General features: G+C 70.1%; 53 protein-coding genes (2 of these 53 running past the window's edge). 30 read left to right on the forward strand and 23 right to left on the reverse strand.

Translation table 11 applies throughout. The features are described 5' to 3' along the window. Together dprA and ACJMKZ_RS09655 are read right to left on the reverse strand one after the other, a co-directional pair. On the reverse strand, window positions 1-495 hold the 5' end (the start) of the coding sequence (gene dprA, locus ACJMKZ_RS09650; protein ID WP_405232973.1) for a DNA-processing protein DprA. 645 nt of this gene lie to the left of the window's left edge; 495 of the gene's 1,140 nt are visible here — the first part of the coding sequence; its start codon is at window positions 493-495; the stop codon falls past the left edge of the window. Between the two features lie 79 nt (window positions 496-574). Next, window positions 575-1,780, reverse strand: coding sequence for a LysM peptidoglycan-binding domain-containing protein (locus ACJMKZ_RS09655; protein ID WP_405232974.1), 1,206 nt, complete (start codon window positions 1,778-1,780; stop codon window positions 575-577). Window positions 1,781-2,034: 254 nt separating this feature from the next. On the opposite strand from ACJMKZ_RS09655, the gene def reads away from it, so the two are divergent. The 6 genes from def to ACJMKZ_RS09685 are packed head-to-tail and all read left to right on the forward strand — an operon-like array spanning window position 2,035 to window position 9,114. Beyond that, the gene (gene def / locus ACJMKZ_RS09660) at window positions 2,035-2,571 is read left to right on the forward strand and encodes a peptide deformylase (RefSeq protein ID WP_405232975.1); all 537 of its coding nucleotides are present in this window, start codon (window positions 2,035-2,037) and stop codon (window positions 2,569-2,571) included. 17 nt (window positions 2,572-2,588) lie between these two features. Then, complete coding sequence (fmt, locus tag ACJMKZ_RS09665; RefSeq protein WP_405232976.1) at window positions 2,589-3,593, forward strand: methionyl-tRNA formyltransferase; 1,005 nt, start codon at window positions 2,589-2,591, stop codon at window positions 3,591-3,593. Next, on the forward strand, window positions 3,586-4,932 hold the full coding sequence (rsmB, locus tag ACJMKZ_RS09670; RefSeq protein WP_405232977.1) for a 16S rRNA (cytosine(967)-C(5))-methyltransferase RsmB: 1,347 nt from the start codon (window positions 3,586-3,588) through the stop codon (window positions 4,930-4,932). Before fmt ends, rsmB begins: the two co-directional genes overlap by 8 nt. A gap of 29 nt (window positions 4,933-4,961) precedes the next feature. Beyond that, window positions 4,962-5,522 (forward strand): DUF4390 domain-containing protein, encoded by a 561-nt coding sequence (locus ACJMKZ_RS09675; protein ID WP_405232978.1) that lies wholly within the window; start codon window positions 4,962-4,964, stop codon window positions 5,520-5,522. Continuing rightward, window positions 5,504-7,744, forward strand: coding sequence for a sensor histidine kinase (locus tag ACJMKZ_RS09680; RefSeq protein ID WP_405232979.1), 2,241 nt, complete (start codon window positions 5,504-5,506; stop codon window positions 7,742-7,744). The genes ACJMKZ_RS09675 and ACJMKZ_RS09680 overlap by 19 nt, the downstream gene beginning before the upstream one ends. Beyond that, window positions 7,741-9,114 carry a sigma-54-dependent transcriptional regulator gene (locus ACJMKZ_RS09685; RefSeq protein ID WP_405232980.1) on the forward strand — a complete coding sequence of 458 codons (1,374 nt, stop codon included), beginning with the start codon at window positions 7,741-7,743 and terminating at the stop codon, window positions 9,112-9,114. Before ACJMKZ_RS09680 ends, ACJMKZ_RS09685 begins: the two co-directional genes overlap by 4 nt. 3 nt (window positions 9,115-9,117) lie before the next feature. Here ACJMKZ_RS09685 and ACJMKZ_RS09690 read toward each other — a convergent pair whose 3' ends face one another. The 5 genes from ACJMKZ_RS09690 to ACJMKZ_RS09710 all read right to left on the reverse strand — a co-directional run bounded on the left by ACJMKZ_RS09690 (window position 9,118) and on the right by ACJMKZ_RS09710 (window position 15,572). After that, on the reverse strand, window positions 9,118-9,669 hold the full coding sequence (locus tag ACJMKZ_RS09690; RefSeq protein ID WP_405232981.1) for an NADPH-dependent FMN reductase: 552 nt from the start codon (window positions 9,667-9,669) through the stop codon (window positions 9,118-9,120). After that, window positions 9,657-10,898, reverse strand: a complete 1,242-nt coding sequence (locus ACJMKZ_RS09695; protein ID WP_405232982.1) for a CapA family protein — start codon at window positions 10,896-10,898, stop codon at window positions 9,657-9,659. Before ACJMKZ_RS09695 ends, ACJMKZ_RS09690 begins: the two co-directional genes overlap by 13 nt. After that, window positions 10,895-11,494, reverse strand: a complete 600-nt coding sequence (locus ACJMKZ_RS09700) for an SPOR domain-containing protein (RefSeq protein ID WP_405232983.1) — start codon at window positions 11,492-11,494, stop codon at window positions 10,895-10,897. Before ACJMKZ_RS09700 ends, ACJMKZ_RS09695 begins: the two co-directional genes overlap by 4 nt. A gap of 2 nt (window positions 11,495-11,496) precedes the next feature. Then, a complete protein-coding gene (gene argS, locus ACJMKZ_RS09705; protein WP_405232984.1) occupies window positions 11,497-13,245 on the reverse strand; it encodes an arginine--tRNA ligase in 1,749 nt (582 codons plus the stop codon). Window positions 13,246-13,325: 80 nt separating this feature from the next. Further along, window positions 13,326-15,572: a primosomal protein N' gene (locus tag ACJMKZ_RS09710; protein WP_405232985.1), complete on the reverse strand. Its 2,247-nt coding sequence runs from the start codon at window positions 15,570-15,572 to the stop codon at window positions 13,326-13,328. A 323-nt stretch (window positions 15,573-15,895) separates the two neighbouring features. Here ACJMKZ_RS09710 and ACJMKZ_RS09715 point away from each other — a divergent pair, with 323 nt between their 5' ends. The 7 genes from ACJMKZ_RS09715 to ACJMKZ_RS09745 all read left to right on the forward strand — a co-directional run bounded on the left by ACJMKZ_RS09715 (window position 15,896) and on the right by ACJMKZ_RS09745 (window position 20,321). Further along, on the forward strand, window positions 15,896-16,555 hold the full coding sequence (locus ACJMKZ_RS09715) for an RNA polymerase sigma factor (RefSeq protein WP_405232986.1): 660 nt from the start codon (window positions 15,896-15,898) through the stop codon (window positions 16,553-16,555). Next, window positions 16,552-16,998: a hypothetical protein gene (locus tag ACJMKZ_RS09720; protein WP_405232987.1), complete on the forward strand. Its 447-nt coding sequence runs from the start codon at window positions 16,552-16,554 to the stop codon at window positions 16,996-16,998. Before ACJMKZ_RS09715 ends, ACJMKZ_RS09720 begins: the two co-directional genes overlap by 4 nt. Next, a complete protein-coding gene (locus ACJMKZ_RS09725) occupies window positions 16,991-17,266 on the forward strand; it encodes a hypothetical protein (RefSeq protein WP_405232988.1) in 276 nt (91 codons plus the stop codon). The genes ACJMKZ_RS09720 and ACJMKZ_RS09725 overlap by 8 nt, the downstream gene beginning before the upstream one ends. Further along, window positions 17,250-17,789: a DUF3106 domain-containing protein gene (locus ACJMKZ_RS09730; protein ID WP_405232989.1), complete on the forward strand. Its 540-nt coding sequence runs from the start codon at window positions 17,250-17,252 to the stop codon at window positions 17,787-17,789. The genes ACJMKZ_RS09725 and ACJMKZ_RS09730 overlap by 17 nt, the downstream gene beginning before the upstream one ends. Before the next feature lie 101 nt (window positions 17,790-17,890). Then, window positions 17,891-18,538, forward strand: coding sequence for an HNH endonuclease (locus tag ACJMKZ_RS09735; RefSeq protein WP_405232990.1), 648 nt, complete (start codon window positions 17,891-17,893; stop codon window positions 18,536-18,538). Window positions 18,539-18,554: 16 nt separating this feature from the next. Beyond that, entirely contained in the window at window positions 18,555-19,448 is an 894-nt protein-coding gene (locus ACJMKZ_RS09740; protein WP_405232991.1) for a 5'-3' exonuclease, read from the forward strand. Between the two features lie 3 nt (window positions 19,449-19,451). Further along, window positions 19,452-20,321 carry a fructosamine kinase family protein gene (locus tag ACJMKZ_RS09745; protein ID WP_405232992.1) on the forward strand — a complete coding sequence of 290 codons (870 nt, stop codon included), beginning with the start codon at window positions 19,452-19,454 and terminating at the stop codon, window positions 20,319-20,321. Between the two features lie 17 nt (window positions 20,322-20,338). Here ACJMKZ_RS09745 and ACJMKZ_RS09750 read toward each other — a convergent pair whose 3' ends face one another. Beyond that, entirely contained in the window at window positions 20,339-21,073 is a 735-nt protein-coding gene (locus ACJMKZ_RS09750) for a VOC family protein (protein WP_405232993.1), read from the reverse strand. A gap of 2 nt (window positions 21,074-21,075) precedes the next feature. Then, complete coding sequence (gene hemH, locus ACJMKZ_RS09755; RefSeq protein WP_405232994.1) at window positions 21,076-22,176, reverse strand: ferrochelatase; 1,101 nt, start codon at window positions 22,174-22,176, stop codon at window positions 21,076-21,078. Window positions 22,177-22,313: 137 nt separating this feature from the next. Here hemH and ACJMKZ_RS09760 point away from each other — a divergent pair, with 137 nt between their 5' ends. From ACJMKZ_RS09760 to ACJMKZ_RS09770, 3 genes are read left to right on the forward strand one after another with little or no spacing between them, the layout of a single operon-like run. Continuing rightward, window positions 22,314-22,787 carry a hypothetical protein gene (locus ACJMKZ_RS09760; protein ID WP_405232995.1) on the forward strand — a complete coding sequence of 158 codons (474 nt, stop codon included), beginning with the start codon at window positions 22,314-22,316 and terminating at the stop codon, window positions 22,785-22,787. Further along, complete coding sequence (locus ACJMKZ_RS09765) at window positions 22,750-23,307, forward strand: DUF427 domain-containing protein (protein ID WP_405232996.1); 558 nt, start codon at window positions 22,750-22,752, stop codon at window positions 23,305-23,307. The genes ACJMKZ_RS09760 and ACJMKZ_RS09765 overlap by 38 nt, the downstream gene beginning before the upstream one ends. 19 nt (window positions 23,308-23,326) lie before the next feature. Continuing rightward, window positions 23,327-24,481: an epoxide hydrolase family protein gene (locus ACJMKZ_RS09770; protein ID WP_405232997.1), complete on the forward strand. Its 1,155-nt coding sequence runs from the start codon at window positions 23,327-23,329 to the stop codon at window positions 24,479-24,481. Here the strand turns inward: ACJMKZ_RS09770 and ACJMKZ_RS09775 are convergent. Both ACJMKZ_RS09775 and ACJMKZ_RS09780 read right to left on the reverse strand, forming a co-directional pair. After that, window positions 24,478-26,208, reverse strand: coding sequence for an alanine/glycine:cation symporter family protein (locus tag ACJMKZ_RS09775; RefSeq protein ID WP_405232998.1), 1,731 nt, complete (start codon window positions 26,206-26,208; stop codon window positions 24,478-24,480). The genes ACJMKZ_RS09770 and ACJMKZ_RS09775 overlap by 4 nt on opposite strands. Before the next feature lie 183 nt (window positions 26,209-26,391). Beyond that, window positions 26,392-27,678: an acetyl-CoA C-acetyltransferase gene (locus tag ACJMKZ_RS09780; protein WP_405232999.1), complete on the reverse strand. Its 1,287-nt coding sequence runs from the start codon at window positions 27,676-27,678 to the stop codon at window positions 26,392-26,394. 152 nt (window positions 27,679-27,830) lie between these two features. Here ACJMKZ_RS09780 and ACJMKZ_RS09785 point away from each other — a divergent pair, with 152 nt between their 5' ends. After that, entirely contained in the window at window positions 27,831-29,207 is a 1,377-nt protein-coding gene (locus ACJMKZ_RS09785; RefSeq protein ID WP_405233000.1) for an MATE family efflux transporter, read from the forward strand. Window positions 29,208-29,313: 106 nt separating this feature from the next. Here ACJMKZ_RS09785 and ACJMKZ_RS09790 read toward each other — a convergent pair whose 3' ends face one another. Further along, on the reverse strand, window positions 29,314-29,952 hold the full coding sequence (locus ACJMKZ_RS09790; protein WP_405233001.1) for a DUF924 family protein: 639 nt from the start codon (window positions 29,950-29,952) through the stop codon (window positions 29,314-29,316). On the opposite strand from ACJMKZ_RS09790, the gene ACJMKZ_RS09795 reads away from it, so the two are divergent. The 5 genes from ACJMKZ_RS09795 (at window position 29,918) to ACJMKZ_RS09815 (ending at window position 37,738) form a co-directional block, all read left to right on the forward strand. Further along, window positions 29,918-30,454 carry a hypothetical protein gene (locus tag ACJMKZ_RS09795; RefSeq protein ID WP_405233002.1) on the forward strand — a complete coding sequence of 179 codons (537 nt, stop codon included), beginning with the start codon at window positions 29,918-29,920 and terminating at the stop codon, window positions 30,452-30,454. The genes ACJMKZ_RS09790 and ACJMKZ_RS09795 overlap by 35 nt on opposite strands. 86 nt (window positions 30,455-30,540) lie before the next feature. Further along, window positions 30,541-30,909: a hypothetical protein gene (locus ACJMKZ_RS09800; protein ID WP_405233003.1), complete on the forward strand. Its 369-nt coding sequence runs from the start codon at window positions 30,541-30,543 to the stop codon at window positions 30,907-30,909. 73 nt (window positions 30,910-30,982) lie between these two features. Further along, window positions 30,983-31,465, forward strand: a complete 483-nt coding sequence (locus ACJMKZ_RS09805) for an LEA type 2 family protein (RefSeq protein ID WP_405233004.1) — start codon at window positions 30,983-30,985, stop codon at window positions 31,463-31,465. Between the two features lie 384 nt (window positions 31,466-31,849). Then, a complete protein-coding gene (gene gltB, locus ACJMKZ_RS09810) occupies window positions 31,850-36,319 on the forward strand; it encodes a glutamate synthase large subunit (protein WP_405233005.1) in 4,470 nt (1,489 codons plus the stop codon). A gap of 9 nt (window positions 36,320-36,328) precedes the next feature. Beyond that, window positions 36,329-37,738 carry an FAD-dependent oxidoreductase gene (locus ACJMKZ_RS09815; RefSeq protein ID WP_405233006.1) on the forward strand — a complete coding sequence of 470 codons (1,410 nt, stop codon included), beginning with the start codon at window positions 36,329-36,331 and terminating at the stop codon, window positions 37,736-37,738. Here the strand turns inward: ACJMKZ_RS09815 and ACJMKZ_RS09820 are convergent. Together ACJMKZ_RS09820 and pdsR are read right to left on the reverse strand one after the other, a co-directional pair. Next, window positions 37,720-39,696, reverse strand: a complete 1,977-nt coding sequence (locus ACJMKZ_RS09820) for an ATP-binding protein (RefSeq protein ID WP_405233007.1) — start codon at window positions 39,694-39,696, stop codon at window positions 37,720-37,722. The genes ACJMKZ_RS09815 and ACJMKZ_RS09820 overlap by 19 nt on opposite strands. A 36-nt stretch (window positions 39,697-39,732) precedes the next feature. Next, on the reverse strand, window positions 39,733-40,422 hold the full coding sequence (gene pdsR / locus ACJMKZ_RS09825) for a proteobacterial dedicated sortase system response regulator (protein ID WP_405233008.1): 690 nt from the start codon (window positions 40,420-40,422) through the stop codon (window positions 39,733-39,735). A 185-nt stretch (window positions 40,423-40,607) separates the two neighbouring features. Here pdsR and ACJMKZ_RS09830 point away from each other — a divergent pair, with 185 nt between their 5' ends. Then, complete coding sequence (locus tag ACJMKZ_RS09830; protein ID WP_405233009.1) at window positions 40,608-42,728, forward strand: marine proteobacterial sortase target protein; 2,121 nt, start codon at window positions 40,608-40,610, stop codon at window positions 42,726-42,728. Further along, window positions 42,718-43,320 carry a class GN sortase gene (locus ACJMKZ_RS09835; protein ID WP_405233010.1) on the forward strand — a complete coding sequence of 201 codons (603 nt, stop codon included), beginning with the start codon at window positions 42,718-42,720 and terminating at the stop codon, window positions 43,318-43,320. Before ACJMKZ_RS09830 ends, ACJMKZ_RS09835 begins: the two co-directional genes overlap by 11 nt. Here the strand turns inward: ACJMKZ_RS09835 and ACJMKZ_RS09840 are convergent. After that, window positions 43,262-43,804 carry an NUDIX domain-containing protein gene (locus ACJMKZ_RS09840; protein ID WP_405233011.1) on the reverse strand — a complete coding sequence of 181 codons (543 nt, stop codon included), beginning with the start codon at window positions 43,802-43,804 and terminating at the stop codon, window positions 43,262-43,264. The two genes, ACJMKZ_RS09835 and ACJMKZ_RS09840, sit on opposite strands and share 59 nt — an antisense overlap. Then, window positions 43,801-44,247 (reverse strand): SRPBCC family protein, encoded by a 447-nt coding sequence (locus ACJMKZ_RS09845; protein ID WP_405233012.1) that lies wholly within the window; start codon window positions 44,245-44,247, stop codon window positions 43,801-43,803. The genes ACJMKZ_RS09840 and ACJMKZ_RS09845 overlap by 4 nt, the downstream gene beginning before the upstream one ends. 101 nt (window positions 44,248-44,348) lie before the next feature. Here ACJMKZ_RS09845 and ACJMKZ_RS09850 point away from each other — a divergent pair, with 101 nt between their 5' ends. Next, a complete protein-coding gene (locus ACJMKZ_RS09850; protein ID WP_405233013.1) occupies window positions 44,349-45,713 on the forward strand; it encodes an MATE family efflux transporter in 1,365 nt (454 codons plus the stop codon). Between the two features lie 69 nt (window positions 45,714-45,782). On the opposite strand, the gene ACJMKZ_RS09855 is transcribed toward ACJMKZ_RS09850, so the two are convergent. The 3 genes from ACJMKZ_RS09855 to ACJMKZ_RS09865 all read right to left on the reverse strand — a co-directional run bounded on the left by ACJMKZ_RS09855 (window position 45,783) and on the right by ACJMKZ_RS09865 (window position 48,928). Then, on the reverse strand, window positions 45,783-47,171 hold the full coding sequence (locus tag ACJMKZ_RS09855; protein WP_405233014.1) for an MATE family efflux transporter: 1,389 nt from the start codon (window positions 47,169-47,171) through the stop codon (window positions 45,783-45,785). Beyond that, window positions 47,161-48,261 (reverse strand): acyl-CoA dehydrogenase family protein, encoded by a 1,101-nt coding sequence (locus ACJMKZ_RS09860; RefSeq protein ID WP_405233168.1) that lies wholly within the window; start codon window positions 48,259-48,261, stop codon window positions 47,161-47,163. Before ACJMKZ_RS09860 ends, ACJMKZ_RS09855 begins: the two co-directional genes overlap by 11 nt. Before the next feature lie 199 nt (window positions 48,262-48,460). Then, complete coding sequence (locus tag ACJMKZ_RS09865) at window positions 48,461-48,928, reverse strand: Mpo1 family 2-hydroxy fatty acid dioxygenase (RefSeq protein ID WP_405233015.1); 468 nt, start codon at window positions 48,926-48,928, stop codon at window positions 48,461-48,463. Between the two features lie 197 nt (window positions 48,929-49,125). On the opposite strand from ACJMKZ_RS09865, the gene ACJMKZ_RS09870 reads away from it, so the two are divergent. Both ACJMKZ_RS09870 and ACJMKZ_RS09875 read left to right on the forward strand, forming a co-directional pair. Further along, window positions 49,126-49,800: an OmpA family protein gene (locus ACJMKZ_RS09870; protein ID WP_405233016.1), complete on the forward strand. Its 675-nt coding sequence runs from the start codon at window positions 49,126-49,128 to the stop codon at window positions 49,798-49,800. Between the two features lie 4 nt (window positions 49,801-49,804). Beyond that, the gene (locus tag ACJMKZ_RS09875; protein WP_405233017.1) at window positions 49,805-50,164 is read left to right on the forward strand and encodes a DUF3465 domain-containing protein; all 360 of its coding nucleotides are present in this window, start codon (window positions 49,805-49,807) and stop codon (window positions 50,162-50,164) included. 95 nt (window positions 50,165-50,259) lie between these two features. Here the strand turns inward: ACJMKZ_RS09875 and rpoH are convergent, their stop codons facing one another. Continuing rightward, window positions 50,260-51,117, reverse strand: a complete 858-nt coding sequence (gene rpoH, locus ACJMKZ_RS09880) for an RNA polymerase sigma factor RpoH (protein WP_405233018.1) — start codon at window positions 51,115-51,117, stop codon at window positions 50,260-50,262. A 258-nt stretch (window positions 51,118-51,375) separates the two neighbouring features. On the opposite strand from rpoH, the gene ACJMKZ_RS09885 reads away from it, so the two are divergent. Next, complete coding sequence (locus ACJMKZ_RS09885) at window positions 51,376-51,993, forward strand: TetR/AcrR family transcriptional regulator (protein WP_405233019.1); 618 nt, start codon at window positions 51,376-51,378, stop codon at window positions 51,991-51,993. Here ACJMKZ_RS09885 and ftsX read toward each other — a convergent pair. The 3 genes from ftsX to ftsY are packed head-to-tail and all read right to left on the reverse strand — an operon-like array spanning window position 51,966 to window position 54,572. Beyond that, window positions 51,966-52,910, reverse strand: coding sequence for a permease-like cell division protein FtsX (gene ftsX / locus ACJMKZ_RS09890; RefSeq protein WP_405233020.1), 945 nt, complete (start codon window positions 52,908-52,910; stop codon window positions 51,966-51,968). The genes ACJMKZ_RS09885 and ftsX overlap by 28 nt on opposite strands. Beyond that, window positions 52,894-53,613: a cell division ATP-binding protein FtsE gene (gene ftsE, locus ACJMKZ_RS09895; protein ID WP_405233021.1), complete on the reverse strand. Its 720-nt coding sequence runs from the start codon at window positions 53,611-53,613 to the stop codon at window positions 52,894-52,896. The genes ftsX and ftsE overlap by 17 nt, the downstream gene beginning before the upstream one ends. Continuing rightward, window positions 53,610-54,572 (reverse strand): signal recognition particle-docking protein FtsY, encoded by a 963-nt coding sequence (gene ftsY, locus ACJMKZ_RS09900; RefSeq protein WP_405233022.1) that lies wholly within the window; start codon window positions 54,570-54,572, stop codon window positions 53,610-53,612. The genes ftsE and ftsY overlap by 4 nt, the downstream gene beginning before the upstream one ends. A 113-nt stretch (window positions 54,573-54,685) precedes the next feature. On the opposite strand from ftsY, the gene rsmD reads away from it, so the two are divergent. Beyond that, complete coding sequence (rsmD, locus tag ACJMKZ_RS09905; protein ID WP_405233023.1) at window positions 54,686-55,291, forward strand: 16S rRNA (guanine(966)-N(2))-methyltransferase RsmD; 606 nt, start codon at window positions 54,686-54,688, stop codon at window positions 55,289-55,291. Continuing rightward, window positions 55,288-55,356: the beginning of a pantetheine-phosphate adenylyltransferase gene (gene coaD, locus ACJMKZ_RS09910; protein WP_405233024.1), read on the forward strand. The gene runs 417 nt beyond the window's last position; the window shows 69 of its 486 coding nt (coding positions 1-69); it begins with the start codon at window positions 55,288-55,290; the stop codon falls past the right edge of the window. Before rsmD ends, coaD begins: the two co-directional genes overlap by 4 nt.

Here is a 55,356-nt window from a genome sequence, read left to right on the forward strand (position 1 = left end):
GCCGCCCGCCGACAGGGCGCCTTCGTGGGCTGCGGCGTCGATGCCCGAGGCGAGTCCGCTGGTGATGGTGAGACCGCTGGCGGCGAGATGGGCGGCGAACTCGAATGCGGTGCGCTCGCCGCCGCGGGTGGGATTGCGGCTGCCGACCACCGCCAGCTGGGGCATGGACAGCAGCCCGGGATCGCCGTTGACGTAGAGGACGAGCGGCGCGCCCGTGGCCTCGGCGAGCAGCGCCGGATAGTCCGGCGAATGGCGGCTGACCAGACGATGCCCGGGCTCGGCGAGCCAGCCGGCGATGCGCTCCATCCGCTCCGCCGGCGGCACGAGCAGCGCCTCGAGCGTCTCGGCATCGAGACCGCGGGAGGCAAGCGCGGCGCGTCCGGCCGCCACCACCCGGCCGGCCGAGCCGAAGCTCTCGACGAGCGCGGCCGCCTCGGCCGCGCCCAGCCCGGGCGCCTCGGCGAGACGCACCCAGGCTTCTGTCTCTTCGTCCATGTCCGGCTCCGCTGTGCCGGCACGTCAAAAAGAAAACGGCCGGCGCCCTCACGGACGCCGGCCGTTGCCGTGTCAGGCGTCAGGAGGGGTTACGTACTATATCGTGCACCCGCATCTCGCTCTCCGCCGTCATGACGAGGGCGTAGGCGATGCGGTCGTACACCTTGAACACCATCACGGTGCCCGCCGGCTCGTCCGGCAGCTTCACCTTCTCGCCGCCGAGCAGCCCGAATCCGCCCGTGCTGGCGTAGCGGTCGCGCACCGTCTCGCCGGCCGTCAGCACGCTGAGCACGTCGCCGGGCGCCAGCCCGTTGCGGGCGCCGCGGTTGATCACGATGACCTGGTACTGCCCGATCAGCGAAATACCATCTACTACCGAGATGATGCGGCCGTCTATGTCCGTTTCCGGCGGCTTCGGGAAGAAATTCAGCGGGATCTCGATTTCCTGGCGCATCAGGCGATCGCCGGACAGCGCCTCCCGGCTGGTCTTCAGAAGATGCACGGTGGAGGGATCGCCGGTGCGGTCCACCTGGCCCTGACCCACGTAGATGGCCTGATAGCCCACCACCTTGTCGTCGTCCGGGTCCACCAGCGGCTCGTCGACGTGCAGCACGCTGTAGCGCGAGCCCACGCCCTCGATGTCGCCGCGCACGTAGACGTCGTTGCCCGCGCCGGCGATCAGATGATCGCCCCGGCTGGCCAGGATGTAGGGCAGCGCGTCCGCCTCGTCCTTCTCCAGCACCGCGCCGCGGGTGAGGAAGGCGGCGATCTGCTCGTACGGGATGGTGGTGATGGCCTGGTCCAGCGGGGTGGCGCGAATCTGCGGGCTCAGCCGCTCGGCCTGGATGCCGCGTTCCAGCATGATGCGCGGACGGCCGTCGATGTAGACCAGCGACAGCACGTCGCCGGGATAGATGAGGTGCGGGTTCTCGACCTGGGGATTCACCTGCCAGATCTCCGGCCAGAACCACGGGTCGCGCAGGAACATCTCGGAGATGTCCCACAGGGTGTCGCCCTTCTTCACCACGTAGCGCTCCGGGGCATTCGGCGCCAGCGGCACTTCCTGCGGCGGAGGCGGCGGCGCAGGTTCGGCCCGCCGTTCGACTGCCTCGGCGTCCGCGCTGCGGCGCGGCTCCAGCGAGACGGGGCCGGACGACTCCGCACTCGCCGCCGGGGTCACCGGGGCGAGCGGCGCGTCGGCGTCGTCGGCGAAGGGGTTCAGGCTGCAACCGGCTGTTGTCGCAAGCGTCGATGCAACAAAAAGCACTCCGCACAGTCTCACCATGGACTGGGTATTCCGCTCTGCAAGGGGCATGGTTGGGCTTGCTCCATCCTGTGGGAATCGGGGCTGCCGGCTGTCACGGCGTTGGTATACTATGGCGTCCCGACGCGCGACCAACTGCCAAGTGCGTCACAGAATCGCCCCGGGCCGCCGCGCCCGCCTGACATAACGTCTTGATTGTCCGTTATGTATCCCAATAAAGTCAAAACACTAGATGGTTTTTATGGCAGTTCACGCGAGATATTGAGAAGGCACCGATGGCTATCCTGAACATACTCGAATTCCCCGATCCGCGCCTGCGCACTAAGGCGCAGCCCGTCGAGCGCGTGGACGACGAACTCAGGCAGCTGATCGACGACATGTTCGAGACCATGTACGCGGCCCCCGGCATCGGGCTGGCGGCGACCCAGGTGGACGTGCACAAGCGTCTGCTGGTGGCGGACGTCTCGGCGGAGAAGGATCAGCCCCACGTCCTGATCAACCCCGAGATCCTCGAGAAGGACGGCGTCGAGATGACCGAGGAGGGCTGCCTGTCGGTGCCCGGTTTCTACGAGCCGGTGGAGCGGGCCGAGCGCATCCGCGTACGCGCGCTGGACCGTGACGGGGCTAGCTACGAGATGGAGGCCGAGGGGCTGCTCGCCGTCTGCATTCAGCACGAGATGGATCACCTGGAAGGCAAGCTGTTCGTGGACTACCTGTCGGAGATGAAGCGCCAGCGGATCCGCAAGCGGCTGCTCAAAGGGCGCCGCAACGCCGCGCAGCCTGCCGGGGAGCGGGCTGCCAGCCCAGTCTGAGCGTCGGATCTTCTCCCGTGACCGGTGAGGGCGTTGCGGGGGATAAGGCCCATGCGGCCCGTGCGTCCAACACACCCCGCCTGATCTTCGCCGGCACACCCGGGTTCGCCCTGGCCTCGCTGCAGGCGCTCTGCGGCGCCGGCCACCGCCCCGTGGCCGTGCTGACCCAGCCGGACCGCCCGGCGGGCCGGGGCCGACGCCTCACCCCGAGTCCAGTCAAGGCATGGGCCGTCGCGGAAGGGCTGCCGGTGCTGCAGCCTGCCACGCTGAAGGACGCCGCAGCCGTCGCCGAACTCGCGGCCCTCGCGCCCGACGCGCTGATCGTGGCCGCCTACGGGCTCATCCTGCCGGCCGACGTGCTCGAACTGCCGCCGGCCGGCTGCATCAACGTCCATGCCTCCCTGCTGCCCCGCTGGCGCGGTGCCTCGCCGATCCAGGCGGCGGTGCTGGCCGGCGACCCGGTCTCCGGCGTCAGCCTGATGCGCATGGAGCCCGGCCTCGACACCGGTCCGGTCTACGCCCGGGCCGAGGCGCCGGTGGGTCCCCGGGAGACCGCGGGGGAGCTGCACGACCGGCTGGCCGCGCTCGGCGCCGGACTGCTGACCGAGAGGCTGCCCGACATCCTCGCGGGCCGGCTGCAGCCCGAACCCCAGGACGATGCGGCGGCGACCTACGCGCCGCGCATCCGCCGGGAGGACGCGCTCATCGACTGGTCCTGGCCGGCCGAGCGCATCGACCGCGCGGTGCGGGCCTACGATCCCTGGCCGGTCTGCCATACCCGGCTGGAGGACGAATTGCTGCGCTGCTGGCGGGCCGAGCCGCTGCCCGCCGGCGACCAGCCGCCGGCCGAGCCCGGTGTCATCCGCGCCGCCGGCGCCGACGGCATCGACGTGGCCACGGGCGATGGTGTGCTGCGCCTGCTGGAGGTCCAGCTCCCGGGCCGCCGCCGCATCGCCGCCAGGGACTTCGCGAACCAGCGCCTCGCCAACCGGCGCGGCCTGGCCGGCCTGAGACTTGGCTAGCCGTGCCAGCCCCAGGGCGGCCGCGGCGAGGGCGCTCGCCGCCGTCGCGGATCGAGGCCGCTCCCTCGATGACGCGCTGGCTGCGGAAACCGCCGCCTGCCGGGACGGCGACCGCGCGCTGGCTGCCGAGATGGCCCACGGCGCCGTCCGCTGGCACTACACGCTCCGTGCCCTGACCGGGCGCCTGCTCGAGCGGCCGCTGCCGAAGCGGGAGCGGCCGGTGGCCGCACTGATCGAGGTCGGGCTGTATCAGCTCTGGCGCATGCGGGTGCCGGACCACGCGGCGGTGGGCGAGACGGTGGCCGCCTGCCGCGAACTGGGCCGGCCGCGGATGCGCGGACTGGTGAATGCGGTGCTGCGCCGCTTCCAGCGCGAGCGCGACAGCCTGCTGGAGGCCGTCCTGGCAAGCCCCGACGACGACGCCGAGGTTGACCCCGAGGCCGTCTGGTCCCATCCCCGCTGGCTGCTGGACGCGCTGGCCGCCGACTGGCCGGAGGACTGGCAAGCGATAGTACGGGCCAATAACGAGCGGGCGCCGATGTGGGTGCGCGTCAACCAGCATCGCACCGATCCTGCCGGCTGGTGCCGGCGGCTGCCGGACGGCGTCGAGGCCGTGCCGCTGCCGGGCGTGCCGTCCGCCCTGCGGCTGTCGCGCCCGCTCCCGGTCGATGAGCTGCCGGGCTTCGCCGACGGCGAGGTCAGCGTGCAGGACGGGGCGGCCCAGCTTGCCGCCCCGTTGCTGGGCGCCGCGCCCGGCATGCGTGTCCTGGACGCCTGTGCCGCGCCCGGCGGCAAGACATTGCACATCCTGGAGAGCGTGCGCGGGGATGCATCGGTGACGGCCCTCGACGCGGATGCCGGCCGGCTGGAGCGGGTCCGCGAGGCGCTGGCACGGGGCGGCTACTCCGCCGGGCTCCTCTGCGGCGATGCCGCCGAACCGGCCGCGTGGTGGGACGGCGAGCCCTACGACCGGATCCTCGTCGACGCGCCCTGCAGCGCCACCGGCGTCATCCGGCGCCACCCGGACATCAAGCTGCTGCGCCGCCCCGCCGACGTCGAGCGGCTGGCGGCGCGCCAGCTGGCCATGCTCCGAGCCTTGTGGCCGCTGCTGGCGCCCGGCGGCCGGCTGCTCTACGCCACCTGCTCCGTGCTGCGCGCGGAGAACTCGGGGGCCGTCGCCGCGTTCGCCGCCGCAGAACCCGGCGCGGGCGTCGGAAAACCGTTGCCCGATGACAACATCCGCGATCTAATGCAAGCTGACGGGGCTGGTTTCCAGCTATTTCCGGGGCGAAACGGGCTGGATGGATTCTTTTACTGTTGTATCGAAAAGCCGACATGAGCCTGCCGAGCGCACCAGCGGATGGGACTGTGGGCCGCCTCTGGGCGCTGCTCGTCCTCCTCGCTTGCCTGGCCTGGCAGCCGGCTTCCGGCCAGGAGGGCGGCACCGTCGCCGTGCGTTCGGCGGATTCGAACCTGGTAGACGGCGTCTACCGGGTGGGCGCCCGCCTGCAGTACGTGCTGTCGGACGAGGCGCTGGACGCACTGGACAGCGGCGTCCCGATCAATGTCGAGCTGCAGTTCCAGGTGATCCAGGAGCGGCGTTTCTGGCTGGACGACGTCACCGCGGAACTCGCGGTGAATTACCAGCTCCTCTATAACGCGCTCAGCCGCCGTTACGTGGTCCGCAATCTGAATACGGGCGAGCAGGACTCCTACGCGACGCTGTATTCGGCGCTGAACAACCTCGGCCGCATCACGTCGCTGCCGGTGATCGACGCTGCCCTGCTCCGTGACGACAAGGACTATCGCATTCGCATGCGGGCCGTGGTGGACGTCAAGGATTATCCCGCCGCGCTGCGGCTGATCGCGTTCTGGCGGGAAGACTGGCGGATCACCAGCGACTGGTACGAATGGCAGCTCGAACGCTGAGGAGATTCCTCTTCACCCTGCTGGCGGGCGTCGGCCTGCTGCTGGCGCTCACTGCCCTGCTCCTCCTTACCCAGACCTCCCAGAGTTCGGAGCAGTTCGACCGGCTCTCCGGCATCACCCTGCTGGTGAACGCGGTGGGCGTCGTCATCCTGATCGTGCTGCTGATCGGCAACCTGGCGCGCCTCGTGCAGGACCTGCGCCACCACGTGCCGGGCGCCAAGCTGAAGGGCCGCATGGTGGCCATGTTCATAGGGCTGGCCGTCCTGCCGCTGCTGCTCGTCTACTACTTCTCCGCCCAGTTTCTGAACCGTGGCATAGACAGCTGGTTCACCGAGGACGTGGAGCAGGGACTGGAGGACGCGCTGGACCTCTCCCGGGCGGCACTCAGCATCCAGATGCGCACGAATCTGGATCTCACGCTGCGCTACGCGGAGCGTGCGGAGCTCATGAGCGAGGGCGCGCTGGTGAGCGAGCTCGCCCGCATGCGCCGGGATACCGGCGCGCTGGAGGTGACGATGTTCGGCCCCAACAGCCGTATCGTCGCCACCAGCTTCGACCGCTCCCGGCTCGCAGTGCCCACGCCGCCGTCGGACGAGATGCTGCTGCAGATCAGTCAGAACCGGCCCTACGTCAGCCTCGATCCGCTGGAGGAAGGGGGCTACCAGATCCGTACCGCGGCGCCGGTGGTCGGCGACGCCCGCATCGGCGAGCGCTACGTGCTGCAGGCGCTCTATCCGGTGACCCAGCGGCTGTCCGCGATGGCGGACAACGTGGGCGATTCGTACACGGACTACAAGCGCCAGCTCTATCTGCGCGAGCCCCTGAAGCGCACGCTGACCCTGACCCTGACGGTGGTGCTGCTGGTCTCGCTGCTGGCCTCGATCTACGGCGCATTCTTCTTCTCCCGCCGACTGGTAGCGCCCATCCAGCAGCTGGTGGCCGGCACGCGGGCCGTGGCGGCGGGAGACTTCGACACCCAGCTCCCGACTCCGTCCCGGGACGAGATCGGCTTCCTCGTCAATTCCTTCAACGACATGACCCGCCGGCTGGCGGCAGCCCGGGAGACCGCCCGGGACAGCCAGGCGCAGGTGGAGGCCGAGCGCGCCAACCTCGAGGTCATCCTCGCGCGGCTGTCCACGGGTGTCGTGTCGCTGGAGCCGGACCTGCGCATCCGCACGGCCAACCAGGCGGCCGGCGCCATCCTCGGCGTGGATTTCGAGAGCCGCATCGGCGAGCTGCTGCCGGAGGTGGCCGAAGGACGCCCGCTGCTGGAGCAGTTCGTGGACGTGGCCCGTGTGCATCTAGCCGCCGGGGAGACCGAGTGGCGGGAGCAGATCGTGCTGCGCGGCGAAGTCGGCAGGCGCGTCCTCACCTGTGCCTGCACGGCGCTGCCGGCCGAGGACGGCCACACCGCCGGTTTCGTCGTCGTGTTCGACGATATCACCGCGCTCTTGCAGGCCCAGCGGGACGCTGCCTGGGGCGAGGTGGCGCGACGCCTCGCGCACGAGATCAAGAACCCGCTGACTCCCATTCAGCTGTCCGCCGAGCGGCTGCGGCAGAAGTACCTCAAGGAGATGCCGCCGGGCGAGGCGCAGATACTCGACCGAGCCACGCACACGATCGTGCAGCAGGTGGAGGCGATGAAGGAGATGGTGAACGCCTTCTCCGAGTATGCCCGCGCGCCGGACATGGATATGACCCGGTTCGACCTCAACAAGCTGGTGCGCGAGGTGATCGATCTCTACCGCGCCCAGGATACGGCCGTGGACATCACGCTGGACCTGGACACCGGGCTGCCGCTCGTCGATGCGGACGCAGGGCGGGTGCGCCAGATCCTGCACAACCTGGCCCGCAACGCCGTCGAGGCACTGGAAGGGCAGGAAGACGGCAGAATCGATATCATTACCCGGGCGGAAGAGGACAACGGGGCGAAGCTGGCCACCATCACGGTCGAGGATAACGGGCCGGGCTTCCAGGCGGGACCGGTGGAACAGGTGTTCGATCCCTACGTCACGTCCAAACCGAAAGGCACGGGTCTCGGACTCGCCATCGTGAAGAAGCTGGTGGAAGAGCACGCCGGCAGCATCCGGGCGGAGAACCGCCACCGCGGCGGTGCGAGGATACGCATCTCGCTCCCTGTGGACGAGGCGAGCCGCGAGCTGATGCTCGCGTCCATGCCGCGGCGGGGCGAGCGCGGTGACAAACGGAGAGAGAGGGCATGAGTGGCGAACACATACTCGTCGTCGACGACGAGTCCGACATCCGGTCACTGATCCGGGAGATCCTCTCGGACGAGGGTTACGAGGTCACCGCGGCCGCCGACGCCGCCGAGGCGCGCGAGGCGCGCAAGGCGGACCAGCACGACCTGGTGCTGCTGGATGTCTGGATGCCGGACACCGACGGCATCACGCTCCTGAAGGAGTGGACCCAGCAGCCCGAGACCCGCCAGTGTCCGGTGGTGATCATGTCCGGCCACGGCACAGTGGATACCGCCGTGGAGGCCACCCGGCTCGGCGCGTTCGACTACATCGAGAAACCGCTCTCGCTGTCGAAGCTGCTGCACACCGTGGAGCGCGCGCTGGAGTCGGGCAGGAAGAGCGAGCCGCAGCAGATGCGCCGGCTGCTCTCTCCGCTGGCGCCGGTGGGCAAGAGCGAAGCCATGCGCGACCTGCGCGAGCAGGCCCGCAAGCTCGCCGCGCACGACGCCCCGATGGTGCTGATCGGCGAGTCCGGTTCCGGCCGCGAGGCGTTCGCCCGCTACGTCCACTCCGTCGGCCCCCGCGCCGCCGCCGAATACGTGAGCGTGGCCGGCGGCTCGCTCACCGACGACAACGCCGAGGTACAGCTCTACGGCAGCGAGGAGGACGGCGAGGTCCGCGAGGGGCTGCTCGACCGCGCGGGGGGCGGCATCCTGTTCGTGAACGAACTGGGCGACGCCAGCACGGCCGCCCAGACGCTGCTGGCGGGCGCACTCGAGCAGGGCAGCTACATGCGCAGGGGCGGGCGCGAGACGGTGCCGCTGACCGCCCGCATCATGGCGTCGCTGCCGCAGGACTACGAGCGGCTGCTGGACCGCGGCACGCTGCGCCGCGACCTGCTCACCCACCTGAACGTGCTCACCCTGCGGGTGCCGCCGCTGCGCGAATACGCCGAGGACGTACCGGAGCTGCTGCGCTACTACGCCGAGAAACTGGTGGACGCGGAGGGGCTGCCATTCCGGCGCTTCGGCGTCGCGGCACAGAACCGGCTGCGCAACTACCCCTGGCCGGACAACGTACGGGAGCTGAAGAACCTCGTGCACCGGGTGCTCATCAACGGCGGCGACGAGGAGGTGTCGCTGTCAGAGATCGAGAGCGAGCTGAAGGCCGAGGCGCCGGACGACGAGCCGCTGGTGAAGCAGGACCTGCTGGCGCTGCCGCTGCGCGAAGCGCGCGAGGCCTTCGAGCGCGCCTATCTCACCCAGCAGCTGATCCTGTGCAACGGCAAGGTGGGCAAGCTCGCCCAGCGCGTCGGCATGGAGCGCACCCATCTCTATCGCAAGCTGCGCGCGCTGGGCGTGGACTTCCGCCAGACCGGCGGCGGCGACGACTGAGCGTCAGCGTCCTTCCGCGAAGTCCACGAACCCCTGCATGAAATCCCGCAGGCGCTCGCGGGTCTTCTCGTCCGTGAGCCGATCGTCTTCGATCAGTTCGTGAACCCGTGACACCATGATGCGCGGCCCCGGCCAGATCTGCATGCCCAGCGTTCGCAGCACGGGCAGCCAGGCGGCCTGGGCGAGCACCGTGCCGAAGCCGCCCGGCGAGGCGCCGATCAGCGCAACCGGACGGCCGCCGAAGATGCGGCCGATCTCCTGCGGCGGCCGCGACAGCCAGTCCACGGCGTTCTTGGCGACCCCGGGAATGGAGTTGTTGTACTCGGGACTCGCGATGACGAGGCCGTCCGAGTCCGCGATGCGTTCCTGCAGCCGCGTGACCGCTTCCGGTATGCCTTCCTCTGCCTCGCGGTCGGCGTCATAGAGCGGGATGTCCGCTATCGACTGCACGTCCAGGCTGCTGCCCGCGGGAACGAGTTCGCTGGCGGCCTCCAGCAACGCCCGGTTGAACGACTCGCGCCGCAGGCTGCCGGCGAATCCTGTCAGTCTTGCCATGCTTTCTCCTCCTCGTCCTCTTCGGCTACAACGGACGCCGGTTCCGCAGGATGGACTCTCGGGGCCGGCCGCTCGACCGGCAACAGGCGTCCGTCCGGCTCGAAGCGCACGCCCGGGTTGCCGAAGTCCTGCCGCGACAGCCGGGCCATCAGTTCCAGCGCCTCGCCCGCCGGGTCGATGGCGGGACCCGACGGCCGTATCTGGCGCGTGGACACCACGCTGCCCTCGACGAACTCGCCGTTGCCGTCCAGGGTGGTGACGAGTATCGGTGCGACGCCCTTCAGGCCGGCCACGCTGATGCCGTAGTAGGTGGCGAAGTTGCCGAGACTGTAGGCGATGATGCGTCCACGGTAGCGCTCCAGTGCGCGCACCACGTGCGGGCCGTGGCCGAAGACGAGATCGGCGCCGGCATCCACCATCGCCCGCCCGAAGGCGACCACGTCGCCGCGGGGCTCGCCGTAGTACTCCTCCTCCGCGAACGGCAGGCGCAGCGCGTCGATGCCCTCCGCGCCGCCGTGGAACGAGACGATGACCACGTCGTGCCCGGCGGCCAGGTCGGCCACCATGGCGGTGGCCGCCTGCTCGTTCAGCATCGGATTCGCGCCGCGGGTGCCCGAGAAGGCGACGAAGCCCACGCGGATGCCGCCCACGTCCATGCTGGCGGTGGTGCCCTCCCGGCCGGAGTGGCGGATGCCCGCCGCATCCAGAGCGGCCATGCTCGCGTCCCGGCCTTCCTCGCCGAAGTCCCGGGCGTGGTTGTTGGCGAGGCTGAGCGCGTCGAAGCCCGCGTCCCGGTACACGCCGGCGTAGCGGGTGGGGGAGCGGAACAGCCAGCAGGCCGACGGGTCCTTGCACTGCTTGGCGGGCTCCCCGCCGTCGAGCAGCACGCCCTCGAGGTTGCCGATGGCGAGATCGGCCTGCCGCAGCACCGGCGCCACGCCGTCGAGGAAGCCGAGGGCGTCGTCGTCGGGCAGCCGGTTGTCGGGATAGTCGGTGCCGATCATCATGTCGCCGACGGTGGCCACCGTGATGCGCAGCGTCGACAGGTCCGGTCCGGGCGGTGGTCCCGGCGGCGGCTCCGGTGTTGCCGGCGGGGACGGGGCGGCCGGCGCGGCGGCTGGCGCTTCCTGCCGCCCCGCATCGCCCGGGGTCTCCGACTGCGGTGCCGTCGCGCAGCCGGCAAGACCGGCGCACACCAGCGCCGCGACGATTACCCCACGGGGCCTCATTGCTGCGGCACGCGGATCATGAGCACCTCGATTTTCGCCTCCCGCAGCCGGCGGCGCAGGTCGTCGAGCTCGTCCATGTCGGAGACCGGGCCGATGCGCACCCGGTGATAGGTGCGGTCGTCGATGGCGACGCGCTGGATGCGCGACGGGATGCCCTGCAGCGCGAGCCGCGCCTTCATGCGGTCGGCATCCTCGAAGGCGCTGAACGAGCCGGCCTGCAGCACGTAGGTGCCGGGCTCTGTGGGGAGATCCGGCCGGTTATCCGGGCGGGCGTGGGGTTCCTCCTCGGGCACCACCACCTCGAAGCGCGGCAGCATCTCGTAGAAGTCGAAGCGGGACTCGCTGGCCGCCGGCGTCTCCACCCGTTTCGGTTCCGGCTGGTGCGCCTTCTCCTCCTCGCGGAGGCTCGCGGCCTCCCGCGGCCGGGGCTCCGCCGCGGGCTCGTCCCGGTCGCTCATCCAGACGGCGGCCGCCACCGACAGGCCGATGGCCAGCCCGAACAGCATCCACAGCCAGCCGGGCGCCTGCTGCGTGCTGCTGCGGCTGCTGTTGCTCCGGGAGCTGCGGCGCTTCGTCTGCCGGCGTCGCTGTGCCATCGCTACATCGCGTCGGGCGCGGAGACGCCCAGCAGGCCGAGGCCGTTGGCGATGACCTGCCGCGCGGCCAGCACCAGCGTGAGGCGCGCATTCCTCAGCGACTCGTCGTCGACGATGAAGGTGTGGGCGTTGTAGTAGGTGTGGAACTCGTTGGCGAGGTCGCGCAGGTAGAACACCAGCGTCTGCGGCGCGCGCTTGTCCGCGGCCGCCTCGATCACCTCGGGGAAGCGGGTGAGCGTGGCGACGAGCGCGCTCTCCTGCTCCTCGGTCAGCCGGTCCAGAGAGGCCAGCCCCTGCTCCCGGTCCCAGGCGAGCCCCTTGTCCTCCAGCTGGCGCATGACGCTCGCCACCCGGGCGTGTGCGTACTGGATGTAGTAGACCGGGTTCTCGTTGGAGCGGGACTTCGCCAGCTCCAGGTCGAAGTCCAGGTGCTGGTCGTTGGAGCGCATCACGTAGAACAGGCGCGCGGCGTCGTTGCCCACCTCCTCGCGCAGCTCGCGCAGGGTCACGAACTCGCCGGAGCGGGTGGACATCTGCATCTTCTCGCCGCCCCGGTAGAGCGCGACGAACTGCACCAGGCGCACCTCGAGCGAGTCGCCGGGCTCGCCCATCGCCTCCAGGCCGGCGCGCACCCGGGCGATATAGCCGTGGTGGTCGGCGCCCAGCACGTCCAGCAGCAGGTCGTTGCCGCGCCGGCGCTTGCCGTAGTGGTAGGCAATGTCGCTCGCGAAGTAGGTCTTCTTGCCGTTGTCGCGCACCACCACCCGGTCCTTCTCGTCGCCGTAGTCGGTGGCGCGGAACCAGACGGCGCCGTCGCGCTCGTAGAGCATGCCGCGACCGCGCAGCCGCTCGAGCGCCTCGTCGATGACGCCCTCCTCGGTGAGGCTGGCCTCGGAGAACCACGTGTCGAATTCCACGCCGAAGCCCGCGAGGTCGTCACGGATGTCGTCCAGGATGCTCGCGAGCGCATGCCGCCGCACGGTGTCGAAGCCGTCGTCGCCGAGCAGCGTCTGGGCGCGGGCGATCAGCGCGTCGATGCGCGCCTCCTTGTCGCCGTCCGGCGCGTCGTCGGGCAGGTCGCGCAGCACCTCCGCCGCGCCCGCCATGTAGCCCCCCGCAGGCAGCTCCCGGGCGATGTCGATGATGTAGTCGCCGCGATAGCCGGCGGCCGGGAACGGCAGCGTCTCGCCGTGCAGCCCCAGATAGCGCAGCCAGACGCTGACGGCGAGGATCTCCATCTGCCGGCCGGCGTCGTTCACGTAGTACTCGCGGTGCACCGGGTAGCCTGCGGCCTCCAGCAGATTGGCCACCGTGGCGCCGTAGCTCGCGTGGCGGCCGTGGCCGACGTGCAGGGGGCCGGTGGGGTTGGCGGAGACGAACTCCACCATGACCCGGGGCGTCTCGCGCTTCTCCCGGCGCCCGTAGCAGCGGCCCTCGGCGAGTACGCGGCCGATCTCGCGTCTGAGCGCCGTCTGACTCAGGCGGAAGTTGATGAAGCCCGGGCCGGCCACGGAGACTTCCTCCACCAGTTCGGACTCGGGCAGGCCGGCGATGATGTCGGCGGCGAGCTCCCGGGGGCTGCGGCCCAGGCTCTTGGCGAGCCGCAGTGCGACGTTGGTGGCGAAGTCGCCGTGGCGCGGATCGCGGGCGCGCTCGACGTCCGCGCTGACGCTCGCGAGCTCCACCTCGTCGGCGATCTCCGGCCGCGAGGCGAGTGCCGCTTCTACCAGTCTGGCGATGGTTTCTTTCAAGTCCTGTCCCCGGGAAACGGGCGAGAAAAAGCAGGGCGCAATACTACCCGTTCACGGGGCGGTCCCGCACCCGGCGCCGCTCAGAAAAGCTCGATGGGATCGACGTCCAGCGACCATCGCACGCGGCTCGCGCCTGGCGCCTGCTCCGCCTGCTCGCGCAGCCGTGCCAGCAGCCGGTGCAGCGGTGCCCGTTCCGCGCTCTGCATCAGCAGCTGGCAGCGATAGCGGCCGGCCCGGCGTGCCAGCGGCGCCGTCACCGGCCCCAGCAGGCGGACCTCCGCACCGGCGACCGCCGCGAGCGCGGATTTCATCTCGCGCAGGAATGCCATTGCCGCCTCCGGCCGGGTGGCCGAGGCCCGCAGCAGGGCGATGCGCGAATAAGGCGGCCAGCCGCTGTCGCTGCGCTCGGCCAGTGCGGCGCGGGCGAAGTCGGCATAGCCATGCTGCACGAGCCGCTGCAGCAGCGGATGCTGGGGGAAGTCGGTCTGAATCAGTACCTCGCCGGGCCGGTCGGCGCGGCCGGCGCGGCCGGCGACCTGCAGCAGGGTCTGCGCCAGCCGCTCGGCGCTGCGGAAGTCGCTGCCGAACAGCCCCTGGTCGGCGTTCAACACGCCCACGAGCGTCAGGCGCGGGAAGTGATGGCCCTTGGACAGCATCTGGGTGCCCACCAGGATCTGCGCCCGGCCGCTGCGGGCGTCGTCCAGGGCGCTCTCCATGCTGCCCTTGCGCTGGGTGCTGTCGCTGTCGATGCGGCTCACCCGGTAACCCGCGAAACGGCTGTGCACCGCTTCTTCCACCCGCTCGGTGCCTCGCCCCAGCGCCGCCACGGTGCCGCCGCACGCCGGGCAGCTCGTGTCCACCGGCCGCTCGCTGCCGCAGTGGTGGCAGCGCAGGCGCTGGTCGCCCGCGTGGAACGTCATGCGCGCATCGCAGCGCCGGCACTCGGCCACGTGGCCGCAGTCCCGGCAGAGCAGCGTCGGCGCATAGCCGCGGCGGTTGAGGTAGAGCAGCACCTGGCCCTCCTCGGCGAGGTGGCGCTCGATGGCGTCGATCAGCGGAGCGGACAGGCCGTCGATGGGCGGATGACGCCGCAGGTCCACCAGGCGCAGCGCCGGCGGCGCCGCTCCGCCGGCCCGGCGCGGCAGCTCCACCCGCCGGTACAGACCCCGTTCCACGTTGGCGAGAGAGTCCAGCGAGGGCGTCGCCGACCCGAGCACCACCGGCACGTCCTCATGCCGGGCGCGTGCCACCGCCAGGTCCCGGGCCGAATAGCGGAAGCCTTCCTGCTGCTTCAGCGACGGGTCGTGTTCCTCGTCGACGATGATCAGTCCCGGCCGCGCCAGCGGTGTGAACACGGCCGAGCGGGTGCCCACCACCACGCCGGCCGCACCGCTGCGGGCATCGCGCCAGGCGGCCAGCCTGTCGGTATCGCCGAGGCCGCTGTGCAGGATCACCGGTCGTCGGCCCAGCCGCTCGGTGAAACGGTTCACCAGCTGCGGCGTCAGACCGATCTCCGGCACCAGTACCAGCGCCTGGCGGCCCCGGGCCAGCGTGCGCTCGATCAGCGCCAGGTAGACCTCCGTCTTGCCGCTGCCGGTGACACCGTCGATCAGTGTGGCCGAGTAACCGTCCGTCGCCGTCGCCGCCGCCACTGCCGCCAGCTGGTCTTCGTTCAGGTCGACGGCGTGCGCCGGTGCCGCGTCGTCTTCGCCGCTCTCGGCAGCCGCGTCCACCTGCCGCTCGCTGCTCTCGATCAGGCCCTTGTCCTTGAGGACCTTGCGGACGCGGCGCCAGGCCGGGCAGAGCCGGTCCAGTTCCGCCGCGCCGAGTCCGCCGGACGGGGCCGCGGCCAGCGCGGCCAGCAGCTCCGCCTGGCGCGGTGCCCGCCGGGCCGCCGCCGCGGCATCGGCCGCCGCTCCTTCCGCCGTCAGGTGCCAGCGGGTCTCCGTGCGATGCAGGCTCCGGCCTTCGCGCAGCAGTGCCGGCAGCGCGGCGGCCACCACCTCGCCGACCGGGTGATGGTAGTAGCCGGCGGCGAAGTCGATCAGCCAGGCCAGGCCGGCGTCCACCACCGGCTCCTCGTCCAGTACGGCGGCGACCCGTCGCAGCCGGGAACGCGGCAGCTCGCTCTGCGACGCCGTGTCCCAGAGCAGCCCGATGCGATGGCGGCGGCCGAACGGCACCCTGAGCCGGACGCCGCGGCGCAGCGCCGCGGTGTCGACGCCGGCCGGCGGCAGATAATCGAACAGGCGGGAAAGGGGCGCCTTGATGGCGACCCTCAGCACCGCGGGGGCGGTCTCGGCGGGTTTCTGCTCGTTGCTGGACAAGTTGTGGATAAGTCTGTGGACGAAAGCTCGCAGGCCGGCCGGGCAGCCGCCCCGCCGTCCTCCGGTACGGATCGGGCGCGAGCGCCACCGGTCGCCCGATTGATGAATGAAATCAGACCCTTGAGCGGAATCGGCCGCGGCCGGGCCGGCGCCGTCGGGTTGCCATGAAACTGCAATATCCCCTGTGCAAAAGAACAGCGTCCTGCCTGTCAACCGGAGCCCTGCCGGCGCGTTAGGAGACTGTACGCGAACATAGTGTAATGCTTACGGGAGTCAAGCATGGAGGCTGTAGAGCGGGCGGTGACCGTCACTGGAGCGCTCTCATGAGCCGGGGCGCGGCCGGCAGGACGGGCGTCGCGGCGCTGGAGCGCCAATGGGACGGCCGGGCTGATCGTTGGACAGGTCGTCGTACCGGTCGTCGGGCGGAGCGAGGAGCGAGGGCACTGGAGCAGGAGCAACAACTGAACGCCTTCCTCGCCGGCGTGGAGCGGCGCGCCCTGCGTATCGCCGAGATCGGCACCGGCGACCGGGACGAGGCCATGGACCTCGTCCAGGACGCCATGATCCGGCTGGTGCGCAAGTATGCCCGACGCCCCGAGTCGGAATGGGCGCCCCTGTTCTTCCGCATCCTGACGAATCGGGTACGCGACAGCCAGCGCCGTCGGGCGGTGCGCAACCGGGTCTTCTACTGGTTCGGCGGCGACGACGAAGACGGCCGCCCCGACCCGGTGGCCGAGGCACCGGATCCGGCCTCCGGCGCGCCGGACGAACAGCTGGAGATGCGAGAGACGATGGCGGTGCTGGAGACGGCCATCCGGGCGCTGCCGGCGCGGCAGCAGGAGGCATTCATGCTGCGCAACTTCGAGGGTCTCGACGTGGCGGCTACCGCCGCGGCGATGGGCTGCTCCGAGGGCAGCGTGAAGACACATTATTCGCGTGCCGTGCATGCACTGCGGGCACGCCTGGGCGAGAGCTGGCAATGAAAGACAGGCGACACGATGACGGTCACGACCATGGCCATGACGAGCGATACGAAGGCGGCAGCGCGCTCGAGGAGCGGGCCCGACGCGCATTCGGCGACAGCGTGGAGGCGCTGGATGCGGCGACGCTCTCGCGGCTGAACCGCGCCCGCCAGACCGCGCTGGCCGGCGACGGTGTCGACCGGGTTGCGTCAGGCTGGAGACCCGTTGCCACCGCGGCCGCGGTGGCGGCGCTGGCCGTCTCGCTGTGGCTGGGACAGATGCCGGACGAACCCGTGGCGGAGGGCGAGACGGCGGTGGCGGTGGCGGCGGAAGAAGCGGAGGACCTCGAGATCGTGCTGCAGGAGGAGGACCTCGACATGCTGGCCGAGCTCGAATTCTATGACTGGGTGGACTCGGAGGAAGCCTTCCGGAGCGAGCCCGTCGGGAGCGGCAACATTGGCTGACGGGGCACGGAAACCGGGGCCGGCCGTGCTGGCGCCGCTGATCACGGTACTGGTTGCGGCAATGACGCCGGCCCATGCCGGTGAGTCGGCGCCCGACGCGGAGCAGCCGGACGACATGGCGTTCATCGAATACCTGGGCAGCTGGGAAGAGGATGACAGTGACTGGATCGCGCTCGCCGGCACGGCGCCGGAGGAGTCCGAGCGCCGGCAGCCGTCGGCGGAGCGCGAGCAGGGCGAGGAGAAAGGGACCGATGAAGACACGGGTTGATTGGGCGACGAAGGCGCAACCGGCAGGTCTGGCGGGGACGCCAACCATGCTGCGCGTCCTGCTGCTGGTGGCACTCCTGCTCGCCGGGGCGGCGACGGCGCTGGCCCAGGAGCAGCCGGAGGGGCCGGCCTGGGATGCGCTCAGCGGCGAGCAGCAGCAGGTGCTGGCCCGCTTCGAGGACCGCTGGGATGAGATGGCCGCGGAGCGGCGGCGCAGGCTGGCGAACGGCACCGAGCGCTGGCTGGATATGAGCCCCGACGAGCGGGAGGCGGCGCGGGAGCGATTCATGCGCTGGCGCGACCTCAGCGAAGAACAGCGGGCGCGCATCCGCGAGCGTTACGAGACATTCCGCGAACTGCCGCCGGAAGAGCGTGAGCGTATCCGCCGCAATTTCGAGCGCTTCCGGGACCTGCCGGAAGAGCGCCGCGAGGAGCTCCGGGAGCGGTGGCGGTCGCTCAGCCCCGAGCAGCGCCAGAACCTCCGCGAGCGCATGCGTGACCGGCGTCCGACCAGGGGACGCTGAGGAGAAGGCGACCACACTGTCATCGCGCTGTCACACCCCTCAGGTTGCATTTCCCCGGTCTTGGGGCAAACTAAGCCGGCGCCCCCGGGGGGACGTGACACATGCAGGCTATCAGCACAGAGAGCATCTTCCAGCAGGTCCTGCGCACGGACGTGGCAGGCATGCCGCTGGAATGGATCGATTACCGCGAGGCGGTCCGCCTCTATCACACGGGGCAGGTCGCCTATGCCTGCGGCACGCTGCTCTACACGCTCCACGGCGGCTACAACGCGCTGACCGGACAACGCAGCTCGGTGGACGTGAACTCGATCATCGCCACCCACGGCACCCACCAGAGCCTCGCCGCCAACCGGGAGCATTACGTACCGCCGCTCAACAACCGCACGCTGTTCCGGCGCGACGCGAACCTGTGTCTGTACTGCGGCCTGGTGTTCCAGACCCGTGAGCTGACCCGCGATCACGTCACGCCCATCTCCCAGGGCGGCAGGGATCTCTGGACCAACGTGGCCACCGCGTGCCGGCGCTGCAACAACCACAAGGGCGGGCGCACGCCGGAGCAGGCGGGCATGCAGCTCATCGCCATCCCGTTCACGCCGAGCTACGCGGAGTACATCTACCTGAAGGGCCGGCGCGTGCTGGCCGACCAGATGGAATACCTGCTGGCCCACATCCCTCGTTCCAGCCCGCTGCACGCGCGTCTGCGCGACCACCTCCAGGCCAGCGCCGCCGGCATGGCGATGCCTGCCTGAGGGCACCGGCGGGCACGTGCTCTATCTGATCGACGCCAGCGTCTACGTCTTCCGCGCCTGGTTCTCGCTGCCCGACGACATGGTCGACGGCGACGGCAATCCCGTGAACGCGCTGTTCGGCTTCGCCCGCTTTCTGGCGGACTTCGTGGAGGAGGTGCGGCCCGAGTACATTGCCGTGGCCTTCGACGAGAGCCTCGCGAGCTCCTTCCGCAACGAGATCTACCCCGCCTACAAGGCCAACCGGGATCCCGCACCGCCGGAACTCGAGCGTCAGTTCCGCCAGTGCCGCGCCTTCACCCGCGCACTCGGCCTGGCCGAATGCGCGAGCCCGCTGTACGAGGCGGACGACCTGATCGGTGCGCTGGTCGTCGACGGGCGCGCCCGCGGCCTGCCGGCTACCATCGTCAGCCGGGACAAGGACCTGGCCCAGCTCCTGTCGGCTAAAGACACGCTGTGGGACTACGCCGGCCGCCGGCGGCTCGGCTACGAGCAGATACCGGAGGCCTTCGGCGTGTGGCCTGAACAGATCGCGGACTTTCTGGCGCTGGCGGGTGACGCCGTGGACAACATCCCCGGCGTGCCGGGCGTGGGCAAGAAGACGGCGGCGGCGCTGCTCGGTCACTTCGGCAGCCTGGACGTGATCTACGCCAACCTGGACCGGGTATGCGACGTGCCGGTGCGCGGCGCGGCGAAGCTGGGCGCCCGGCTGGAGGAGCACCGCGCGGCGGCGATGCTCGCGCGACAGCTCACGGCGATCGCCTGCGATGCGCCGCTGGAGTTCCGCTCGGCCGAGGCGCGCCGGCGCACACCCGACATGGATGCGCTGCACGGCGTCTGCGACGAGGCCGGCTTCGGCACGGCGCTCAGGCGCCAGTGCGAGCGCATCGCCGCGATGAACGCCGCCGTCTGAGCCGTGACGGGGACGCTCGCCGACGCCGTCGCTGCCGCCTGCGGCATCCGCATCGACGCCGCCAGCCTGCGGCCGGTGGGCGGCGGCAGCATCAACGCGGCGGCCCGGGTGGACAGCGACGCCGGCCCCCTGTTCCTGAAGACCAACCGCGCCGACGGCTACGAAATGTTCGCCGCCGAGGCGGAGGGACTGACCGAGCTGGACGCGGCGGGCGCCGTGCGCGTGCCCCGGGTCCACGGGCTGGGCGTCGACGAAGGACGCGCCTGGCTGCTGCTGGAGTATCTCGACCTCGGCCCGGCCGATGCCGGCTGCCGGAGGCGGCTGGGGACGGCGCTGGCGGCGCTGCATCGCCACACCGCCGAACGGCACGGCTGGCACCGGGACAACACTATCGGCTCCACGCCCCAGCCGAACGGCCGGGACGACGAGTGGGTGCGGTTCCTCGCGGATAAACGCATCGGCTTCCAGCTGGGGCTGGCCGAACGCAACGGCTATGGCCGCCACCTCGGCGCCGACGGCGAGGCGCTGCTGGCCCGGCTGGCGGACTTCTTCACCGACTACACGCCGGTGCCGTCATTGCTGCACGGCGACCTCTGGGGAGGCAACTTCGCTGCGGCGGACGGCGAGCCCGTGATCTACGATCCCGCGGTCTATTACGGCGACCGGGAGACGGACATCGCCATGACCGAGCTGTTCGGCGGTTTCGGTGCCGAGTTTCACGCGGCCTACGACGAGGCCTGGCCGCTGGACGCCGGCTACGCGGTGCGCCGCGACCTCTACCAGCTTTACCACGTGCTGAACCACCTGAATCTGTTCGGCGGCGGTTATCTCTCCCAGGCCCGCGGGCTGCTCAGCCGCCTGCTCGCCGCCTAGCCCGACCCGTTGTCGGCCTAGCTGTCGGCCCCGTTGTCGGTCCAGTAGTCGGCCTTCAGCAGGGCGATGTCGGTGCCTTCCGGCGCCCGGATCGTGCCCCGGCTCTCGCCAGGCAGGTCCGGGCCGGCGCCGGGGTAGACCCCCAGGCGGTCCAGTGCCGCCTGCAGCGCCATGGCATCGGTCACCCGGTAGACGAGCAGCGGCCGGGCGAGCGCGGGCCGGGTGCCCAGCCCCAGCACCAGGCCGTCCACGGCGAGCCGGAAGCGGGGCTCCGGCTCCTCCCGGTGCGCCGCCAGCCGGGGCGCGAGCGGCGCCCAGAAATGGGCCGCGGCGAGCGCATCGCGCACCGGCAGCGCGAGTTCCAGGCACTCGCCCAGCAGCGAGGCAGCGGGCGTCTCCGGTGCCGGGGAATAGGTGCGCGCCTCCACCAGCATGACGGCCGTGCCGTCCGGGTCGCGCAGCACGGCACGGTTGAATTCGTCCTCGCCGAGCCGGGTCTCGACGAATTCGGTGCCGGCATCCTGCAGCGTGAGCACGTGCCGGCGCAGCGAATGCTGCACGAGGGTGACGACCGGGCTCGCGACCGGGTCTTCGTGCAGCCCGATGAACAGCGTGCCGTCGGTCACCACGGCGTACTTGTGCGGCCAGACCTCGCCGACGGCGAGTTCCGTGAAACCCAGTGTGCGATAGAAATGCAGGGACTCCAGGATGTCCGGCACAGCGAGGCCGAGCTCCAGGAAGCGCCCGGCCACCCTCAGTCCCCGGCCCCCATCGCCCGGGCCAGCTCGGCGCTCTTGAGCGGGTCGCGGGCGGCGAGTTCGCTCTCGGTCTCCGGCCAGCCGGAAGCGTGGCGGTAGACGAGGTCGGTCAGGCACTCGATGTGGTCGTCGCGGGCGTTCAGGCAGGGGATGTAGGAGAGCCTGCCGCCGCCGGCCTCCTCGAACAGCTCCCGGTTCTGCATGGCGATCTCCTCCAGGGTCTCGAGGCAGTCGGCCGAGAAGCCGGGACAGACCACGTCCACGCTCTCGAGCCGCTCCTCGCCCCAGGCCTGCAGGGTCTCGTCGGTATAGGGCCTGAGCCACTCCTCCCGGCCCACGCGGGACTGGAAGCTCAGCAGCCACTCGTCCGGCCCGAGACCGAGCTCCTCGGCGACCAGCCGCGCGGTCTTCTGCGACTGGCAGTGATAGGGGTCGCCACTCAGGAAATAACGCCGGGGGATACCGTGGAAGGAAAAAAGCAGCCGCTTGCCGGCGCCGTGCTCCTCCCGGTGCTCGCGGATGGAGCGGGCCAGCGCCTCGATGTAGGCCGGCTCGTCGTGATACTGGTTGATGAAGCGGAACTCGGGTATCCAGCGGCGGTTCTGCAGCACCCGGGTGACGCGGTCGAAAACGGTGGCGGTGGTGGTGCCGGAGTACTGGGGATACAGCGGCAGCACGATCAGCCGGCGCACGTTCTTCTCGCGCAGCCGCTCCAGCGCCTCGGGGATGGCCGGGGCGCCGTACGACATCGCCAGCTCGACGGCCAGCTCGCCGTCGATGCGCCGGGCGAGCCCCTCGGCCAGCCCCTTGGCGATGAGCTCGCTGTTCAGAAGCAGCGGCGAGCCCGCCTCGGTCCAGATTTTTTCGTAGGCCTCGGCGGAGCGTGCCGGCCGGATCCTGAGGATCACGAGATTCAACACCAGCCACCAGAACAGCCGCGGCGCTTCGACCACGCGGGGGTCACCGAGGAACTCGGCGAGGTAACGGCGCACGGCGGAGGTGCTCGGCTCGCCGGGCGTGCCCAGGTTGACGAGCAGCACACCGAGCGCGTCGGGTGCGGCGTGGCGGAATCCGGTCTCGCCCTGGAACTTCGGCATGACTGCTGGCTGACTGCTCTCGAATTGCGTGTGGACGACCGGCGAACGGGCGGCAAGGCCGGCTAAAGTACCAAGCCCGGGTGCGGGAGGCTATAGTCGGCGCGGTTACTGCCGTTTCGCCGGGGGAGGCCGGGCTGATGCACGAGCCGACGCAAGACGACACCACGGGCGCTGCGACGGAGCCGCCCGACAGGCTGGAGCTGACCCGCGACGTGCTGGTCTTCCAGGCCAAGCTGGCGCTGGACGGCCTGCTCGATTTTCTGCTGATACCGGTCTCCTTCGCGGCGGCGCTGGTCAGCTTCTTCGAGCCGCGCCGGGAGCGCGATGCCTTCTACCGGGTGGTGGCCGCCGGTGCCCGGGCGGACCGCTGGATCAACCTGTTCGGCGCCGGGGAGCGCCACGCGCGGGCCGCCGACGCCGGTGCCGAAGGGGAGGCCGGCATGGACGTGGTCGTGGCCCGCATCGAGGACTACCTGAAGCGCGAATACGAGGAAGGCAGGATGCCGGGACCGGCGCGCAGCACCATCGACCGGGTCGTTTCCCGCCTGCGCGAAGACAGCGACGGAGGAGCCGATGAGAAAAATACCGGAGGCGATCCGCCGCGCCCGTGAGCAGTGGAGCCATGCCGGCCGCGGGCGTCCGCCCGGGGCGCCGGAGCCCGGCCCGGGCCAGGAGTCCGTCTGGGACTACCCGCGCCCGCCGGCGCTGCGGCCCTGCCCGCGCCGGGTGCGGGTGGAGTTCGCCGGCGTCGTCGTCGCCGACAGCACCGGTGCGATGAAGGTCTGCGAGACGGCCAGCCCGCCCACCTATTACCTGCCGCCGGCAGACGTGCGCGAGGACCTGCTCGTGCCCGTGGGCAAACGGACCCTCTGCGAATGGAAGGGCCAGGCCCGTTACTGGTCGCTGGCGGTCGGCGAGCGGGTGGCCGAGGCGGCGGTGTGGGCGTACGCGGATGCCTGGCCCGGCTTCGAGGCCGTCGCCGGCTGGTACGCGTTCATGCCGGGCGCGATGGACGCCTGCTACGTGGGCGACGATCGCGTGACGGCGCAGGCCGGCGGCTTCTACGGCGGCTGGATCACTCCGGACATCGTCGGGCCGTTCAAGGGCGAGCCCGGCACCGGACACTGGTAGCAAGGGCCCGGGAGGCGAGATGGAGACATTCCGTATCCGCGTGGCGGACGAGGTCCTGGACGACCTCGGCGAACGGCTCGGCCGCACCCGCTGGCCGGCCACGATCCCGGGCAGCGGCTGGGACTACGGTACCGACACGGATTATCTGCGCGGCCTGTGCGAGTACTGGCGCGACGACTACGACTGGCGTGCGGGCGAGGCGGTGCTGAACGGCTTCGATCAGCAGGTGGTCGACGTCGACGGCCTCGCACTGCACTGCATCCACCAGCGCTCTCCCCATGCAGACGCCCTGCCGCTGGTGCTCACCCACGGCTGGCCGGACACGGTCTGGCTGTTCCACCGCATCATCGGGCCGCTGACCCGGCCGGAGGAACACGGCGGTGACGCGGCCGACGCCTTCCACGTGATCTGCCCTTCCATGCCGGGCTACGGCTGGTCGGAGGCGCCGGCGGAGCCGGGCTGGCACGTCCGCCGCATCGCCGAGGCCGAAGCCGCGCTCATGCACAAGCTCGGCTACGAGCGCTACGGCGTGCAGGGCGGCGACTGGGGTTCGCTGATTTCGCCCTGGATGGCGCTCGCGGATCCGGACGGGGTCTGCGGCGTGCACCTGAACATGGTGGCCGCCGCGCCGCCGCGGGACCGGGAGCCCACGGAGGAGGATCTCGCCGCCCTGAAACGGGGCCGCGCCCACCAGCGCACGGGCATGGGCTATGCGCAGATCCAGGGCACCCGGCCGCAGACCCTCGGCGTCGCGCTGAACGACTCGCCGGCGGGGCTTGCCGCCTGGATCGTCGAGAAATACCGGGAATGGTCCGACTGCGGCGGCGACGTGGAGAGCGTCTTCCCCCGCGACGTGCTGCTCACCGGCATCACCGCCTACTGGGTGACGGGCTCCATCACCTCGTCCATCCGCCTGTACTACGAGTCCATGCGTGCCGGCCTGTTCGGCCCGCCGACGGACTACGTGGCGACGCCCACCGGCGTCGCGGTCTTCCCGAAAGAGATCTTCTCACCGCCGCGCAGCTGGGCGGAGCGGCACTACAACATCACGCACTGGACCGAGTACCCGGCGGGCGGCCACTTCGCGGCACTGGAGCGGCCGGACGACCTGGTGGCCGATATCCGCGCGTTCTTCCGCGATCTGCGCCAGTCATCCTCGCGCGACCGGCGCTAGCCCTGGTCCCGGTTCTTCCGCGCCACGTCGCGGCCGCTGATCAGGTCCTCGATGGTGGGCGTCGGGTGGTCCGGCCCCATGAGTCCCTCCTTCATGCGGCCGACGTAGTCGTGGTAGGCGCGCATGGCCTGGCGGCCGAATATCCACATGATGGGCAGGTTCGCCACCAGCATGACGCCGGTGCCAACGCCGGTCAGATTGTCGAGCTGGGCGTCGGTCTTGATGATGCCGAGCGTGGCCACGATGATCAGGGCGCAGAACACCACCTTGTAGGCCAGCACGCTCTTCTCGCCGGCGAGATAGACCATGGCCTGCTCGCCGTAGTAGCTCCAGGAGATCATGGTGGAGATGGCGAACAGCCAGGCCGCCAGGCTGACCAGCCACTTGCCGAGGCCGGGCTGCACCTGGTCGAAGGCCTTGCCGGTGAGCACCGCGGCCATGAAGACCTGGTGGAAGCCGTTGTCGAGGATCTCGGGTTTCGTCGTGCCCTCGTAGGGATTCCAGTCGATCACCAGGACGCCGTCCCGCTCGACGATGATGCCGGTAATCTCGTGGCGGTCGAAGCCGGTCTTCGGGTTCTCGTCTGCGATCACCACCATCGTGACCGCATCGCCGGGCGTGAAGTCGTCGACGGGCGGCTGCCGGCTCTCGAACTCCCACACGTTGCCCGCCCGCGTGACTTCCAGCGGCGTATCCCAGGTGATGTCAGGCGCCCGGTTCCACACGCCGGTGGAGAGGATGATTAGTGCCGTGAACGTGCACACCACGATCGTGTCGATGAACGGCTCGAGCCCTGCGACGATGCCCTCGCGCACCGGCTCGTCGGTCTTGGCCGCCGAGTGGGCGATGGGCGAGGAGCCCTGCCCGGCCTCGTTCGAGAACAGCGCGCGCTTCATGCCGAACAGGAACGCGGCCCCGGCGGTGCCGCCGATGAACGCGCCGCTGGCCTCGGTGGGGGCGAAGGCCGATTTCACGATGAGGCTGAACATGGCCGGTATCTCGCCGGCGTTGACCACGAGGACGTAGATGCCGCAGAGGAGATAGAGCACCACCATGAACGGCACCAGCAGGCCCGCCACCCGGCCGATGCGCTTGATGCCGCCGATGATCACCAGCGCGACGATGACCGCGAGGATCACGCCGGTGATCCAGCTGGGCACGCCGAAGTATTCGTAGGTGATCAGGCCCACGTTGAAGGCCTGGAACATGTTGCCGCCGGTGGCGGTGGAGATCAGCAGCGTCACGCAGAAGATCGTGCCGATGGTGCCGCCGAGCCAGGCGAGCTTCGGGTTCATGAGCGCGATGCCCTTGCTCGCCACCCACATCGGCCCGCCGTGGGGATTGTCCTCGTCTTCCGTGTTGCGGTAGAGCATGGACAGCGTGACTTCGGTGAGCTTGATGGCCATGCCGAAGAAGCCGACAACCCACATCCAGAACACCGCGCCCGGTCCGCCCAGGCTGATGGCCAGCGCGACGCCGCCGATGTTGCCGAGGCCCACGGTGGCCGACAGGGCGGCCGACAGGGCCTGAAAGTGGTTGATGGCGCCGGGGTCGTCCGGGTCGTCCCAGGCGCCGCGCACCACGGCGGTGCCGTGGGTCAGCGCACGATATTGGGAGAAGCCGCTCCAGATCGTGAACAGGATGCCGGTACCCAGCAGCGCGAACAGCGTCGTGTCGTGCCACAGGATGCCGTTCAGCGTACTCAACAGGTCGGTGAAGCCGCCCATGTTTCCTCTCTCCCAGTCCGAGTCAGCCGCGGGCGGCCCAGAGACGGCCGGCCGCTCCCCCGAGGGCGCCGCGCTGCCCCCCGGCCGCGCAATCCTCCGCACCGCTGCGCAATGAACCGCGGTCGGCGCGCGACAAGCGGCCGACTATAGCAGACGGGCCCTGCCGGGCCCGATCGCCCCGGTTCAGGCGGCTTCGAGGATGGCGGTCACGCCCATGCCGCCCGCGGTGCACACCGAGATCAGGCCCCGGCCCGCCGCTTTGCGTGCGAGCAGCTTCGCCAGCGTCCCGACGATGCGGGCCCCGGTGGCCGCGAACGGATGGCCGATGGCGATGCTGCCGCCCACCACGTTCAGCTTGCTGCGGTCGATGGAGCCCAGCGGTTCGTCCCGGCCCAGCCGTTCGCGACAGAACTCCGTGGACTCCCAGGCTTTCAGCGTCGACAGCGTCTGTGCCGCGAAGGCTTCGTGGATCTCGTAGAAGTCGAAGTCCTGCAGGCCGAGATCGGCGGCCGCCAGCATCTCTGAGACGGCGTAGGCGGGGGCCATCAGGAGCCCCTCCTTGTCCACGAAGTCCACGGCGGCCACACGGGAGTGGGTAAGCCAGGCCTGCACCGGCAGGCCCCGTTCCCGGGCCCACTCCTCCGAGGCCAGCAGCACGGAGGCCGAGCCGTCGGTCAGCGGCGTGCTGTTGCCCGCGGTCATGGTGCCGTTGCCGGAGCGGTCGAAGGACGGTTTCAGCTTGCCGAGTTTCTCCAGGCTGGTATCCGGGCGGATGTTGTTGTCCCTGTCGAGGCCCTGGAACGGCACCACGAGGTCTTCGTAGAAGCCCTGCTCGTAGGCGGCGTGGGCCCGCTGGTGGCTCGCCAGTGCGAGCTCGTCCTGTTCCTCGCGGGTGAGGTTCCACTCCTTCGCGGTGAGCTCGGTGCTCTCGCCCATGGACAGGCCGGTGCGCGGTTCCGCGACGCCGGGCAGCTGCGGCTTGAAGTGGCTCGGGCGCAGTCGCAGCCAGGGCTTCAGGCGTGCGCCGAGCGAGCGGCCGCGGAAGCTCTCCAGCAGGATCTGCCGGTACTCGTCCGGATAGACGATGGGCGCGTCGCTCACGGTGTCGACGCCGGCGCCGATGCCGGCCTCGATCTGGCCGAGCGCAATCTTGTTGGCGATCTGTACGCAGCCGGACAGACTGGTGCCGCAGGCGCGCTGCAGGTCGAAGGCCGGGGTCTCCGGTGCCAGGCCCGACCCGAGCACCGACTCCCGGGCCAGGTTGTAGTCCCGCGAGTGCTTGATGACGGCGCCGAGAGAGACGTCGCCGAGGCGCTGGCCGCCCAGCTCGTAGCGCTCCACGAGCGAGCGCAGCGTGGCGGTCATCATGTCCTGGTTGGAGCAGCGGGCGTAAGCGCCATGGGCCCGGGCGAAGGGGATGCGCACGCCGCCGATGATGGCGGCCCGGCGCGACAGTCCGTCGTTCAGCATGGTTTCCTCCCGTGCCGTTGTCCTCACTGACTCAGACGATACCCCAGCCGATGGTTTGGCGACAGGACGGCTGTGCTACGCTCCAACGCCTCGCCCGCGGAATCCCCGCCGGGGAGAATTCGGCAGGGAAGCTCGGCCAGGAAATTTCGGCCATGGAGACTCCAGTAGCAGCCCCCGGCCGCCTGCGGGCCGCCGTGCCGGAAGCGGGCAGGCTCGTCCGGCTGGCCGGACCGCTGATCGGCAACAACCTCGCCATCGCCGGCATGCAGTTCGCCGACGCCGTCATGGCCGGCCGGCTCGGCTCCCGCGACCTGGCGGCGGTAGCCGTGGGTGGCAGCGTCTGGATGGTCGTGTTCCTGTTCGCCATGGGCACCCTCATGGCCATCTCGCCGCTGGTGTCCGAGCGCTACGGGGCGGGCAAGCATCGCCTGATCGGCCGTTACGTCCGCCAGGGCCTCACTCTCGCGCTTTATTTCGGCCTGGGCATCGTCGTGCTGCTGTGGGTGATCGCCCGGCCGGCGCTGGAGCTGATCGGCATCGACCCCAGTTTCCGCAGTCTCACCGGCGACTACGTGGAGGCCATCGCGCTGGGCGCGCCGGGTCTCTGCCTGTATCTGGTGTTGCGCTTCACCTCCGAGGCCATCGGCTGGACCCGCCCCATCATGTACGTCTCGCTGCTGGCACTGGTGGTGAACGTCATCGGCAACTATGCGCTGATGTGGGGCAACTTCGGCTTCCCGGCCATGGGCGCAAAGGGCTGCGGCCTCGCCAGCGCCATCGCCATGTGGTTCCTGCTGGTGGCGATGGCGGCCCATGTGCTCCTGAGCGAGCGTTACCGGCCGTTCGCCATCTTCGCCAGGCTGCCCCGGCCGCGCTGGCGGCTGCAACGCCAGGTGCTGCGGGTGGGCCTCCCCATCGCCGTCACCATCGTCGCCGAGGCGGGACTGTTCGCGGCCATCTCGTTGCTGATGGGGACGCTGTCGGCGAACGTCGCCGCGGCCCACCAGATCGCGGTCAACTTCGCCTCCACGATGTTCATGATCCCGCTGGCGCTGAACTCGGCGACCACCGTGCGGGTGGGGCAGGCACTGGGCCGGCGCGAACTCGCGACCGCGCGCTTCCGCGGCTGGGTAGGCATCTGGCTCTGCGGCGTGTGCATGGGCGTCTCGGCGCTCGGCCTGCTGCTGTTCCGCGAATCCGTGGTGGACATCTACACCTCCGATCCGGAGGTCTCCGCCATCGCCGTCACGCTGCTGTTCGTGGCCGCCGTATTCCAGGTCTCCGACGGCATCCAGGTGGGCGCGGCCGGCGCACTGCGCGGCTACCAGGACACCCGCATCCCGATGTTCCTGACCACGCTGGCGTACTGGATCATCGCCTTCCCGCTGGCGCTGCTGGCGGCGAAGCGCTACGCGCTGCAGCCGGAGCTGATCTGGGGCGGTTTCGTGGTCGGGCTGACGCTGGCGGCCATCCTGCTGGTGTGGCGCTACAACATCATCTCGCGCCGCGCGACCTGGCGCCGCGCCTGACTCCATGTAGGAGGGCCTTCAGGCCCGACCCGGCTTTCTATTGGCGCAGGCCCGCCATCGGGTGGGTAAGGGTGGCGGCGACGCTCAGTCGGGCGTGAACGCCCTCCTACCCGGTGCTCTGGCCGAAGGTGGGCGCGTCGCCTTCCAGATACTCCTGCTCCTCCGGCGTGTTCTCCCGGCCGACGATGGCGTTGCGGTGGGGGAAGCGGCCGAAGCGCTCGATGATGTCGTGGTGCAGTTCCGCGAAGTCGGCGAATGTGCGGAAGGTCTCGCGCAGCGTCGGTGATACCTTGTTCGCCAGCGCCGTGAAGACCATGACCGATTTCTTCTGTACCCGCAGGCTCTCGGCATGCTGCATCGGCATGTACAGGAACACGCGCTCGATGTCGGTGAGTTGCCGGTCGGCCTGCTGCACGATGCCTTCCACGCACAGCTTCAGGGCGAGTTTGTCGTGGGAGAAGGCCCTGGCCGTGTTGCGATAGATGTTGCGGCGGAACTGGTCGATGGCGAGGACGAGCGCCAGCCGGCCGCGGGGCGTTGCGGCCCAGTGCATGAGCTTCATCTCCGAGGCCTCGTGTATCTCGTCAGCGAATTCGTGGCGGAGACGGATATCGAGCTCCGGGTCCTCGCCGAACCACACGTCGAGCCGGGCATCGATCTGGGGCGCCGTCAGTTCTCGCTCCTCGAACCACAGGTCCAGTATCCTGTCGATGCGCTCGTTGTCCTCGCTGGTCGGTTCCGTCATCGTGCTCACCCCGGACGCTTTACATAACAGAGAATACTGCATTAGGGGCGCAGCGTGGCCCTCGCGGCTCGCCGCCGCGCTGTGCTGGCTGCTGGCCCTCGCGGCCTGCGGCGGAGAACCGGTCACGCCGGAAGCCGAGATCCGCGCGCTGATCGAGGGAGCGGCGGATGCGGCCGGAGACGGCGACGTGGGCGCCGTCGCGGAGGCGCTGCATGCGGATTACCGCGACATGCGCGGCAACGATCGCACCGGCATCGTCAGGCTGCTGCGGCTGCAGCTGCTGCGCGGTGGCAGCGTGGTGGTGCTGCCGGACATCGAACAGATAGACGTCCACGGCGCGGACGCCGCCAGCGTCCGCATGACCGTGCGCTTCGCCGGTGCCGATCTCCGCCGCCTGTCGCTGGACGGCGGCGCGCGCCGGGTCGAACTGGATCTGGTTCGCGAGGAGGCCTGGCGGGTGATCTCCGCCCGCTGGGCGCGGGTGGACGAAGCGCTGCGCTGAACCGGCGGATGTCGCCCGGCGACCGGCATGTTGCTACAGTGGTCGCCGGCGGGCACTGCTGCCGGCCAGCTGAAAAGGGAGAGACCATGAACAGGAAGACGTTGTTGATGCTGATGGCCGCGGCGCCGCTGGCGCTGGCCGCCTGCGGCGGTGCCGACGACGCCGAAGAGGCTCGGGAAGACGCCGCTGCGGCGATGGACGAGGCCGCGGAGGAGACCGGAGAGGCCGTCGACAAGACCATCGATGCCGCCCGGGAGAAGGGCGAGCAGATGGTCGAGGACGCGAAGGCCGCCGGCGAGGAGGCGAAGGAAGCCGCGGGCGAGGCCTACGAGGACGCCAAGGCCGCGGGCGAGGAAGCCGTCGAGACGACCAAAGAGAAGACCGGCGAGATGATGGACGAGGCCGGCGATGAACTCGACAAGGCCAGGGAGAAGGCCGAAGAAACCATGAATTGAGGGGAGGCCTCCGTCTCATGCGGGCCGACGATGCCGTGCCCGTACGATCTTTAGGGATGAAGAGAGCCCGCTCATGTTGAGACAGGGATTGCGCCCGGCGGCAGGCATGCTCGTGGTTGCCGCCTGCCTGACGGCGGGTGGCTGCGCCACGGCCCGCTTCGACGCGGAGCCGCCGACGGTGCGCCTGGACAGCGTCCGGCTCGTGGATGCGAACTGGTCCGGCCAGAACTTCGTGCTGGTTTTCGCTGCGGAAAACCCGAACGGTTTCCCGCTGCCCGTGCGCTCGGTGGATTATGCGGTGCAGCTGGCGGGCCAGCGCTTCGCGACCGGTTCGGCCACCGAAGGCTTCACCCTCCCGGCCCGTGGCGCCGGAACGTTCAGTATCGAGGTCCACACGGACCTCCTCGGCAGCGCCAGCATGCTCTCCGCACTGATCTTCCGCGAGGGACGGCGCGAGATCGATTACGAGCTGGCCGGGGAGCTCCGCGTGGACATGCCGTTTGCCAGGCCACTGCGGTTCCGCGAGGCCGGCCGGGTGGATCTCGCGCGCCGGTGAGTAGCGAAGGCGCTTGGTTGCGCGCGTAACCGATGAGCCCGTGGCTGGCTGACCGGCAGGGAAAGCAAGGTCGGCCGCGACCCGCTATAATAGCGGGCTGTCCGGGCACGGTTACTCACCAATAAGCCACTGATTCCCCGTGCCCGCCCGTGGTGGTGTCCCGCGGTCGAACCGGCGTCCGCATTGCCGATTGACCGTCACGCGTCCGCCTGATGTAAATTAATCGACTGCGACTGTCGATTTTGTCGAGATTGTCGATTACGGGCGCGACCCGGTCGCGGCGCCGGAACGGTCCGGCGCGGACCCGAGCCCCCATCACCAGAAACCCGGTCCGGAGCGCATCTCTCACGGTGCCGGCTCCGGACCCTTGCGCCAGGTGTAGCCATGACCAAGCCGACCGAAGGATCGCTCTACGATCCCGCCTTCGAGCGGGACAGCTGCGGGTTCGGGCTGATCGCCAACCTCGACGACGAGCCGAGCGCGTGGGTCGTGGAGACCGCCGTGGGGGCGCTCAAGCGCCTCACCCACCGCGGTGCGGTGGCGGCGGACGGCAAGACCGGCGACGGCTGCGGCCTGCTGCTGAAGAGGCCGGACCGTTTCCTGCGGGGCGTCGCCGCCGACGCCGGCATCGAACTGTCCCAGCGTTATGCCGCGGGCACGGTCTTCCTGCACCGCGACGCCGATCTGCGCGAGCGCGGTCGGCAACGGCTGGAGGAGGAAGTGACACGCGCTGGCCTGGTACCGGCCGGCTGGCGCGACGTGCCGGTGGACACCTCCGTCTGCGGCGACGAGGCGCTGCGCACGCTGCCGCACATCGCGCAGCTGTTCGTCAACGCGCCCGCCGGCATGGCGCGGGCGGCATTCAACCGCAAGCTGTTCATCGCCCGGCGTCGCGCGGAGAACGCGCTGGCCGACACCGACGACTGCTTCTATGTGGCGAGCCTCTGCGCCAACACGATCTCGTACAAGGGCATGGTGATGCCGGCGGCACTGCCGGTCTTCTACCCGGACCTGCGCGATCCGCGCATGGAGACCTCGGTGGCCGTATTCCACCAGCGCTTCTCCACCAACACCTGGCCCCAGTGGCGGCTCGCCCAGCCGTTCCGGCTGCTCGCCCACAACGGCGAGATCAACACCATCCGCGGCAACCGCAACTGGGCGCGTGCGCGGGCGGCCAACTTCACCTCCGAGAAGCTGCCCGACGTCTCCGACCTGATGCCGCTGGTCTCGCTGTCCGGTTCCGACTCCTCCAGCCTGGACAACATGCTGGAGGTGATGCTGGCCGGCGGCATGGACGTGCTGCAGGCCATGCGCATCCTGATCCCGCCCGCCTGGCAGGGCATGGACGACATGGACCCGGACGTGCAGGCGTTCTACGAGTTCTTCGGCTGCCACATGGAAGCCTGGGACGGGCCGGCCGGCATCGTGCTGACCGACGGGCGCTATGCGGCCTGCACGCTGGACAGGAACGGCCTCAGGCCCGCCCGCTACGTGCTCACCCGCGACCGCCACCTCACCGTGGCATCCGAGGTGGGCGTGTACGAGTACGACGCAGCGAACGTCGTCAGGAAGGGCCGCCTCGGTCCCGGCGAGATGCTGGCCGTGGATCTCGAGACCGGCGAACTGCTCGACACCCACCGCATTCACGACATGCTGAAGACGCGCGCGCCGTACAAGCGCTGGCTGAAGCAGGGAGTGCGCTACCTGGACTCCGAGCTGGTGGACGTGCACATGGCGGCGGAGCCCTTCGACACCCGCACGCTGGCCCGCTACCAGAAGATGTTCAACCTCACCGCCGAGGAGCGGAACGAGGTCATCCGCGTGCTGGCCGAGGCCCAGGCGGAGGCAGTGGGCTCCATGGGCGACGACACGCCCATGCCCGTGCTGTCGCGGCAGGTGCGGCCGCTGTTCGACTTCTTCCGCCAGCAGTTCGCCCAGGTGACCAACCCGCCCATCGATTCGCTGCGCGAGCGCATCGTGATGTCGCTGCAGACGAACATCGGCCGGGAGTGCAACCTGTTCGAGCTCGGCCCCGAGCACGGCCACCAGGTCATCATGAACTCGCCGGTGCTGTCCCAGCGCAAGCTGCGCCAGCTCGTGAGCGAGGACATGTTCGCCGACTCCACCGAATTCATCGACCTGAACTATCCCCAGGACACGCCGCTGGCCGAAGCGCTGGACGACATCTGCGCGAAGGCCGCCGACGCCGTGCGCGGCGGCAAGCTGCTGGTGATGCTGTCGGACCGCTACATCCAGCGTGACCACATGCCGGTGCACTCGCTGCTGGCCACCGGCGCGGTGCACCATCACCTGGTGCGCCTGGGGCTGCGCTGCGACTGCAACATCATCGTGGAGACCGGCTACGCCCGCGACCCGCATCACTTCGCCTGCCTGATCGGCTACGGTGCGACGGCGGTATACCCCTACCTCGCCTACCAGTGCCTGCACGACATGGTGCGCCGGGGCCACGTGGACACCCGCCGGGAGAGCGCCCAGCAGCTCGGCCGCAGCTACCGCCGCGGCATCCGCAAGGGCCTGTTCAAGATCATGTCCAAGATGGGCATCTCGGCCATCTCGAGCTACCGGGGCGCCCAGCTGTTCGAGATCGTGGGCCTCGGCGATGAGGTGGTGGAGCGCTGCTTCCGCGGCACCGTCAGCCGTGTGCAGGGCGCGAACTTCGCCGACCTGCACGAGGACCAGACCCGGCTTTCGGAGCTCGCCTTCAACGACCTCGCCCCGGTGAATCAGGGCGGTCTGCTGCGCTACGTGCACGGCGGCGAATACCATGCCTACAACCCGGACGTGGTGGCCACGCTGCAGGCGGCCGTACGTACCGGCGACTACGAGCGCTACCGCAGGTACGCGCGCCTGGTGAACGAGCGGCCGGCGGCGGCGTTCCGCGATCTCATGCGGCTGAAGCCGACCGACAATCCGCTGACGGTGGACGAGGTGGAGCCGGAGGAGAAGATCCTGCCCCGCTTCGACAGCGCCGGCATGTCCCTCGGCGCGCTTTCGCCGGAGGCCCACGAGGCGCTGGCCATCGCCATGAATCGCCTCGGCGCCCGCTCGAATTCGGGCGAGGGCGGCGAGGACCCGGACCGCTACGGCACCGAGCGCATGTCCAAGATCAAGCAGGTGGCCTCGGGCCGCTTCGGCGTCACGGCGGAATACCTGGTGAACGCCGAGGTGCTGCAGATCAAGATCGCCCAGGGCGCGAAGCCCGGCGAGGGCGGCCAGCTGCCCGGCCACAAGGTGAACGAGATGATCGCCCGGCTGCGCTACGCCAAGCCCGGCGTCGGTCTCATCTCGCCGCCGCCCCATCACGACATCTACTCCATCGAGGACCTGGCCCAGCTCATCTTCGACCTGAAGCAGGTGAACCCGCAGGCGCTGGTATCGGTGAAGCTGGTGTCCGAGCCCGGTGTGGGCACGGTCGCCGCGGGCGTGGCCAAGGCCTACGCTGACCTGATCACCATCTCGGGCTACGACGGCGGCACCGGCGCGAGCCCGCTGACTTCGGTGAAGTACGCCGGCAGCCCGTGGGAACTGGGCCTGTCGGAAACCCACCAGGTGCTGCGCGCCAACGATCTGCGACACCGCGTGCGGCTGCAGACCGACGGCGGCCTGAAGACCGGCCTGGATGTGGTGAAGGCGGCCATCCTGGGCGCCGAGAGCTTCGGCTTCGGCACCGCGCCGATGGTGGCGCTGGGCTGCAAGTACCTGCGGGTCTGTCACCTGAACAACTGCGCCACCGGCATCGCCACCCAGAACGAGACGCTGCGCTCCAAGTACTTCATCGGCCTGCCCGACATGGTGGAGAACTTCTTCCGCTTCGTCGCGCGGGAAACCCGGGAGGTGCTGGCCTCCATCGGCGCGCACAGCCTGGAGGAGGTGATCGGGCGCACCGAGCTGCTGGAACTGCTGCCCGGCGAGACGCCCCGCCAGCGCCGCCTCGACCTCTCGCCCATACTCTCGGATGCCGGGCTGGCTGAGGACAAGGCGCGCTTCTGCATCGATCCGCGCAACGAGCCGTTCGACAAGGGCGAGCTGGCCGAACAGATGGTGGCCGACGTGCTGCCGGCCATCGAGTCGCTCTCCGGCGGCACGTTCCGCTACGAGATCCGCAACTTCAACCGTTCCATCGGCGCGCGGCTCGCCGGCGAGATCGCCCGGCGCCACGGCAACCTGGGCATGGCCGATGCGCCCATCGAGATCGAGCTGGAAGGCACCGCCGGCCAGAGCTTCGGCTGCTGGAACGTGGCCGGGCTGAATCTCACGCTGCAGGGCGACGCCAACGACTACGTGGGCAAGGGCATGACCGGCGGGCGCATCGTGCTGCGGCCGGCTCCGGGCGCCGGCTTCGTCGCGCGGGATACCGTGATCATCGGCAACACCTGCCTGTACGGCGCCACCGGCGGTGCCCTGTACGCCGCCGGCGTGGCGGGCGAGCGTTTCGCCGTGCGCAACTCCGGCGCCACGGCCATCGTGGAGGGCTCCGGCGACCATTGCTGCGAGTACATGACCGGCGGCGTCGTGGTGGTGCTCGGGCGCACGGGCGTGAACTTCGGCGCCGGCATGACCGGCGGCTTCGCTTACGTGCTGGACGAGGAGCGGGACTTCGTGGACCGCTACAACCACGAGCTGATCGACATCCACCGCATCACGCCGGAGAGCATGGAGGCGCACCTGCATCATCTGCGCGAGCTCATCGAGCGGCACGTCCGCTACACGGGCAGCGAGTGGGGCCAGGAGCTGCTGGAGGATTTCCGCACCTGGCTGCCGAAGTTCTGGGTGGTGAAGCCGAAGGCCGCTGAGCTCGGCTCGCTGATCGAATCGCTGCGCGAGGCGGCCTGAGGAAGGGTCATGGTAGAACGTCCGCTGCAATTCATGGAGATACCGCGCCGGGACCCGGACAAGCTGCCGGCCGAGGAGCGCATCACCAACTACCGGGAGATCTACGGCCAGTACACCGCCGAGGAGGCCGCCGACCAGGCCGGGCGCTGCATCAACTGCGGCAACCCCTACTGCGAGTGGAAGTGCCCGGTGCACAACTACATCCCGAACTGGCTGAAGCTGATCGACGAGGGCAACATCCTGGCGGCCGCCGAGCTCAGTCACCAGACCAATTCCCTGCCCGAAGTCTGCGGCCGGGTCTGCCCCCAGGACCGCCTGTGCGAGGGCGCCTGCACGCTGAACGACGGCCTCGGCGCCGTCGCCATCGGCAACATCGAGAAGTACATCACCGACGAGGCGCTGAAACTCGGCTGGCGCCCGGATCTCTCCCACGTCGAGCCCACCGGCAAGCGGGTGGCCATCGTGGGCGCGGGGCCGGCGGGTCTCGCCGCCGCCGACGTGCTCGCCCGCAACGGCGTCGCATCCGTGGTCTACGACGCCTACTCCGAGATCGGCGGCCTGCTGACCTTCGGTATCCCGCCGTTCAAGCTGGAGAAGGAAGTCGTGCGCAAGCGCCGCGAGATCCTGGAGGGCATGGGCGTCGAGTTCGTGCTGGAGACCCGCATCGGCGAGGACGTCCCGTTCGAGAAGCTGCTGGCCGACTACGACGCCGTGTTCCTCGGCATGGGCGCTTACACGTACGTGCGCGGCGGCTTCCCGGGCGAGGATCTGCCCGGCGTCCACGAGGCGCTGCCCTACCTCGTGTCGAACGTTTACCGGGAACTCGGCATGGGCCGGCGCTCGGAACCGCGCATCAGCATGGCCGGCAAGCGCGTGGTGGTGCTCGGCGGCGGCGACACCGGCATGGACTGCAACCGCACCGCCATCCGCCAGGGCGCGGCCAGCGTCACCTGCGCCTACCGGCGCGACGAGGAGAACATGCCGGGTTCCCGCCGCGAGGTGGTGAACAGCCGCGAGGAAGGCGTGACCTTCCTGTTCAATCAGCAACCCATCGAGATCGTGGGCGGCGACCAGGTCACCGGCGTGAAGCTGATCGAGACCCGCCTCGGCGAACCCGGGCCGGGCGGACGCCGCCGTCCCGAACCCGTGCCCGGCACCGAGCACATCCTGCCGGCGGACGCCGTGATCATCGCCTTCGGCTTCCGGCCGTCTCCGGCGGACTGGTTCGACGACTTCGAGATCCGTACCCGCCCGAACGGCCGGGTGTGGCTGAACGGCAGCCGCCATCCGTTCCAGACCTCCAACCCGAAGGTCTTCGCCGGCGGCGACATGGTGCGGGGCTCCGACCTGGTGGTCACCGCGGTGTTCGAGGGCCGGGAGGCGGCCAAGGGCATCGTCGACTACCTGTCTTCCGCCTGAGCCGTCAGCGGTATCTCCACCGCGAATACGACGCCGCTGCCGTCCGCCAGGTTGGCGGCGGCGATGCGTCCGCCGTGGGACTCGGCGATGAGGCGGGCGATGTAGAGACCCAGCCCCAGGTGGCTCGCCGTCCGGTCCGGCCGCACCGACACCAGCGAGTCGAAGATGCTCTCGCGCATGTGTTCGGGCAGCGGCGGGCCCGGGTTCTCCACGGTCAGCGTCACGCTGCCGCCGGCGGCAGCGACGCGGATGCCGATGCCGGCGCCGGGCTCGCTGAATTCCACGGCGTTGGCGACGAGCTTGTCCAGCATCTGCACCAGCAGTTCCGGCACGCCGGTGACCGGCGCTGCACCGGCGCTGCGGTCGAACCGGAATTCGCGCTCCGGGTAGGCCAGCGCGTAGCCTTCCGCCGCGGAGGCGGCCACTTCCGCCAGATCGAAGAACTCCGTCTCCGCGCCGGTCACCGCCTGCTCGGTGCGGCTGGCCTCGCTCATGGCGTTGAGGATGGCCTGCAGGCGGCGTGATCCCTCCCGCGCACGCACGGCATAGTCCTCCTGCTCTGGTGCGAGGCCCACGTCTTCCAGGTTATCCAGCGATGACGTCACCACCGCCAGCGGCGTGCGCAGCTCGTGGGAGAGCCGCGCGCCCAGCGTGCGCAGATACTCGTTGGTCTCCTGCACGCGGGCTAGCAGGCGCGAGAAGCTGCGCGAGAGGTCGCCGAGTTCGTCGCGGGCCGAGGCGCTGGGCAGTCCCGCGCGGATCTGACCGCTCGCGCCCATGGCCCGGTCGGCGGCCCGGCTGAGCCGGGTGATGCGCACCGACAGCCAGGTGGCATAGCCCAGCAGGGCGGCGGCCACCGCCAGCGTGGCGATGAGGGTCAGCGAGGTCAGCCGGGCCAGCGCCCGGTTGGTGAGGGTGAGGATGGCCGCGCTGGACTCCTTCATGACCACCGCGCCGATCACCCGGCCCTCGTGGCGCACCGGCGTCGCCGCGCTGACGACCGCCTGGCCGCTGCTTCTTGCGCGGCGCCACACGCTCTCCGGCGTGCCGTCCAGCGCGGCCCCGACCCAGGGCAGGGAGACGCGGCCGGTGGCGGGCTCGGGCGGCAGCGGCGGCACCGTCTCCCCGAGCAGCCGGCGGTACAGGCGCGTGGCGGCCGTGGGTTCCTCCGCGCGCCGGTCGCTGGCCAGGCCGCCGGCTTCGGCGAGACGCCAGCCCGCGGCGTCGGCCACGGCCAGCTCCAGGCCCGGCCGGGCATAGTTGCGCAGGAGCCCGGCAAGGGCGGGGGAAGGCGCGGCGAGCCGCCCCGGCCGGCCCGGCTCGTGGGTGGCCGCGAGCAGCCGTGAGCCGTCCGCGTCCAGCACGCGCACGCCCAGCCGGTTGCCCGCCAGTTCCCGCGGCAGGCGCACTTCCAGGTTGAAGCCGTCGGTGGTCGGCGTCCACCAGCCCTGCACCCGCGGCTCGGTCCGCTCTCCTTCGCCACGGATCTGCCGCGTCGCGGCCAGCGGGCCGGGCGCCACCGGCGAGAAGCGCCAGACCGGTGCGTCGGGCGCCAGCGCCAGTTCGATGCGCTTGCCGGCGGCGTCGCCGGCGGCGGTCACGTCCAGGAAGACATAGAGATGGCGCGCATTGCCGCCCACCAGCAGCCGCGCCGCGTCGCCGACCGCCACCGGTTCCGCTCCGCCCGGCGTCACCCAGTCGTCGGCGAACCCGTCCAGCACGGGCGTGCCCTCGATGGCGTGGGCATAGAGGGTGAGCGCGCCGGGCACCTCCGCCGACTCCGGGAACAGCGCGGGACGGTCCGCCAGCAGCGCGGCCAGGCTCTGGCCCGTGTCCAGCAGCAGCGTCTGCTGGCCCTGTCGCAGTGCCTCCTCCGTCTCGCGCAGGTACTGGCAGCCGGCCCAGGGCAGGGTCAGCGTGATGAGCCCTATGAGAGCGAGCTGCGATCGGAGGCCCATGGCGGAATCCTGGCCGGTGCCGATGCTGCCCGGCCGTCAGGCGGCGAGCCAGCGGTAGCCCACGCCGTAGACCGTATCGATGGCGCCGAACTCCGGGTCCAGCGACTGGAACTTCCGCCGGATGCGCTTGATGTGGGACGTGATGGTGTTGTCGTCCAGCACGACGCTGGCCGCGTCCATGAGCTGCTGACGGTTGCGCACGTGGCCCGGATAGCGGGCCAGCGCATGCACCAGCCAGAACTCGGTGAGCGTGAGCGGCACGGGCCGGCCCCGCCAGCGCACGGCCAGCCGGTCCACGTCGATCTCCAGCTCGCCGCGGCGGATGACGGTCTCGTCGCCGCCGCCGCTCACCGCCTCCAGGCGTCGGAACAGCGCGGCCACCCGGGCCAGCAGGTGGGGCAGGCTGATGTCCTTGGTGAGGTAGTCGTCGGCGCCGAGACGCAGGCCGGATATGGCGTCCAGCTCACTGTCCCGGGCCGTGAGGAACAGGATGGGGACGGCGGCGGACATGCCCCGCAGCTCCCGGCACAGCTCGAAGCCGCCCTCCACGTCGTCAGCCAGGTTCACGTCGATGATCACCAGGTCCGGCAGGCGCGCGTGGAAGGACTCCAGCGCCGAGTGTCGGTCGCCCCAGCCCTCCACCTCGTAGCCCTCCCGACGGAACGCGGCCGCGTAGTTCTCGCGGATGGCGGGCTCGTCCTCGACGATGGCGATGCGTCTTTTCACCGGCGGCTCCGTGGGATTGGCGACGGGGTCGCGACCGGCCTCGTGACGACCGTCGCGACAGGGGGAACGCCACAATTTGCCACATTCCGTCCGCGATGTGCCATGGAGCCGGCCGCGGCCCGCCCCGTTGCCCTGCTGCAATCGATGCCATGGGAAGTGAACAGGTATCCGGAGGAGGCAGGCCGATGAGACGCTCGGACACAGACAAGGCTACGGTGTGGCGGACGCAGGCGGCGGAGCCGGCGCCAGCGGCCGCCATTGCCATGGCGCTGGCAGGGATGCTGGCAAGGGCGGTGGCGACGGCGGCAGCGCTCGCCTGCCTGTTCCTGATCGCGGGGGTGGCCGCCGCGTCGCCCCTGGAGTGGCAGGGCGACGGCCGGGCGAGTGCCGCGCCCCATCTTTCTTCGTCGGTGCATCTGGAGGTGAGCGGACTGATCGCCCGGGTGCGGCTCACCCAGCGCTTCCGCAACGACCGGGACGGCTGGGTGGAGGGCGTCTATACCTTCCCTCTGCCCGCCGGTGCCGCCGTCGACGAACTCACCATGCGCTACGGCAGTACCGTGATAGAGGGCGAGATCCGGGAGAAGGCCGAGGCCGAGCGCGTGTATCGCGAGGCAAGGGAGGCCGGCCGTCGCACCGTGCTCGTGGACCGCCAGCGCCCGAACCTGTTCACCACCCGGCTGGCCAACGTGGGTCCGGGCGAGACCGTGGAGATCGAGATCGCCTGGCAGCAGGCCGTCGCCTACGACGACGGCGAGTACGGCCTGCATCTGCCATTGACGCTCACCCCGCGCTACATCCCGGGTCGTGCGCTCGAGCCCGGCGAGGGAGATCGCGACGGCGGCACCGATCAGGTGCCCGATGCCGGGGCCATCAGCCCGCCCATTGCCCCGACGATGGCCGCACGCTCCGACGGCCACCGCCTCACGCTGGAGGGCGTCATCGACGCCGGCGTGGAACTGGCCGCGGTCACCGGCCGCTACCATCGGCTGCGGACGGCCCGGGAATACCGGGCCTGGCGCATCGCCTTCGACGGTCGCGACGTGCCCATGGACCGGGATCTGGAGATCGCCTGGCGTCCCGTGCCCGGCGCCATGCCCGCCGCGACGCTCTTCCGCGGCACCGGCGAGGCGGGCGCCCGGACCTGGCTGCTGTTCTTCCAGCCGCCTCACGGCGAGGAGCCCCGCGGCGCTCCGCGACCGCCGCGGGAGCTGGTCTTCGTCGTCGACACCTCGGGTTCCATGCACGGCGCCTCGCTGGAGCAGGCGAAGGCGGCCCTGTCGATGGCGCTGTCGCGGCTGCGGCCGGAGGATCGGTTCAACGTCATCGAGTTCAACAGCCGCACCCGGGCCTTCTTCCCGGCGCCGGTGCCCGGCGAACGGCTGTGGAGGGAAGAGGCGCTGGCGCTGGTGGCGGACCTTGCGGCCGAAGGCGGCACCGAGATGGAGCCGGCGCTCGCCGCCGCTCTGCGTCCCGGGAGCTCGGGACGACTGCGCCAGATCGTCTTCATCACGGACGGCAGCGTCGGCAACGAACCGGCGCTGCTGGAGCTGATCCGCGCCCGGCTGGGCGCGTCAAGGCTGTTCACGGTGGCGATCGGTTCCGCGCCGAACCGGTGGTTCATGCGCAAGGCCGCCGAGGCGGGCCGGGGCTCGGCGCTGGTGATCGGCGACGCCGGCGAGGTAAGCGGGCGCATGGAGCGGCTGTTCCGCCGGCTCGAGCGCCCGGCCCTCACCGACATCACCGTGGACTGGCCGGCCGGCGCGGCCGCCGAGGTCTATCCCGCGCCGGTGCCCGACCTTTATCACGGCGAGCCGCTGATGGTGAGCGCGCGCTTCGAGCGGCCGCCGCCGCCGGGCGCCATGGTCACGGTGAGCGGCCGACAGGGGGACGGTTACTGGATGCGCCAGCTGGTGTTCGACGAGGCGCGGGCCTATCCCGGCATCGGCAAGCTCTGGGCGCGGGCGCGCATCGAGTCGCTGGAGGATGCGCGCCGCGCCGGCGCGCCGGAGGACCGCATCCGCGCCGAGATCGTGAGGACCGCGCTGGATCATCACCTGGTCAGCGGCTACACCAGTCTGGTGGCCGTGGACCGCAGCCCGTCGCGACCGCTCGGCTCCGGGCTGACCGAAGGCAGGGTTCCCTCCCTGCTGCCCCGGGGCCAGACGGCGGCCGTGTACAACCTGCCCGCCACCGGCACGGCCGCCCCGCTGCGCCGTGCGATCGGCCTCGTCTGCCTGCTCCTCGGCCTCGGCCTGCTCGTCGGGCTGCGCGTGCAGGACGTCAGGCGCTGCCGTGCGGCCTGAGCGCCTCGCCGTGGCCGCGGTGCTCGCCATCGGACTCTGGCAGCTGGGCGCGGGCGCCTGGCTGCCGCTGAAAGCCTGGGCGGCCCAGAGCCTGCTGCGCGAGGCCTGGGAGGAGACCCGGCAAGGGGCGCAGGCGGCACGCCCCTGGCCCTGGGCCGATACCTTTCCTGTGGCCCGGCTGGCCGCGATCGGCGGCATGGTGGACCTCGTCGTGCTGTCCGGCGGCAGCGGCCGCACACTCGCCTTCGGCCCCGGTCACCTGGAGGCCAGCGCGGCGCCGGGCGCGGTTGGCAACACCGTCCTGGTGGGCCACCGCGACACCCACTTCCGCTTCCTGGCCGAACTGGAGCCCGGTGACGAGCTGGAGCTGGAGATCGCCGACGGCCGCCGGTTGCGCTACCGGGTGACCGGCAGCGAGGTCCTGGACGCGCGCACGGACGGCATCGGTCTCGACCATCCGGCCGACCGGCTGACGCTGGTGACCTGTTATCCGTTCGACGCGGTGCGCCCGGGCGGCCCGCTGCGCTACCTGGTCACGGCAGAGAGGACGGCTGGCGGCCCAGCCACACCCGCAGCAGCCCGGCCGCGCTGATGGCGTCCGTGATCTCGCCGGCCATCACCATGCGCACCGCGTCCGCGAGCGGCAGCCGCCGGATCGCGAGCTTCTCGGTCTCGTCGAAGGCGGGCTCCCCTGCGGAGAGTTCTTCGGCGAGGAACACGAAACCGGACTCGTCCGTGATGGAGTTGCTGGTGTGCAGTCGCATCACCTCCTGCCAGCGCTCCGCGGTCAGGCCCGTCTCTTCCTGCAGCTCGCGCTGCGCCGCCTGCAGCGGTTCCTCGCCGCTGCAGCCGCCCATGGGGATCTCCCAGGACCACTCGCCCAGGGTGTAGCGCTGCTGGCCCACCAGCCAGGTATCGCCTTCGTCGGAGAGGGGCACGATGCCGATGGCCCGGTTCTTGAAATGGACGTGGCCGTAGCGGTTGTGCCCGCCGTTCGGGTTGACGACGTCGTCCTCGAACACCGTGATCCAGTCGTTCTCGTACACCGTCCGCGAGGTGAGTCGTTTCCAGGTCAAGACGAATCCTCCTGCTCGAGGAGCGCTTGCAGACGTGCCATGTCGCCGGCGATGCGCCGGCGCAGGGGGCCCTTCATGAAGGGTGCCAGCAGCCGCGCCCGGAGTCCCTGAAAACGGAACCGGCAGTGCACCGTCCAGACGGTCTCACCCTGCGCGGGACTCCCGAACCAGTGGCGGATGCGGCTGACGGCCTGTCCGCCCCGATAGGTGAACTCCAGCAACTCCGGCTCGCTGGAATCCGTGACGGTCTCCTCCAGCCGCACCTCCCTGCCGTTCTCGTCGTAGACCAGCTCGCAGACGCTGCCCGGCTCGCCGCGGCGCCCGCTGAGCGTGCGCACGTCCTTCAGCGTCGGCTGCCACGCGGGCAGGCTCCCGGGATCGGCGACCGCGGCCCGGACGGCGGGGATGTCACGGCGGATACGGCGGCTCAGTTCGATGTTCACGGGGTTCTCGGGGCACCGGGAGGCGGGAGGATAACAGCCGCCGCTGCCCGCGGCACTGCCATCGGTTACAGTAGCCGCCCCTGCGCGTTGGCGATCCTCTCATGCGGCAGCAGACAGCGAAGCTCACCGAAGGTCCGGTCGGCGGCCACCTGGTGGCGATGACGCTGCCGATGATGATCGGCATTTCGGCCACCATGGGCGTCTACCTGGTGGACACCTGGTTCGTGGGCCAGCTCGGGCCTGATCCGCTGGCCGCCATCGCGTTCACGTTCCCGGTGGTCTTCACGCTTTCATCGGTGGCCATCGGGCTCGGCGCGGGCACCTCCTCCGTGCTGGCCCGGGCCATCGGCGCCCATGACCCGGAGCAGGCCCGGCGCATCGCCACCGACGCCCTGGTGCTCGCCTTCCTGATCACGCTGGTGCTGGCGTTGATCGGGGCGTTCACCATCGAACCGCTGTTCCGCCTGCTGGGCGCCCCGGCGGACATGATCCCGATGATCCGCGACTACATGCTGGTGTGGTACGCCGGCATGGTGTTCGTGGTGGTGCCGATGGTGGGCATGGCCTCGCTGCGGGCGACGGGCGATGCGCGCATACCGGGCATGCTGATGATCGCCTCGGCGCTGCTTACGGCGGCGCTGGATCCGCTGCTGATCTTCGGCCTCGGTCCGTTCCCGCGTATGGAGCTTACCGGCGCGGCGGTGGCGGGGCTGATCGGCCGCGCCGCGGCTTTCGTGGGCGCCATCTGGGTGCTGCATTTCCGGCTCGGCCTGCTGACGCTGGATTGGCCCGGTCTTCCTGCCATTCGGGCCTCGTGGCGGCGCATCCTCCATGTCGGCCTGCCCGCGGCCGGTACCAACGCCATCATCCCTGTCAGCATCGGCGTGGTGACGGCCATGCTCGCCGACTACGGGCCGGAGGTGGTGGCGGGCTTCGGTGTGGCCAGCCGGGTCGAGGGCATGACGCTGATCACCTTCTTCGCCATGTCGGCCATCATCGGTCCCGTCGTCGGCCAGAACCTCTCGGCACGGAAGCCGGAGCGCCTGATCGAGGCGCTGTCCCTGTGCACCCGCTTCTGCCTCGGACTCGGCCTGGTGCTGGCGCTCGCGCTGGCCGTGTTCGGCCGGCCGCTGGCGGCGCTGTTCAGCGAGGAGCCCCGGGTGGTGACGGTGGCGGCCACCTATTTCCTGATCGTGCCGATCAGCTACGGCACGGCCGGCATGGTCATGGTGATGAACGCCTCGTTCAACGGCATGGGGCGGCCGCTGCCCGCGGTGGTGGTTTCCGTCATGCGCATGGTGGTCATCTATCTGCCGCTGGCGTGGGCGGGTTCAGCCCTGGCCGGTTACGCTGGCATCTTCGCCGCCTATGCCGCCGCCAACGTCATCTGCGGCATCGGCGCGTGGCGCTGGGCGGTGCGCGAGGTGGAGCGGCAGAAGGCGGACATGCTGCGAACCCCTGCCTGAGGGCGGCGGGTGGATCGCGCTGCGGTGCCGGTTCCGAGACGGCCATCTATCGCCATCTATCGCCACCTATCAGGCCGACCGGTCGTCGTAGCGCTGCGGCGTTGGCCACGGGTTTGCGACCACGCGGCGGTAGTACCAGTGCATGCCGATCCCCCGCGCGCCCATGAAGGCGACGAATGCGAACCACAGGCCGTGATTGCCCCAGGGCTGGGTGAGAAACCAGACCGGCACGAAGACGCCGAAGGCGGAGAGCACCATGATGTTGCGCATCTCCCGCGCCCGCGTGGCGCCGACGAAGACGCCGTCATAGAGGAAGCTCCACACCGAGACCACCGGGGAGGCCACCATCCAGGGCAGGTAGGTCAGGGCCCCCCGCACCACCTCCGGCAGTTCGGTGAGCAGGCGAATGATGGCGGGCCCGACGAGTGCGTAGAACAGCGAGAACGCCACCGCCACCGCCAGCGACCAGACCAGGCTGAGACGCACGGCCCTGCGCAGGTTTTCGCGGCTGCGCTCGCCCATGGCCTTCCCCACCAGGGCCTCGGCGGCGTGGGCCAGGCCGTCCAGGGCGTAGGAGAGCAGATACTGCAGGTTCAGCAGGATGGCGTTGGCGGCGAGCAGCACGTCGCCGAGGCGGGCGCTGCGGGCCGTCAGGAAACCCAGCGCGAATATCAGCGCCATCGTGCGCAGGAACAGGTTGCCGTTCACCGAGAAGAACGGCCCGTACCTGCCGATGCGGGTGAGCGCGGTTCGCTCGAAGCGGCCGGGCCAGCGCTTCAGTTCCCGCGCGACGAACGCGAGACCCACGGCCAGGCCCGTGAACTCCGCCACCACCGAGGCCAGCGCCACACCCTCGGTCTTCATGCCGAGCCCGACCACGAACACCAGGTCGAGCACGATGTTGATGAGGTTGATCACCAGCACGATGGCCAGCGGCACGCGGGCGTTCTGCAGGCCGATGAACCAGCCGACGATGGCGTAGTTGGCCAGCGTCGCCGGCGCGCTCCAAATGCGCACGTCGAAATACACGCGGGCGAACTCCGCCACCTCGGGGCCGGGTCCGAGCAGCGCCAGCGCGATGCTGCCGGCCGGCTGCTGCAGCGCGATCAGGACGAAGGCGATGGCCAGCGCGACGATGACCGCCTGGCCGATGCTGGTGCGCACGGCGGCACCGTCGCGGGCGCCGCAGGCCTGGGCGGCGAGTCCCGTCGTGCCCATGCGCAGGAAGTTCACGCCGGTGTAGAGGAAGCTGAAGATGGTGGCACCGACGGCCACCGCGCCGAGATACCAGGGCTCCTCGAGATGGCCCATCACGGCGGTGTCCACCATGCCGAGCAGCGGCACCGAGATGTTGGACAGGATCAGCGGCGCGGCGATGCGCCAGACGTCCCCGTGTGTGGGACCAGGGGTGGCAGGGCTCGCCGGGCCGGCGCCCGGCGCGTGCCCCTCAGAAGGCATTGATGCCGGTGAGTTCCTTGCCGATGATGAGCTGGTGGACGGTCTCGGTGCCCTCGTAGGTGATCACGCTCTCGAGATTCAGCATGTGGCGGATGGGCACGTACTCGGCGCTGATGCCGCTGCCGCCGAGGATGTCGCGGGCGTCCCGGGCGATGTCGAGCGCCATGCGCACATTGTTCCATTTGGCCAGCGACACCTGACTCGGTTGCAGCCGGCCGTTGTCCTTCAGCCGGCCGAGGCGGAGCGACAGCAGCTGCGCGGTGGTGATGCGCCGCGCCATGTCGGCCATGCGGATCTGGATGGTCTGGGTATGGTTCAGCGGCCGGCCGAACATCTCGCGGTCGGCCGTGTAGGCGAGCACTTCGGCGAGACAGGCCTGGGCGGCGCCGATGGCGCCCCAGGTAATGCCGTAGCGGGCCTGGGTCAGGCAGGACAGCGGCCCCTTCAGGCCCTTCACGCCCGGCAGCATGGCGGAGGCCGGCACCCGGACGTCGTCCAGGAACAGCGCGCCGGTGGAGGAGGCGCGCAGGGAGAACTTGTCGTGGATCTCCCGGGCCTCGAAGCCGGGCGTGTCCGTCTCGACGATGAAGCCGCGCACGCCCTCCGGCGTCATCGCCCAGATCACCGCCACGTCGGCGATGGGGGCGTTGGTGATCCACATCTTCGCGCCGTTCAACACCCAGTCGTCGCCGTCGCGCTTTGCGTGGGTCTTCATGTTGCCGGGGTCCGAGCCGCCCTGGGGCTCGGTGAGCCCGAAGCAGCCGATGGCCTCGGCAGACGCCAGCGCGGGCAGCCAGCGTTCCTTCTGCTCGTCGCTGCCGAAGGCGTGGATGGGATACATCACCAGGCTGGACTGCACCGAGACGAAGCTCCTCAAGCCGCTGTCGCCCCGCTCCAGCTGCTGGCAGATCAGGCCGTAGGAGACGCCGTTCAGGCCGGCGCAGCCGTAACCCTCTATGGAGCTGCCGAGCAGCCCCAGTTCGGCCACCTCCGGGATCAGGTCCCCCGGGAAGAGGTGTTTCTCGAAGCACTCCCTGATGACCGGCAGCACCCGGTCGTCGACGAAGCGGGCCACGGAGTCCCGCACCATGCGCTCCTCGTCGCCGAGTTCGGCGTCGACGTCGTAGAGATCGAGGGGGTCCAGCCGGTTGCGGCCGGCGCCTGAGCTGACGGGTTGTGTGCTGGCCACTGCCGGGCCTCCTGGGTGTGGGATTCGAACGGGCGAAGCGGCGGCGCTTCGGGGCGGTCTGCAAGTATAACAACGGCCACGGGAGGCCGCGCCGTCCGTCTCAGTACGGTATACCCAGGCGCCGGAAGGCGCCGGCCATCATCCAGACCGGCCCGATCATGAGGTAGTGCAGGTCCTCGAGCACCCGCAGCCGGCCGCCCTCCAGCAGGTGTCCGACGGCCTGCAGCACCAGTGCGGCCAGGAACAGCGTGAGCGAGGTCTGCCAGAGCGCGGGCGAGAGTCCTTCCAGCCGTCCCAGGATGCCGGTGGCGGCCAGCACGAACGGCAGCAGCCCGACGGCCAGCGGGATGGAGAGGATGAAATAGTAGACCACGGCCGAGAGCAGGAACGCCGTGCCCCAGTTCAGTGCCGGGGAGATATCCGTGAAGGCTGCGGGGACCGGCAGCGCCCACAGCAGGCCGGTGAGGCCGACGACCGCCAGCGGGACGGCGACGCCGTGCAGCACGCGGTTCAGCCGATGACGGTGATGACGGGAATAACGGTCCAGCCAGAAGTCGGCCGTACGCATGGGCGTCTCCTCCTGCGGCGCATTCTACATGGGCGCCGGCGCGGAGGGCGCGGTATTAATCCGGTGTTCAGGTTGAACGCGTATACTGTGCAACGGTCGGAAATCTCTGTCCGCCGGAGGTGGTTCCGGACCGGGGATCGCATCGTCGGTGCGATCGAAGAGGACAGTCAAAGAGGAAAACCAAAGAGAGGTCAACCATGGAATCCAGGAAACTGCTGGTGCTCACCGCCGTCACGATGACGACCTTCACGCTGGGCGCCTGCACGACGCTCGACCCCTACACCCGCGAAGAGAAGACGGCCAGCGCCACCAAGGGCGCAGCGATCGGTGCGGCGGCCGGCGCGGTCATCGGCCTCATCTCCGGGGACGACGCCGTGGAGCGTCGCCAGCGCGCGCTGATCGGCGCCGGCATCGGCGCGCTGGCGGGCGGTTCCGTCGGCTATTACATGGACCGCCAGGAGGCGGAACTGCGCGCCGAACTCGAAGGCACCGGCGTGAGCGTCACCCGCATGGGCGAGAACATCACGCTCAACATGCCGGGCAACGTGACCTTCGCCACGGACAGCGCGGATCTGAATCCCGCCTTCTTCGACGTGCTGAACTCCGTCGCCAAGGTCCTCGACAAGTACGAGAAGACGGTGGTGGAAGTCGCCGGCCACACGGACAGCACGGGCACCAACGAGTACAACCAGCGCCTGTCCGAGCGTCGGGCCGCATCGGTGGCGCGCTTCCTCCAGTCCCAGGGCGTGATGGATCAGCGCATCATCACGGTGGGCATGGGTGAGAGCCGGCCGGTCGCCGACAACTCGACGGCGGAAGGCCGCCAGGCCAATCGCCGGGTGGAGCTGACGCTGGTGCCCGTCACCGCCTGACGGCGTGCCCGCCAGACGACGGAAGAAGGGCCGGTCGGGTGCGGAGCCCGACCGGCCTTTCGACAAGCGCAGGCACGACGAATGGGTGGAGGGCAACGGCCGGGTGGTGCGCCTCCTCGGTGACGACGACGAGTATGGCCCCCACCAGCGCTTCGTGGTGAGGACGCCCGCCGGCCAGTCGCTGCTGATTGCGCACAATCTCGAGATGGCCCCGCGGGTGCCGCTGGGAATGGCCGACCGGATCGGTTTCCGCGGCCTGTACGAGTGGAACGACCTGGGTGGCACCGTGCACTGGACCCACCACGATCCCCGCGGCCTGGAGGAGGGCGGCTGGGTGGAATACCGGCGCCGTCGTTATTGCTAGTCGGTGGGTGACAGGCCGCTCACGCCAACGAAAAACGGCGCCCGCAGGCGCCGTCTTCGCTGGTCTCGTTAACCGTCCGGGCCCGGCGATAGGCCTCAGACCCCCATGCGGGTCTTCAGCTTCTTGATGGCCGCGCTCTCGATCTGACGGATGCGCTCGGCGGAGACGCCGTAGTGGTCCGCGAGATCCTGCAGGGTCATCTTCTCCTCGCTGAGCCAGCGGCTCTCGAGGATGTGCCGGCTGCGCTCGTCGAGCGCGTTCAGCGCCTCCACAAGACGGCCCGAGGTCTCCTGCTCCCAGTCCTCGCCTTCCACGAGCACCGCCGGATCGGCATCCGGGCTCGGCAGATAGTGGGCGGGCGTGTAGGCCTCCTCGTCGTCCACCGGCAGGTCGAACGTGCTGTCACGGGCTGCCAGCCGTTTCTCCATCTCGGTGACTTCGGCGGTGCTGACGCCCAGGTCCTCCGCCACCGCTGCGGTCTCCTCCGCCGACAGCCAGGCGAGGTTCTTCTTGGAGCGGCGCAGATTGAAGAACAGCTTGCGCTGGGCCTTGGTGGTGGCCACCTTGACCACACGCCAGTTGCGCAGCACGAACTCGTGGATTTCCGCGCGGATCCAGTGCACGGCGAACGACACGAGGCGCACGCCCACGTCGGGGTCGAAGCGCTTCACCGCCTTCATCAGGCCGACGTTGCCTTCCTGGATCAGGTCGTTCAGCGCCAGGCCGTAACCCATGTAGCCCTTCGCGATGTGCACCACGAAGCGCAGGTGCGCCAGCACCAGCGAACGGGCGGCGTCCAGGTCTTCATCGTCCCGGAAACGCCGCGCGAGCGCCTGCTCCTCGTCCTTGCTGAGCACAGGTACGGAGCCGACGGCCTGGATGTAGGCGTCGAGGCTGCCCACCGGACCGGCGAGCATCATTTCCTGTTCTCTGCGAGCCAAAGCTGTCGTCATTTCCTTATTCCCTACCTTTCCCGGTCAGGACTTGCATTCAAAATATTAGCACTCACATCTCTGGAGTGCTAAACGACTGGCGCCCGATCCTGCGCTTCCCGACGGGATATTCGCGTTCCGCCGTCCGCCGGATGCTGCGGGACTTGTTTTCCCGTGCCCGCCGGCACCATCTCACGGCCAGAATCATAGCACATTATTGAATACTTATTCAAGAATAGGTAACATCATGACTGAACGGGGGTTTTAAGGGCGGAGACCATGCCACGACCACCATCTTTCGACCGGACGGAGGTCATCGAGCGGGCCACGGAGGTTTTCTGGCAGCGCGGCTACCGGGGCACCTCCGTCAGCGACCTGGTCCAGGCCACCGGTCTGAAGCCCGGCAGCCTGTACGCCGCGTTCGGCAGCAAGAAGGGCATGTTCCTGGAAGTGCTGAAGGCCTACCAGGCCGATTCCGCCGAGCGCCTCCGCGAGTCCCTGCGTGAGGCCGATTCACCCCTGGAGGCGATCCGGCAGTTCTTCCTGGCGCTGGTCGACGAGACCCTCGACGACCCGAGGCACCGCGGCTGCCTGATGGTGAACGCAATGCTCGAGTATTCCCACCACGACCCGGAGGTCCAGGGGGAACTCGTGGGCGGTCTGCGTCGTATCGAGACGCTGTTCGGCCGGGCGCTCAGGCGCGCGAGCGAGACCGGCGAGCTCGACCCCAGGCTCGACGCCGATGCCACCGCCGCATTCCTCGTCAACAACCTGTGGGGCATCCGCGTGATCTGCCGGGGCCGTCCCTCCCGCGAGGCGGTGGAGGGCATCGTGCGCACGGTGCTCGCCGCGCTGGCCGCCTCCGCCGATCAGCGGGGCTCGATGCGCCGCATGTGACGGGCGGCGGCGAACCAGGAGCCGAACCAGCCGAGGAACGCCCCCGTGCCGAGCACGGTCAGGCTCTCCCGCCAGTCCAGCCCGCTCAGCCGGAAACCGCTGCCGTAGAGGCCGGCCAGCCGCGCTACCCCGTCCGAGGTCAGCCACAGCGAGACCGCGACCAGGACGAGCGCCAGCAGGCCCCCGCCGATGCCGTACAAGAGGCCCGAGTAGAGGAACGGGCGGCGGATGAATCCGGCGCTGGCGCCGATCAGTTTGGTCACTACGATCTCGTCCCGGCGGTTCTGGATGTCCAGCCTGATGGTATTGCCGATGACGATGATCACCGCCGCGCCCAGCAGCAGCGCGGTGATCAGGATCACCCGCCGGATCAGGTCCAGCGTGGCGTTGAAGCGCTGCACCCACGCCGTGTCGAGCTGCACCAGGTCGGTCTCGGGCAGGTTTGCGAGTTCCTCGCGCAGCAACTCGATGAGTGAGTCGTTGCCGGCGACGGCGGGGCGCACCACCAGCGTGTGAGGCAGCGGGTTGTCGTCGAGCGCATCCAGCGCGTCGCCGAAGCCGGATCCCGCCTTGAAATCGGCCAGCGCCTCGGTGGCGCTGATGAACTCCACGCGCTCCACGTCGGCCCGACTTTCGATGATGCCGGCGAGCCGGCGGGCATCGTCCTCGGCGGTGCCCATGTCCAGGTACACCGAGAAGTCCACCGCACTCTCCCAGCCGCCGGAGAGCTGCGCGGCGTTTTTCACGCCCAGGTGCAGGCCGGCGGGCAGCGCCAGCGTGATGGCGATCACCAGCACCGTCAGCAGCGTCGACAGGGGCTGTGCGGCCAGCCGCCCGAGCGCGGCCACCGCCGTCTCCCCGTGCCGGGCCAGCCACGTGCCGGGCCCGCCCGTGCGCCGCTCAGCCGTTGCCGCCATTGCCGCGCGTCTCCTTGAGCCAGGCCGGGCCGTCCGGTTCCTCGTCGCCGGTTTCGCCGGCCAGCATGCCGTTGTCCAGGACGATACGCCGGTGGCCCATGCCGCCGATCAGGTGCAGGTCGTGGGAGGCGATCATCAGCGTCACGCCCACGTCGTTGAAGCGCTCGAACAGGCGCATGATCTCCAGCGAGAGTTCCGGATCCAGGTTGCCGGTGGGTTCGTCGGCGATCAGCAGCGTTGGCCGGCCCACGATGGCCCGGGCGATGCCCACCCGCTGCTGCTCGCCGCTGGACAGGGTCTCCGGCATCTGCTTCTCGCGGCGCAGCAGTCCCACCTGATCCAGTGCGGCACGCACCCGACGGCCGATCTCGCGCTTGCCGGTGCCGGTGATGATCAGCGGCAGCGCCACGTTCTCGAATACGTTACGGTCGAACAGCAGCTTGTGGTCCTGGAAAACCATGCCGATGTCGCGCCGGTAGCGGGGGATGCGGCGGCGGCCCACCTTGGCGAGGTCCTGGTTGTTCACCACGATGCGGCCCCGGGTGGGCCGCTCGATGAGCGCGATCAGCTTCAGCAGCGTGCTCTTGCCCGCGCCGGAATGCCCGGTGACGAAGACCATCTCGCCGGCGTCCACGTCCAGCGTGAGGCGCTGCAGCGCATCGTGGCCGGCATAGCGCTTGGTGATGTTCTCCAGGTGAATCACTGCGCTGCGCCGCCTCCCAGGTCCAGCAGGGCGTCCACGAATTCCTCGGCATCGAAGGGCTGCAGATCGTCCATGCCCTCGCCGACGCCGATGTAGCGGATGGGGATGCCGAGGCGGTTGGCGATGCCGAGTACCACGCCCCCCTTGGCACTGCCGTCGAGCTTGGTGACCGTGATGCCCGTGACCTTCACGGCGGCGCTGAATTTCTCCGCCTGGGACAGCGCGTTCTGGCCGAGCCCGGCGTCGAGCACCAGCATCACCTCGTGAGGCGCGGTCTCGTCCTGGCGGCCCAGCACCCGGGCGATCTTGCCGAGTTCGTCCATGAGGCCGCCCTGACTCTGCAGCCGGCCGGCGGTATCGGCGATCAGCACGTCGGTGCCGCGGGCCTTCGCCGCCGCCCAGGCGTCGTAGGCCACGGCCGCCGGGTCTGCGCCGGTCTGCTGCGCCACCACCGGCACGCCGTTGCGCTTGCCCCAGGCCTGCAGCTGCTCGACGGCGGCGGCCCGGAAGGTATCGCCCGCCGCCAGCATCACCGCGAGGCCCTGGTCGCCGAGACGCTTCGCGATCTTGCCGATGCTGGTTGTCTTGCCGGCGCCGTTCACCCCGACCATCAGCAGCACCCACGGACGCGGCGCGTCCGGCACCTCCAGCGGCACCTCCACCGGGCGCAGTATGTCCAGCATGGCATCGCGCAGGCCGCGCAGCAGCGCCTCCAGGTCCTTCAACTCCTTGCGGGCGAGCTTCCTCCGCAGGGAGTCGATGATCTGCATGCTGGTCTCGACGCCGACGTCGGCCATCACCAGCCGGGTCTCGAGCTCCTCCAGCGCGTCCTCGTCGATCCTGCCGCCGGGGAACAGGTTCGCGAGGTCGTAGGTGAGCCAGGAGTCGCCCCGGTTCAGCCGCTCCCGCAGCCGCTTGAGGAAGCCCTTGCGGCCGGCCTTGTCTGCAGCGTCTTTCATGTGCCTCGTTGTCAGTGCATGCCGCCGCGGTATCCTGTCCGCGGACCCCCGCCCGGAGCGCGACATCTTAGCAGCACACCTCCATCTCCGGATGCCCCGCAGCGGTTGCGGCCATGGCGCGGCGGCCTGAGCGCGGCGACCGGCGTCCGCCGGGCAGCGTCCGCATCATCGGCGGGCGCTGGCGCGGCCGCCGCCTGCCCGTCGCCGAGGCCGAAGGACTCAGGCCGACCACCGACCGCATCCGCGAGACGCTGTTCAACTGGCTGCGGCCGCAGCTCGCCGGCAGCCGGGTGGCGGATCTGTTCGCCGGCACCGGCATCCTGGGCATCGAGGCCCTGTCCCGGGGCGCCGCCTCCGCCCTGTTCGTCGAGCGCGACCGCCGCCTCGCCCGCGCCATCGAGAACAGCCTGAATACGCTGGTAGCCGGCGGCTGCCGGGTGCTGGCCGCGGATGCCTACCGTCTGCTGGCCGGCGGCGAGCCGGAGCCGTTCGACGTCGTGTTCCTCGACCCGCCCTACGGTCACGGCCGGCTCGACGAATTGTGTACACTTCTCGCAGGCCGCGGCTGGCTGGCCGACGACGCTCTGGTGTACTTGGAGCACGACCGCCGCTCGCCGCCCCGGCTGCCGCCGGGCCTCGAGACCCGGCGGGAGAAGACCGCCGGCAATGTGAGATTCGTGCTGCTCGGCAGGACCGAGCCGACTGGGGGAGCGCTATGAGCATCGCCGCCATGTACCCGGGGACTTTCGATCCCGTCACGCGCGGCCACGAGGACCTGGTGCGT

It is taken from the genome of Lentisalinibacter salinarum (assembly GCF_040706555.1).
In the GTDB taxonomy this organism is placed as follows: Bacteria; Pseudomonadota; Gammaproteobacteria; order Steroidobacterales; family Woeseiaceae; genus Lentisalinibacter; species Lentisalinibacter salinarum.

Coding starts and splice junctions, on each gene's coding strand:
- ACJMKZ_RS09655 (WP_405232974.1), bottom strand. CDS start 1,780: ATGGTGAGACTGTGCGGAGTGCTTTTTGTTGCATCGACGCTTGCGACA.
- def (WP_405232975.1), top strand. CDS start 2,035: ATGGCTATCCTGAACATACTCGAATTCCCCGATCCGCGCCTGCGCACT.
- ACJMKZ_RS09680 (WP_405232979.1), top strand. CDS start 5,504: ATGGCAGCTCGAACGCTGAGGAGATTCCTCTTCACCCTGCTGGCGGGC.
- ACJMKZ_RS09685 (WP_405232980.1), top strand. CDS start 7,741: ATGAGTGGCGAACACATACTCGTCGTCGACGACGAGTCCGACATCCGG.
- ACJMKZ_RS09690 (WP_405232981.1), bottom strand. CDS start 9,669: ATGGCAAGACTGACAGGATTCGCCGGCAGCCTGCGGCGCGAGTCGTTC.
- ACJMKZ_RS09695 (WP_405232982.1), bottom strand. CDS start 10,898: ATGAGGCCCCGTGGGGTAATCGTCGCGGCGCTGGTGTGCGCCGGTCTT.
- ACJMKZ_RS09700 (WP_405232983.1), bottom strand. CDS start 11,494: ATGGCACAGCGACGCCGGCAGACGAAGCGCCGCAGCTCCCGGAGCAAC.
- ACJMKZ_RS09715 (WP_405232986.1), top strand. CDS start 15,896: ATGAGCCGGGGCGCGGCCGGCAGGACGGGCGTCGCGGCGCTGGAGCGC.
- ACJMKZ_RS09720 (WP_405232987.1), top strand. CDS start 16,552: ATGAAAGACAGGCGACACGATGACGGTCACGACCATGGCCATGACGAG.
- ACJMKZ_RS09730 (WP_405232989.1), top strand. CDS start 17,250: ATGAAGACACGGGTTGATTGGGCGACGAAGGCGCAACCGGCAGGTCTG.
- ACJMKZ_RS09735 (WP_405232990.1), top strand. CDS start 17,891: ATGCAGGCTATCAGCACAGAGAGCATCTTCCAGCAGGTCCTGCGCACG.
- hemH (WP_405232994.1), bottom strand. CDS start 22,176: ATGCCGAAGTTCCAGGGCGAGACCGGATTCCGCCACGCCGCACCCGAC.
- ACJMKZ_RS09760 (WP_405232995.1), top strand. CDS start 22,314: ATGCACGAGCCGACGCAAGACGACACCACGGGCGCTGCGACGGAGCCG.
- ACJMKZ_RS09765 (WP_405232996.1), top strand. CDS start 22,750: ATGAGAAAAATACCGGAGGCGATCCGCCGCGCCCGTGAGCAGTGGAGC.
- ACJMKZ_RS09770 (WP_405232997.1), top strand. CDS start 23,327: ATGGAGACATTCCGTATCCGCGTGGCGGACGAGGTCCTGGACGACCTC.
- ACJMKZ_RS09775 (WP_405232998.1), bottom strand. CDS start 26,208: ATGGGCGGCTTCACCGACCTGTTGAGTACGCTGAACGGCATCCTGTGG.
- ACJMKZ_RS09780 (WP_405232999.1), bottom strand. CDS start 27,678: ATGCTGAACGACGGACTGTCGCGCCGGGCCGCCATCATCGGCGGCGTG.
- ACJMKZ_RS09785 (WP_405233000.1), top strand. CDS start 27,831: ATGGAGACTCCAGTAGCAGCCCCCGGCCGCCTGCGGGCCGCCGTGCCG.
- ACJMKZ_RS09795 (WP_405233002.1), top strand. CDS start 29,918: ATGCGCTCGTTGTCCTCGCTGGTCGGTTCCGTCATCGTGCTCACCCCG.
- ACJMKZ_RS09790 (WP_405233001.1), bottom strand. CDS start 29,952: ATGACGGAACCGACCAGCGAGGACAACGAGCGCATCGACAGGATACTG.
- ACJMKZ_RS09800 (WP_405233003.1), top strand. CDS start 30,541: ATGAACAGGAAGACGTTGTTGATGCTGATGGCCGCGGCGCCGCTGGCG.
- ACJMKZ_RS09805 (WP_405233004.1), top strand. CDS start 30,983: ATGTTGAGACAGGGATTGCGCCCGGCGGCAGGCATGCTCGTGGTTGCC.
- gltB (WP_405233005.1), top strand. CDS start 31,850: ATGACCAAGCCGACCGAAGGATCGCTCTACGATCCCGCCTTCGAGCGG.
- ACJMKZ_RS09815 (WP_405233006.1), top strand. CDS start 36,329: ATGGTAGAACGTCCGCTGCAATTCATGGAGATACCGCGCCGGGACCCG.
- ACJMKZ_RS09820 (WP_405233007.1), bottom strand. CDS start 39,696: ATGGGCCTCCGATCGCAGCTCGCTCTCATAGGGCTCATCACGCTGACC.
- ACJMKZ_RS09830 (WP_405233009.1), top strand. CDS start 40,608: ATGAGACGCTCGGACACAGACAAGGCTACGGTGTGGCGGACGCAGGCG.
- ACJMKZ_RS09850 (WP_405233013.1), top strand. CDS start 44,349: ATGCGGCAGCAGACAGCGAAGCTCACCGAAGGTCCGGTCGGCGGCCAC.
- ACJMKZ_RS09855 (WP_405233014.1), bottom strand. CDS start 47,171: ATGCCTTCTGAGGGGCACGCGCCGGGCGCCGGCCCGGCGAGCCCTGCC.
- ACJMKZ_RS09860 (WP_405233168.1), bottom strand. CDS start 48,261: ATGGTGCGGGACTCCGTGGCCCGCTTCGTCGACGACCGGGTGCTGCCG.
- ACJMKZ_RS09865 (WP_405233015.1), bottom strand. CDS start 48,928: ATGCGTACGGCCGACTTCTGGCTGGACCGTTATTCCCGTCATCACCGT.
- ACJMKZ_RS09870 (WP_405233016.1), top strand. CDS start 49,126: ATGGAATCCAGGAAACTGCTGGTGCTCACCGCCGTCACGATGACGACC.
- rpoH (WP_405233018.1), bottom strand. CDS start 51,117: ATGACGACAGCTTTGGCTCGCAGAGAACAGGAAATGATGCTCGCCGGT.
- ACJMKZ_RS09885 (WP_405233019.1), top strand. CDS start 51,376: ATGCCACGACCACCATCTTTCGACCGGACGGAGGTCATCGAGCGGGCC.
- ftsX (WP_405233020.1), bottom strand. CDS start 52,910: ATGGCGGCAACGGCTGAGCGGCGCACGGGCGGGCCCGGCACGTGGCTG.
- ftsY (WP_405233022.1), bottom strand. CDS start 54,572: ATGAAAGACGCTGCAGACAAGGCCGGCCGCAAGGGCTTCCTCAAGCGG.
- rsmD (WP_405233023.1), top strand. CDS start 54,686: ATGGCGCGGCGGCCTGAGCGCGGCGACCGGCGTCCGCCGGGCAGCGTC.